General features: G+C 46.5%; 54 protein-coding genes, 3 tRNA genes, 1 pseudogene and 1 other annotated feature (2 of these 59 cut by a window edge). Of the genes and pseudogenes, 52 read left to right on the top strand and 6 right to left on the bottom strand.

The features are described from left to right. From murB to MKY66_RS20690, 17 genes are all read left to right on the top strand, one after another. Positions 1-667: the 3' portion of a UDP-N-acetylmuramate dehydrogenase gene (murB, locus tag MKY66_RS20770; protein WP_076211537.1), read on the top strand. 239 nt of this gene lie to the left of the window's left edge; the window shows 667 of its 906 coding nt (coding positions 240-906); the start codon falls outside the window, past its left edge; the stop codon is at positions 665-667. 17 nt (positions 668-684) lie between these two features. Beyond that, positions 685-1,968 (top strand): UDP-N-acetylglucosamine 1-carboxyvinyltransferase, encoded by a 1,284-nt coding sequence (gene murA, locus MKY66_RS20765; RefSeq protein ID WP_076211535.1) that lies wholly within the window; start codon positions 685-687, stop codon positions 1,966-1,968. A gap of 58 nt (positions 1,969-2,026) precedes the next feature. Beyond that, the gene (locus MKY66_RS20760; RefSeq protein WP_036614865.1) at positions 2,027-2,794 is read left to right on the top strand and encodes an FtsQ-type POTRA domain-containing protein; all 768 of its coding nucleotides are present in this window, start codon (positions 2,027-2,029) and stop codon (positions 2,792-2,794) included. 293 nt (positions 2,795-3,087) lie between these two features. Continuing rightward, on the top strand, positions 3,088-4,371 hold the full coding sequence (ftsA, locus tag MKY66_RS20755) for a cell division protein FtsA (protein WP_076211532.1): 1,284 nt from the start codon (positions 3,088-3,090) through the stop codon (positions 4,369-4,371). 150 nt (positions 4,372-4,521) lie between these two features. After that, entirely contained in the window at positions 4,522-5,637 is a 1,116-nt protein-coding gene (gene ftsZ / locus MKY66_RS20750) for a cell division protein FtsZ (RefSeq protein ID WP_017687306.1), read from the top strand. A gap of 262 nt (positions 5,638-5,899) precedes the next feature. Then, positions 5,900-6,880, top strand: coding sequence for a sigma-E processing peptidase SpoIIGA (gene spoIIGA, locus MKY66_RS20745; RefSeq protein WP_036614861.1), 981 nt, complete (start codon positions 5,900-5,902; stop codon positions 6,878-6,880). Between the two features lie 11 nt (positions 6,881-6,891). Further along, positions 6,892-7,614: an RNA polymerase sporulation sigma factor SigE gene (gene sigE, locus MKY66_RS20740; RefSeq protein WP_017687308.1), complete on the top strand. Its 723-nt coding sequence runs from the start codon at positions 6,892-6,894 to the stop codon at positions 7,612-7,614. A 111-nt stretch (positions 7,615-7,725) separates the two neighbouring features. Further along, positions 7,726-8,508 (top strand): RNA polymerase sporulation sigma factor SigG, encoded by a 783-nt coding sequence (gene sigG, locus MKY66_RS20735; RefSeq protein WP_017687309.1) that lies wholly within the window; start codon positions 7,726-7,728, stop codon positions 8,506-8,508. A 175-nt stretch (positions 8,509-8,683) separates the two neighbouring features. Beyond that, a complete protein-coding gene (locus tag MKY66_RS20730; protein WP_143760324.1) occupies positions 8,684-9,076 on the top strand; it encodes a YlmC/YmxH family sporulation protein in 393 nt (130 codons plus the stop codon). Positions 9,077-9,127: 51 nt separating this feature from the next. After that, positions 9,128-10,027 carry a peptidoglycan editing factor PgeF gene (gene pgeF / locus MKY66_RS20725; protein WP_076211530.1) on the top strand — a complete coding sequence of 300 codons (900 nt, stop codon included), beginning with the start codon at positions 9,128-9,130 and terminating at the stop codon, positions 10,025-10,027. A gap of 6 nt (positions 10,028-10,033) precedes the next feature. Beyond that, positions 10,034-10,735, top strand: coding sequence for a YggS family pyridoxal phosphate-dependent enzyme (locus tag MKY66_RS20720; protein ID WP_036614854.1), 702 nt, complete (start codon positions 10,034-10,036; stop codon positions 10,733-10,735). After that, the gene (locus MKY66_RS20715) at positions 10,726-11,193 is read left to right on the top strand and encodes a cell division protein SepF (RefSeq protein WP_036614853.1); all 468 of its coding nucleotides are present in this window, start codon (positions 10,726-10,728) and stop codon (positions 11,191-11,193) included. The genes MKY66_RS20720 and MKY66_RS20715 overlap by 10 nt, the downstream gene beginning before the upstream one ends. 7 nt (positions 11,194-11,200) lie before the next feature. Further along, on the top strand, positions 11,201-11,470 hold the full coding sequence (locus tag MKY66_RS20710) for a YggT family protein (protein WP_036674839.1): 270 nt from the start codon (positions 11,201-11,203) through the stop codon (positions 11,468-11,470). A gap of 15 nt (positions 11,471-11,485) precedes the next feature. Then, positions 11,486-12,268 carry a YlmH/Sll1252 family protein gene (locus tag MKY66_RS20705; protein WP_076211528.1) on the top strand — a complete coding sequence of 261 codons (783 nt, stop codon included), beginning with the start codon at positions 11,486-11,488 and terminating at the stop codon, positions 12,266-12,268. 240 nt (positions 12,269-12,508) lie between these two features. After that, positions 12,509-13,018 (top strand): DivIVA domain-containing protein, encoded by a 510-nt coding sequence (locus MKY66_RS20700; protein ID WP_017687316.1) that lies wholly within the window; start codon positions 12,509-12,511, stop codon positions 13,016-13,018. A gap of 57 nt (positions 13,019-13,075) precedes the next feature. Next, positions 13,076-13,368, top strand: a binding site (T-box leader). A gap of 338 nt (positions 13,369-13,706) precedes the next feature. Beyond that, positions 13,707-16,805, top strand: coding sequence for an isoleucine--tRNA ligase (ileS, locus tag MKY66_RS20695; RefSeq protein WP_076211520.1), 3,099 nt, complete (start codon positions 13,707-13,709; stop codon positions 16,803-16,805). Positions 16,806-16,970: 165 nt separating this feature from the next. Continuing rightward, positions 16,971-17,330, top strand: a complete 360-nt coding sequence (locus tag MKY66_RS20690) for a DUF5665 domain-containing protein (RefSeq protein WP_017687319.1) — start codon at positions 16,971-16,973, stop codon at positions 17,328-17,330. A 41-nt stretch (positions 17,331-17,371) separates the two neighbouring features. On the opposite strand, the gene MKY66_RS20685 is transcribed toward MKY66_RS20690, so the two are convergent. Continuing rightward, the gene (locus tag MKY66_RS20685) at positions 17,372-18,109 is read right to left on the bottom strand and encodes a TraR/DksA C4-type zinc finger protein (protein WP_076211518.1); all 738 of its coding nucleotides are present in this window, start codon (positions 18,107-18,109) and stop codon (positions 17,372-17,374) included. Positions 18,110-18,331: 222 nt separating this feature from the next. Here MKY66_RS20685 and lspA point away from each other — a divergent pair, with 222 nt between their 5' ends. From lspA to MKY66_RS20560, 25 genes and pseudogenes are all read left to right on the top strand, one after another. Continuing rightward, entirely contained in the window at positions 18,332-18,826 is a 495-nt protein-coding gene (gene lspA / locus MKY66_RS20680; protein WP_017687321.1) for a signal peptidase II, read from the top strand. Beyond that, on the top strand, positions 18,810-19,781 hold the full coding sequence (locus MKY66_RS20675; protein ID WP_076211516.1) for an RluA family pseudouridine synthase: 972 nt from the start codon (positions 18,810-18,812) through the stop codon (positions 19,779-19,781). The genes lspA and MKY66_RS20675 overlap by 17 nt, the downstream gene beginning before the upstream one ends. Positions 19,782-19,891: 110 nt before the next feature. Continuing rightward, positions 19,892-21,145 (top strand): LL-diaminopimelate aminotransferase, encoded by a 1,254-nt coding sequence (locus tag MKY66_RS20670; protein WP_076211514.1) that lies wholly within the window; start codon positions 19,892-19,894, stop codon positions 21,143-21,145. Between the two features lie 203 nt (positions 21,146-21,348). Then, positions 21,349-21,576 (top strand): annotated as a pseudogene (locus MKY66_RS20665) (decaprenyl-phosphate phosphoribosyltransferase); the annotation flags it as partial. A 747-nt stretch (positions 21,577-22,323) separates the two neighbouring features. Further along, complete coding sequence (pyrR, locus tag MKY66_RS20660; protein WP_017687330.1) at positions 22,324-22,887, top strand: bifunctional pyr operon transcriptional regulator/uracil phosphoribosyltransferase PyrR; 564 nt, start codon at positions 22,324-22,326, stop codon at positions 22,885-22,887. Next, positions 22,884-23,798: an aspartate carbamoyltransferase catalytic subunit gene (locus tag MKY66_RS20655; protein WP_279303086.1), complete on the top strand. Its 915-nt coding sequence runs from the start codon at positions 22,884-22,886 to the stop codon at positions 23,796-23,798. The genes pyrR and MKY66_RS20655 overlap by 4 nt, the downstream gene beginning before the upstream one ends. 126 nt (positions 23,799-23,924) lie before the next feature. Then, a complete protein-coding gene (locus tag MKY66_RS20650; protein ID WP_076211510.1) occupies positions 23,925-25,229 on the top strand; it encodes a dihydroorotase in 1,305 nt (434 codons plus the stop codon). Positions 25,230-25,661: 432 nt separating this feature from the next. Next, positions 25,662-26,804 (top strand): glutamine-hydrolyzing carbamoyl-phosphate synthase small subunit, encoded by a 1,143-nt coding sequence (gene carA, locus MKY66_RS20645; protein ID WP_047843735.1) that lies wholly within the window; start codon positions 25,662-25,664, stop codon positions 26,802-26,804. A gap of 1 nt (position 26,805) precedes the next feature. Beyond that, positions 26,806-30,024 (top strand): carbamoyl-phosphate synthase large subunit, encoded by a 3,219-nt coding sequence (carB, locus tag MKY66_RS20640; RefSeq protein WP_047843734.1) that lies wholly within the window; start codon positions 26,806-26,808, stop codon positions 30,022-30,024. 102 nt (positions 30,025-30,126) lie between these two features. Then, on the top strand, positions 30,127-30,867 hold the full coding sequence (gene pyrF, locus MKY66_RS20635; RefSeq protein WP_076211508.1) for an orotidine-5'-phosphate decarboxylase: 741 nt from the start codon (positions 30,127-30,129) through the stop codon (positions 30,865-30,867). Continuing rightward, positions 30,864-31,505, top strand: a complete 642-nt coding sequence (pyrE, locus tag MKY66_RS20630; protein WP_036674850.1) for an orotate phosphoribosyltransferase — start codon at positions 30,864-30,866, stop codon at positions 31,503-31,505. The genes pyrF and pyrE overlap by 4 nt, the downstream gene beginning before the upstream one ends. A gap of 290 nt (positions 31,506-31,795) precedes the next feature. Beyond that, on the top strand, positions 31,796-32,725 hold the full coding sequence (locus MKY66_RS20625; RefSeq protein WP_339805768.1) for an ABC transporter ATP-binding protein: 930 nt from the start codon (positions 31,796-31,798) through the stop codon (positions 32,723-32,725). After that, positions 32,688-33,797 (top strand): efflux RND transporter periplasmic adaptor subunit, encoded by a 1,110-nt coding sequence (locus MKY66_RS20620; RefSeq protein WP_036614803.1) that lies wholly within the window; start codon positions 32,688-32,690, stop codon positions 33,795-33,797. Before MKY66_RS20625 ends, MKY66_RS20620 begins: the two co-directional genes overlap by 38 nt. After that, on the top strand, positions 33,797-36,715 hold the full coding sequence (locus MKY66_RS20615) for an FtsX-like permease family protein (RefSeq protein WP_076211504.1): 2,919 nt from the start codon (positions 33,797-33,799) through the stop codon (positions 36,713-36,715). The genes MKY66_RS20620 and MKY66_RS20615 overlap by 1 nt, the downstream gene beginning before the upstream one ends. A gap of 2 nt (positions 36,716-36,717) precedes the next feature. After that, positions 36,718-37,581, top strand: coding sequence for an ABC transporter ATP-binding protein (locus tag MKY66_RS20610; protein WP_076211502.1), 864 nt, complete (start codon positions 36,718-36,720; stop codon positions 37,579-37,581). A 21-nt stretch (positions 37,582-37,602) separates the two neighbouring features. Beyond that, positions 37,603-39,054: an extracellular solute-binding protein gene (locus MKY66_RS20605; RefSeq protein WP_076211500.1), complete on the top strand. Its 1,452-nt coding sequence runs from the start codon at positions 37,603-37,605 to the stop codon at positions 39,052-39,054. Between the two features lie 105 nt (positions 39,055-39,159). Beyond that, the gene (locus MKY66_RS20600) at positions 39,160-39,351 is read left to right on the top strand and encodes a hypothetical protein (protein WP_047843730.1); all 192 of its coding nucleotides are present in this window, start codon (positions 39,160-39,162) and stop codon (positions 39,349-39,351) included. A 71-nt stretch (positions 39,352-39,422) separates the two neighbouring features. Continuing rightward, positions 39,423-39,496 (top strand) — tRNA-Met (locus tag MKY66_RS20595). A gap of 56 nt (positions 39,497-39,552) precedes the next feature. Beyond that, positions 39,553-39,626, top strand: a tRNA-Ile gene (locus tag MKY66_RS20590). 182 nt (positions 39,627-39,808) lie between these two features. Continuing rightward, positions 39,809-40,231, top strand: coding sequence for a hypothetical protein (locus MKY66_RS20585; RefSeq protein WP_076211498.1), 423 nt, complete (start codon positions 39,809-39,811; stop codon positions 40,229-40,231). A gap of 236 nt (positions 40,232-40,467) precedes the next feature. Continuing rightward, a complete protein-coding gene (locus tag MKY66_RS20580; RefSeq protein ID WP_076211496.1) occupies positions 40,468-42,024 on the top strand; it encodes a hypothetical protein in 1,557 nt (518 codons plus the stop codon). 145 nt (positions 42,025-42,169) lie between these two features. After that, entirely contained in the window at positions 42,170-42,349 is a 180-nt protein-coding gene (locus MKY66_RS20575) for a hypothetical protein (protein ID WP_076211494.1), read from the top strand. Between the two features lie 171 nt (positions 42,350-42,520). After that, complete coding sequence (locus MKY66_RS20570; RefSeq protein WP_076211492.1) at positions 42,521-43,195, top strand: hypothetical protein; 675 nt, start codon at positions 42,521-42,523, stop codon at positions 43,193-43,195. Positions 43,196-43,311: 116 nt separating this feature from the next. Continuing rightward, the gene (locus MKY66_RS20565; protein WP_083657089.1) at positions 43,312-43,437 is read left to right on the top strand and encodes a sporulation protein YjcZ; all 126 of its coding nucleotides are present in this window, start codon (positions 43,312-43,314) and stop codon (positions 43,435-43,437) included. A 159-nt stretch (positions 43,438-43,596) separates the two neighbouring features. Further along, complete coding sequence (locus MKY66_RS20560; RefSeq protein WP_076211490.1) at positions 43,597-43,926, top strand: DUF1904 family protein; 330 nt, start codon at positions 43,597-43,599, stop codon at positions 43,924-43,926. Between the two features lie 40 nt (positions 43,927-43,966). Here MKY66_RS20560 and MKY66_RS20555 read toward each other — a convergent pair whose 3' ends face one another. Then, positions 43,967-45,190 (bottom strand): MFS transporter, encoded by a 1,224-nt coding sequence (locus MKY66_RS20555; protein WP_076211487.1) that lies wholly within the window; start codon positions 45,188-45,190, stop codon positions 43,967-43,969. Between the two features lie 141 nt (positions 45,191-45,331). After that, complete coding sequence (locus MKY66_RS20550) at positions 45,332-45,520, bottom strand: DUF6199 family natural product biosynthesis protein (RefSeq protein WP_051447369.1); 189 nt, start codon at positions 45,518-45,520, stop codon at positions 45,332-45,334. Between the two features lie 316 nt (positions 45,521-45,836). Here MKY66_RS20550 and MKY66_RS20545 point away from each other — a divergent pair, with 316 nt between their 5' ends. Together MKY66_RS20545 and MKY66_RS20540 are read left to right on the top strand one after the other, a co-directional pair. Beyond that, positions 45,837-46,985, top strand: a complete 1,149-nt coding sequence (locus MKY66_RS20545) for an ATP-binding protein (RefSeq protein ID WP_076211485.1) — start codon at positions 45,837-45,839, stop codon at positions 46,983-46,985. Between the two features lie 109 nt (positions 46,986-47,094). After that, positions 47,095-47,577 (top strand): NucA/NucB deoxyribonuclease domain-containing protein, encoded by a 483-nt coding sequence (locus tag MKY66_RS20540; RefSeq protein WP_083657086.1) that lies wholly within the window; start codon positions 47,095-47,097, stop codon positions 47,575-47,577. A gap of 194 nt (positions 47,578-47,771) precedes the next feature. Here the strand turns inward: MKY66_RS20540 and MKY66_RS20535 are convergent, their stop codons facing one another. Next, on the bottom strand, positions 47,772-47,996 hold the full coding sequence (locus tag MKY66_RS20535) for a hypothetical protein (protein ID WP_017687353.1): 225 nt from the start codon (positions 47,994-47,996) through the stop codon (positions 47,772-47,774). Between the two features lie 207 nt (positions 47,997-48,203). Here MKY66_RS20535 and MKY66_RS20530 point away from each other — a divergent pair, with 207 nt between their 5' ends. The 3 genes from MKY66_RS20530 to MKY66_RS20520 all read left to right on the top strand — a co-directional run bounded on the left by MKY66_RS20530 (position 48,204) and on the right by MKY66_RS20520 (position 52,400). Beyond that, the gene (locus tag MKY66_RS20530) at positions 48,204-48,653 is read left to right on the top strand and encodes a general stress protein (RefSeq protein WP_076211483.1); all 450 of its coding nucleotides are present in this window, start codon (positions 48,204-48,206) and stop codon (positions 48,651-48,653) included. 462 nt (positions 48,654-49,115) lie between these two features. Continuing rightward, positions 49,116-49,201 (top strand) — tRNA-Leu (locus MKY66_RS20525). Between the two features lie 277 nt (positions 49,202-49,478). Next, positions 49,479-52,400, top strand: coding sequence for an insulinase family protein (locus MKY66_RS20520; protein WP_076211481.1), 2,922 nt, complete (start codon positions 49,479-49,481; stop codon positions 52,398-52,400). A 152-nt stretch (positions 52,401-52,552) separates the two neighbouring features. On the opposite strand, the gene MKY66_RS20515 is transcribed toward MKY66_RS20520, so the two are convergent. Continuing rightward, entirely contained in the window at positions 52,553-53,260 is a 708-nt protein-coding gene (locus tag MKY66_RS20515) for a helix-turn-helix transcriptional regulator (protein WP_017687366.1), read from the bottom strand. Positions 53,261-53,509: 249 nt separating this feature from the next. Here MKY66_RS20515 and MKY66_RS20510 point away from each other — a divergent pair, with 249 nt between their 5' ends. From MKY66_RS20510 to MKY66_RS20490, 5 genes are all read left to right on the top strand, one after another. Then, positions 53,510-54,730, top strand: a complete 1,221-nt coding sequence (locus MKY66_RS20510; protein ID WP_076211479.1) for a MalY/PatB family protein — start codon at positions 53,510-53,512, stop codon at positions 54,728-54,730. Between the two features lie 241 nt (positions 54,731-54,971). Further along, positions 54,972-55,640, top strand: coding sequence for a uracil-DNA glycosylase (ung, locus tag MKY66_RS20505; protein WP_076211477.1), 669 nt, complete (start codon positions 54,972-54,974; stop codon positions 55,638-55,640). Positions 55,641-55,659: 19 nt separating this feature from the next. Then, positions 55,660-56,079 (top strand): hypothetical protein, encoded by a 420-nt coding sequence (locus tag MKY66_RS20500; protein WP_017687369.1) that lies wholly within the window; start codon positions 55,660-55,662, stop codon positions 56,077-56,079. Between the two features lie 467 nt (positions 56,080-56,546). After that, the gene (locus MKY66_RS20495) at positions 56,547-57,131 is read left to right on the top strand and encodes a TIGR00730 family Rossman fold protein (protein ID WP_076211475.1); all 585 of its coding nucleotides are present in this window, start codon (positions 56,547-56,549) and stop codon (positions 57,129-57,131) included. Positions 57,132-57,214: 83 nt separating this feature from the next. Beyond that, entirely contained in the window at positions 57,215-57,343 is a 129-nt protein-coding gene (locus MKY66_RS20490; protein WP_255319930.1) for a hypothetical protein, read from the top strand. Positions 57,344-57,561: 218 nt separating this feature from the next. Here the strand turns inward: MKY66_RS20490 and MKY66_RS20485 are convergent, their stop codons facing one another. After that, positions 57,562-57,671, bottom strand: partial view of a hypothetical protein gene (locus tag MKY66_RS20485; protein WP_076211469.1) — the end only. It continues 157 nt past the right edge of the window; only the last 110 of its 267 coding nucleotides appear in the window; its start codon lies off the right edge, out of view — the gene reads right to left on this strand; it ends in the stop codon at positions 57,562-57,564.

Genomic DNA, 57,671 nt, shown 5'->3' with positions numbered 1-57,671 from the left:
GGTGAAACCAGGCGAGGGCTTTGATTATGCCGAATTTCACGAAGGCGGTGTAACCGCCGGAGCGGCGCATTCTTTTGTTAAACTCAGTGTGGTTGCTGCCAAAAAGGAATGGACCGGTCTGGAATTCGGCAGCGGTATCCCCGGTACTGTTGGTGGAGCTGTGTATATGAATGCAGGCGCGCATGGATCGGATGTGTCACGGATATTCAAATTCGCTGAGATTGTACTGGAGACAGGGGAATTGGTACGTTACAGCAAGGAGGACATGGATTTTGCCTACCGCCACTCTGTTCTGCATGATCGGAGAGGCATCGTGCTGGAAGCAACATTTGAACTCCAGCATGGAGAGCGCAACGTCATTTCGGAAACGATGGCGGCTTACAAAGATCGCCGACGCCGCACACAGCCACTGCAGATGGCATGTGCAGGTAGTGTATTTCGAAATCCACCGGGTGATCATGCAGCCCGCCTGATTGAAGCAGCAGGGCTGAAAGGATTGACCCAGGGAGGCGCACAGGTATCCACCATGCATGCCAATTTCATTGTTAATACAGGCCAAGCAACAGCAGAGGACGTTATCACCCTAATGCAGCAGATACAGAGCACTATATCATCTCAAAACGGTATTAACCTGGTACCGGAAGTCTTCGTAGTGGGTGAGCGGTAAACCCCGGAGGTGATACATTGGACAAATTGGTGATTGAAGGCGGGAAACCCCTCTCAGGATCCATACGCATCCATGGAGCAAAAAATGCCGCTTTACCGATTATGGCCGCAAGTTTGTTGGCAGATGGAGAAGTTACACTGCATAACGTTCCACACTTGCTGGACATTGAAGTGATGCTGTATATCCTGGAACGGCTTGGATGCACGTGTCGGCATGAACAGGGAACAGTGACGATTAATACCTCGTCTATCCGGTCATATGATGTGCCAGAAGATCTAATGAAGCAGATGCGCTCTTCCATTTTTTTGATGGGACCATTGCTGGCTAAGTTTGGGCAAGTTTCAGTGTATCAGCCAGGTGGTTGTGCCATTGGAGAACGCAAAATTGATCTTCACCTCCGGGGCCTGGAAGCGCTCGGAGCTTTGATTGAAGAGCAGGACCAACAGATTATATGTCATGGGCACAATCTGGTGGGTACAGATATTCATTTGGATTTCCCGAGTGTGGGAGCGACCGAGAATATCATGATGGCAGCCGTTATGGCTAAGGGGACGACAACCATCTGTAACGCCGCAAGAGAACCTGAAATCCAGGACCTGCAACACTTTTTGAATGCTATGGGTGCAAGCATTATTGGTGCAGGAACGGATACAATCACGATCAATGGCGTTGAGAAACTGAAACCTTGTTCGTATGAGATTATACCGGATCGAATCGTGGCCGGAACCGTAATGATTGCAGCAGCAGCAACACGAGGCAATGTTACGCTTACAGACTGCAATCCTGCTCATCTTACTTCACTTATACATGTATTGAAGCGCACTGGTGTTCAAATCACAGTCTGCAATGATATAATGACGGTGAGCTGTATGAGCCGACCCAAATCAGTAGACCGTATTGTGACTTCTCCGTATCCTTCGTTTCCGACAGATTTGCAATCGCAAATCATGGTGCTGCTCAGTCTGGCAGACGGATTCAGTGTGATGAAGGAAACGGTATTCGAGGGCCGGTTCAAACATGTGGATGAACTGAATGTGATGGGGGCTGATATTTCAGTCGATCTGAACGCAGCATTTATCCGTGGTGTTCCCCGTCTGTACGGGGCTACAGTAGAAGCAACCGATCTTCGTGCAGGTGCAGCTCTGGTCATTGCTGGTCTGGCTGCTCAAGGCAAAACGGTTGTGGAGCAAGTGCATCATATTGACCGGGGCTACGATCAGATCGAGAAGTTATTCCAAAGTCTTGGAGCATCGGTTGAGCGACAGTCGCCCGTTTCGAAACAGTTGGATTTTGCCAATTAACGTCCTTGGCGTCCCCTTCTTGAAGGGAGGGGACCTGAGGCTTTGTGGAGCGCTACTTATGCCTAAAAGTCAAATTCCGGTTCTGAAGAAGAATCGGCCAAAAGGAAACACAAGCCGCAAAATTGTAATTATTCTCTTATTATTATTTATTGTATTGCTGGCTGTACTATTCTTTCGTTCTTCCATGAGTCGGATTTCGGCAATTGAAATTACGGGTAATGTATATACAGCAACTTCAGAACTGCTGGAGAAAAGCGGGCTGAAAGAAGGCGAACAATTTTTTGGGACAAGTACTGCCGAGGTTATTGAGCGTCTCAAGACTATCAAGGCGATTTCCACCGTTACCGTGGACAAAAAGTTTCCGGGGATTATCCATATCAAGGTTCAGGAATATGCCACGGTTGCTTATGAGCTTGGTTCTGACGGTACGTTAAAAGCGATATTAGCCAGTGGGACAAGCTTGACGGTTCCGGCAACAATTGGTGTTGCTGTGGAGAAGCCCATATTGACCCAATGGAAGGCTGATGATCCACTCAAAGCCAAACTGAGCCAGACACTGGCTAAAATTCCGAATGAATTAACAACGGATATTTCGGAAATTATTCCGAATCCAACGCCTTCATTTCCGGATCAGATTCGGATGTATACCAAATCGCAGTTTGAAGTGATTACAACCGTCTCTCTTTTATCGGATAAAGTGGAGTATCTGAATCAGGTGATTGAGACCGAACGGCCTGGGAAAATCACCATGCTTGAGGCAGATACCTATGTCCCTTTCATCCCGGATGACCCGGAAGATGATGCTGAACCAGGAGCAAGCCCCTGATCTTTGCCATCATGAGGCTGGACTGAATATGAAAGCCTAGGCAGGTCGGGGTTTGACCCCGTCAGAGCAATGAAACTTGTTCTTTCTGAGATGAAGAAAAAATGATACACTTGAACTTATGGCACATGAGTTGCCTCCTTCTTTTTTCTTCAATGTTTTATGTCTGGCAACCAGATTTTGACACCCAAAAACATTGTAGAAAAAAGAGGGAAAGCCTGAAGTGTGTTGAATATGTTTTAAGAGTGTTTAAATTCGAACGTAATTTACTATTGGAGTCAGGAGGTGCCACAGACTTGAGCAACAATGACATCATTGTTAGTTTGGACATCGGTACATCCAAAATTCGCGCTATTATTGGGGAAATGAATAATGGAACCTTTAATATTATAGGAGTTGGATCTGCCGACTCGGAGGGAATTCGCAAAGGTGTAATCGTAGATATCGATCAGACGGTGCAGTCGATTCGCAACGCAGTGGATCATGCAGAACGTATGGTAGGTATTCAAATATCCGAAGTGTATGTTGGAATCTCGGGAAATCATATCGGACTGATGAGCAGTCACGGCGTCGTGGCTGTGTCTAACGAGGATCGTGAAATCGGAGAAGAAGACATGGAACGGGTGTTGAAAGCAGCCGAAGTCATTGCAGTTCCGCCGGAACGGGAAATTATTGATGTTGTCGCCAAGCAATATGTTGTAGATGGCTTGGAGGGCATACAGGACCCCCGTGGTATGATTGGTGTTCGTCTGGAAGTTGAAGCAACGATCATTACGGGTGCAAAAACCGCGATACATAATCTTTTGCGCTGCGTGGAAAAAGCGGGTCTGAAAGTAAGCGATTTGGTTCTCATGTCGCTTGGAGCGGGTCAACTGGCTTTGTCCAAAGATGAAAAAACGATGGGTTCAGTGCTTGTTGATATTGGAGCAGGTGCAACAACCATCGCCATTTTTGAAGAAGACAGTCTTGTTGCAACATCAACGTTGCCTATAGGTGGGGAATTCGTAACAAATGATATCGCCTATGGCTTACGCACGTTAACGGATCAGGCGGAGAAGGTGAAACTGAAATATGGCTGCGCCTGGTTGGATGATGCTGCTGCGGATGTGATGTTCAAAGTCACCCGAATTGGCAGTAATGTAGACAAGGAGTTTTCACAGGAGGATCTGGCAGCAATTATTGAACCTAGGGTTCAAGAAATATTCCAGATGATATCCCAAGAAGTGAAGCGTCTTGGTTACAACGAGCTTCCTGGAGGTTATATACTAACGGGAGGTACGGTCTCTATGCCGGGGGTTCTGCAGGTCGCTCAGCATGAGCTTGCTGCTTCGGTACGAGTTGCAGTTCCGGATTATATTGGTGTGCGTGACCCCGGGTTTACAAGCGGAGTCGGCATATTGCACAGTGTAATTCGCAGTTTGCGCATTCGTCCCTCGATCAATAACGGCGGTGGAAATAATAACAACAATAATAACAACAAGAAACCGACCAACCGTCCGAAGCCAAATGCGGCACAGGAATCGGAGCAAAAACCCGGTCTGTTCGAGCGGCTGAAGAATATGTTCAGCGAATTTATATAACAGGTTGGATCCATTTCATACATTCTTGAAGCCGTCTGAATGCGCCGGTACTAAAATAAACGCTTTCGTTCGTCGATATATGAAATTGATTCGGTTCAAATCAAAAATTGGACGGGCCATCCATGCACATTGAGGGGGAGATGGAATAATATGTTGGAATTTGATTTCGAGATGGAGAGCTTGGCTCAAATTAAAGTCATCGGTGTAGGCGGCGGCGGAAGCAATGCAGTCAACCGTATGATTGAAAATGGTGTACAAGGTGTTGAATTTATTACGGTGAATACGGATGCTCAGGCGTTACACCTGGCGAAATCCGAGCATAAATTGCAAATCGGTGATAAATTGACTCGTGGTCTTGGTGCTGGCGCCAACCCGGATGTAGGTAAAAAAGCAGCGGAAGAGTCCCGCGATCTGATCATGAACACGTTGAAAGGTGCAGACATGGTATTTGTTACAGCCGGTATGGGCGGTGGTACAGGTACAGGTGCAGCTCCGGTTATTGCCGAAATCGCTAAAGAGTGTGGTGCACTTACGGTTGGTGTTGTAACTCGTCCATTTACATTTGAAGGACGCAAGCGTTCCAGCCATGCAGAGCAAGGTATTGAAGCTCTCAAGGAAAAAGTCGACACACTGATCGTGATTCCTAATGATCGTTTGCTCGAAATCGTAGACAAAAAGACTCCTATGCTTGAAGCATTCCGTCAAGCGGATAACGTACTTCGTCAAGCGGTACAAGGTATCTCTGATTTGATCGCTGTTCCGGGTCTGATCAACCTTGACTTTGCTGATGTCAAAACAATTATGCACGAGCGTGGTTCAGCCCTTATGGGGATTGGTGAATCAACTGGTGAGAATCGTGCCGCAGAAGCAGCACGGAAAGCCATTATGAGTCCTTTGCTTGAAACTTCTATTGAAGGTGCTCGCGGCGTAATCATGAATATTACGGGTGGCGTTAATCTGTCCCTGTATGAAGTGAACGAAGCGGCAGAGATCGTAACGTCTGCTTCCGACCCGGAAGTAAACATGATCTTTGGTGCCATTATTGACGAAGACCTGAAAGAGGAGATTAAGGTTACGGTTATTGCAACTGGTTTTGAAGATAAACCTGCTCCACCACCACCAGGACGTAAGCCAGCTCCAGCAACAGCGGAGACGACGGATACGCGTTCGCCGAACCTGCGTCCTTTCGGAAATCAGCCGAGCAATGATCAGCTGGACATTCCGACATTTTTACGCAATCGTTCACGCAATAATAACAACGATTAATACGCAAATCAATTTATTGGAAACCCGGTACTCCTTATGGAGCGACCGGGTTTTTTTCTGTTTATTTAGATATCATAGCATACAGCAATGAACAAATTCTGAACAAAGAGCCTGAGCAATTCCGACAAAAAAAGTTGGAACCACACCCCCATGATTAGACAGACTTTGAACAGGGGGCTCCGTATACTTGTGAATATGCTCATGAATATCAGGATATCGGGTACCGGTATTTCGATATGTTGCGCGCAGGCAGGTGAAGACTTTGGTTGTTTATGTGGATCTGATTTTTTTGACAAACCTGTGTATTGACGGTGCACTCATCGGAATGACCGCCTGGATGCGCAAGACAAAGCTGGTTTGGTGGCGATGGTTGCTGTCAGCCATTGTGGGCGCATTATACGTGGTCATGATGTTTGTACCGGAGTTTGATTTTATGTTCACCTTTCTGATCAAGTTCGGGTTCTCGCTGGTCATGCTTACGATTGCTTTTGGTTTTAAAGGTCTGCAGGCTTTTGCGAGGACGCTCGGTACCTTCTATGTGATTAATTTTGTCGCTGCCGGAGGTATTCTGGGTGTGCATTACATGCTTCAGAGCTCCGGTGAGTTGTTTAACGGCATTTGGTTCACGGCTTCTGGCGGTATGTCATTTGATCTGAAAATTGCTTTCTGGTTCACGTTTATCGTATTTTTTTCTGTCCTGTTTTTATTCAAAGCTGTGCAGAGTTCCAAACGGAAAACGGATCGCATGACGACCTATTTGGGTAAAGTTGAGGTCTGCATCGATGAGGTAGTCATTTCTTGTACAGGCCTTCTGGATACGGGCAATCAACTTACAGATCCCTTATCGCGCATGCCGGTCATGGTGATGGAGGTTTCGTTATGGCAAGACATGTTACCCGCTTCATGGAAGGGTAGACTCAAGGACGAGGCGCCGGACAACCTTATTCTGGAGCTGGATCAGGAAAGTTTTCAGTGGCAGGATCGACTGCGGCTGGTGCCTTATCGGGGCATTAACAAAGGGACTGCGTTTATGCTGGCAATGAAGCCGGACCGGGTGAAGGTGACGATGGAGGAAACATGTTATGAGACGACAAGGGTACTTATTGGGCTGGATGGAGGTGTTTTGTCGTCGGATGGGAAATACCAGGCCGTGATTCATCCTGAACTTGTGCAAGACGCTGCTTCTGCGCAGTCTACGGCTCTCTCTGCGGGAGCAACAGAAAAGCCGCTGAATGTGGTATAGGAGGAACGTACATGCTTGTGAAATGGAAACTGGTGGCGCAGCTGCAATATTACCGTCTGTTATTTTTATTGGGACTCAAAAGCGAAGAGATCTATTATATTGGGGGAAGTGAGGCACTTCCGCCGCCATTGACAAGGGAAGAAGAAGAGTTTTTACTGCAAAAATTATCCTCAGGAGACTCGGCCATTCGCGCGATGCTTATTGAGCGCAATCTGCGTCTGGTGGTGTACATTGCACGCAAATTTGAAAACACAGGAATCAATATTGAAGATTTGGTCTCCATTGGAGCCATCGGATTGATCAAGGCAGTTAATACATTTGACCCGGAAAAGAAAATCAAACTGGCAACCTATGCATCACGTTGTATCGAAAATGAAATTTTGATGTACTTGAGACGTAATAGTAAGATCCGAACTGAAGTTTCTTTTGATGAACCGCTCAACATTGATTGGGATGGAAATGAGCTATTATTATCCGATGTACTGGGTACAGAAAACGATACAATCTATCGGAATATTGAAGAGCAGGTAGACCGGAAACTTTTGCACAAGGCACTGGAAAAATTAACGGAGCGCGAGCGAATGATTATGGAGCTTCGTTTTGGCCTGACGGATGGGGAAGAAAAGACACAAAAAGATGTAGCCGATCTCCTCGGAATCTCCCAATCCTACATCTCTCGACTCGAAAAAAGAATCATTAAAAGACTCCGCAAGGAGTTCAATAAAATGGTCTGAAATACATCTTTGGTCAGAATGGGTATTACTGGCAAGGGTGCCAAGTACGAATAAAAAAGCCTGCCCCGGAGATAATGTACATTAATGTTTCTCCTTGGGAGGTAAATCACGATGACCCGAAACAAAGTCGAGATTTGTGGCGTGGACACCGCAAAATTGCCTGTCCTCACCAACACTGAAATGCGGGAATTGTTTCATTCCCTTCAGCAACACCATGATCGCTCAGCAAGAGAGAAATTAGTGAATGGCAACCTGCGTCTGGTACTCAGTGTCATTCAGCGTTTTAACAATCGGGGGGAGTTTGTCGATGATCTGTTCCAGGTTGGTTGCATCGGCCTGATGAAAGCCATTGATAATTTTGATTTATCCCAGAATGTCAAATTTTCAACCTACGCGGTGCCGATGATTATCGGTGAAATCCGTCGATACCTGCGTGATAATAACCCGATTCGGGTATCTCGCTCCTTGAGGGACATTGCTTACAAAGCACTTCAGGTCCGTGACAGCCTGACGAATAAAAATTCCCGGGAACCGACGATATTCGAAATTGCGGAAGTACTGAATGTGCCGAAGGAAGATGTTGTTTTTGCATTGGACGCCATTCAGGACCCGGTCTCACTCTTCGAACCGATTTATCATGATGGTGGAGATCCGATCTATGTTATGGATCAGATCAGCGATGACAGAAACAAGGATGTGTCATGGATCGAGGAAATTGCACTCCGTGAAGCGATGCATCGTCTTGGTCAGCGGGAAAAAATGATTTTGTCGATGCGGTTTTTCGAAGGGAAAACCCAGATGGAAGTGGCTGATGAAATTGGCATTTCCCAGGCTCAGGTCTCACGTCTGGAGAAATCAGCGATACAGCAGATGCAAAAACATGTAAAGTCGTAACACGATGCAAGAGCAGAAGGACGATCAATCGGGGCAGTGTATACCGTTGGTCGTTTTTTTTGTTTTGGAACGTTGCCACATTCGGTGAAAAACAGGACATTTTTCGCCCCTGAAACATATATTGTATAGAAGCGTGAAGAACGGGCAGAAGAGGAATAACAGGGGGCGGAAATAAATGAAAGTAAATACGAGCGAAGTAGCGGCACGAGGCATGAAGATCTCGGACTTTCAGACAAAGGATGTCATTAACATTACGGATGGTAAACGCCTCGGTCAGATCAGTGATTTGGAGCTGGATCTGAAGCAGGGACGAATTGAAGCGATTGTTGTGCCAGGGTACAGCCGTTTTATGGGTCTTTTTGGCGGGGGGACAGATCTGGTGATTCCCTGGAGAAACATTGTGAAGATTGGTTCAGATGTGATTCTGGTGAAGATGGATGAGGTGAAGGAAAATACGTACGACGAGCGTGATCGCGAAGCGCGCCTGTATGATGAACAGCAGCATAACCGGATAGAGCGTGTGGAACGTATTGAACGGTCGGAACGTAATCAGCGTCGAACGATATAAATGAGACAGAATGTGGCTCATTTGGTACACTGGAAGTGGTGAGGTGAGATAATGGAACCCTTTGTATTGGATAAGGAATTACTTGAACGGACCAAGAACCCAAATTCAGATTTCGGTCCTGATCCGTTATTATTATATGTTGAGCCTTGGACACAGCAATTTGAACAGCTGTCAGTCGGGTTTACGACGAGACATGGTGGAGTTGGAAAAGTTCCGTATGCCACGCTCAATTGTGCTTATCATGTGGGGGATGATCCTAGAGTTGTACTTAACAACCGCAGGCTTGTAACCGAGAAGCTTGGTTTTGCAGCAGAAGCATGGACCTGTGGAGAGCAGGTGCATGGCAAACATGTAGCTGTAATTACCGCTGAAGATCGGAGCAGAGGATTACTTGATCGTGAATCTGCGTTGCAGGATACGGATGGATTGGTCACGAATGTGCCCGGTGTGTTGCTGACTTCTTTTTACGCAGACTGTGTTCCGCTTTATTTCTATGACCCTGTGCAGCGGGCGGTAGGTCTTGCTCATGCCGGCTGGAAAGGTACAGTCGCAGGTATTGCTGTATCCATGGTAGAGACGATGGAACGGGAGTATGGCAGCCGTAGGCAGGACATTCGAGCTGCAATCGGTCCGTCGATTGGGGATTGCTGTTATGAAGTGGATGAGGCGGTCATGCAGCATGTACGGGTTTGGTTTGATGATTCCCCGGTTAATGATAAATACAAGGATTCTGCTTCTAAACAAGCATATCGAGCCGTGAATAACGGAAAAACGATGTTAAACTTGAAAGAATGTAATCGACACATTATGATGAAAGCAGGAATAATGCCGGATCATATCGAATGTACAACATGGTGTACAAGTTGTCATCCCGAACTATTTTTCTCCTATCGGAAGGAAAATGGTGTTACAGGGCGGATGGCGAGCTGGATTGGGCTGGAAGAGAGGTGACCCTCTGTGTCATTGGAGGAGCGTATACAACAGGTAAATCAGAAGATCGAGGACGCATGTCGGCGCAGTAACCGTCATCGTGATGATGTGAATGTGATTGCGGTCACGAAATATGTCTCACTTGAAACAACGGGATCGGTGCTGGATCATGGTCTTGAGCATATTGGAGAAAACCGGTGGCAGGATGCACAGGCCAAATGGGAAGCTTTTGGTCAGCAGGGTACCTGGCATTTTATCGGTCATTTGCAGACGAACAAGGTGAAAGACGTGATTGGCAAGTTTCGTTACATCCATTCACTGGATCGTTTGTCATTGGCGAAGGAGTTGGATAAAAAAGCAGCTTCACTTGGTATCCAAGTGGAAACGTTTTTGCAGGTGAATATTTCGGGTGAAGAGAGCAAGTATGGCTTACAGCCTGAACAGGCAAGTTCTTTTTTGCGTGATATTCGTTCGTTCAACAATCTCAAGGTCGTCGGCCTGATGACTATGGCACCTCATGAGGAAGATCCGGAGCTGACGCGTCCCGTATTTCGTGGATTGCGTGAGCTGAGAGATCAATTGAATGGACAAGCCCTTACAGCAGAGCCATTGACTGAGCTGTCGATGGGGATGTCCAATGATTTTGAAGTGGCCATTGAAGAAGGTGCAACCTGGGTACGGCTAGGATCGATTCTCGTAGGAAAAGAGGAGGGTTCACGATGGGCGTAATGAATAAATTTATGAATTTCCTCGGACTTCAGGAAGAGGAAGAGATTGTGGAACGTGAGCGAATGGCTGCGCAGGAGGAAAATGAGGCTGAACATCAGGAAGCTGAAACCTCCAGTCTCGATAAACGTAGAAACCAAAGGGGGAATAATGTGGTGAGCATTCATTCCCAGAAAAATGTTAAAGTTGTCCTGTATGAACCGCGTTCTTATGACGAGGCTCAGGAAATTGCCGACCATCTGCGTTCGCATCGTACCGTTGTGGTGAATCTGCAACGAATTCGCCAGGACCAAGCGCTGCGCGTTATTGATTTTTTGAGTGGCACGGTATATGCATTGGGTGGCGGTATTTCCAAAATCGGCGGAAACATTTTTCTCTGTACGCCAGATACGGTTGAAATTCAGGGATCAATTACGGAAATACTGGCTGACAGCGAGCAAGATTATAACAGAATGAGGTGAGCCACTTTTGTATCAGATTGAAAGCGTGTTGTACACGTTATACCAGATTTACTTTTACATGGTCATTGTCTACATATTGATGTCTTGGCTTCCCAATGCGCGGGAAAGCTTCATCGGTGAATGGCTGGGCAAATTAGTGGAACCATATCTAAGACCGTTTCGCCGATTTATACCGCCTTTGTTCGGTGTGCTGGATATTTCCCCGATTGTGGCGCTGATCGTTCTGCAACTTGCGCTTAATGGGCTGATCTCCATACTTCGGTATTTTGCATATTAGGGTAGGGTGACATAGATGAGCGGTGAAATTTATGAACATTTTAGCCATGATGAGCGGGATTTTGTAGATAAGGCTTCGGATTGGGTTGAGCAGGCGGGTAAGTATCATGACATGAAGCTAACTGACTTTCTTGATCCAAGACAGGTTTTTATCTTAGAGACTCTTGCCAATCGCCGTAACGACGTTCAGATTCGTCTGGATGGTGGTTACGAGGCTGCTGAACGCAAGCGTGCGCTGGTTGCACCTGATTACATGTATCTGGATGATGAGGATATGGGTATGCAGGTGCTCAGTATTACGTCTGATGATCAGAAAATCTCGGAGCTGGAGCATGGGGACTATATGGGTTCCCTGCTCGGGCTTGGGATGAAACGTGGAAAGATCGGGGATATCCAAGTGCTGGAGGACGGTTGCCATACAGTGGTGGCGGCGGAAACCGGCGCTTTTTTATCGCTTCAACTGAATCAGGTGCATCGGTTACATGTGTTCACAGAGTTACTTCCTTTGGATCAGATGCGATGGTCAGAGAGTAAACTGGAGACGATGGACATTACGGTCGCTTCTCTTCGTTTGGATGGAATCTGCGCAGATGTGTATCGGCTTAGTCGCAGTAAAGTGCTGGTGCCAATCAAAGCTGGTCGCTGCCGTGTGAACTGGAAAGTTGAGGAAGATCCCTCCAAATCGCTAAAAGCGGGTGATGTCGTATCCATCCAGGGATTTGGCCGTTTCAAGGTTATGGAACAGGATGGGATGACCAAAAAAGGGCGTTGCCGAGTGAAAATCGGCAAATTTGCCTGAGTCTGTTGCAGGAAAATCCGCTTTCTTGTCGAAATGTTTATCATAAAGGTGTAGAAAATACGCGGTGTATCCGATAAACATTAAGTCAAAGCTTTACATGAACGTTGGAGGATGCAATTCTGATCCTGCATTCCGTATTCGTTGCCAAGGTTAGGCATCAACGATACGGCCCCTTGGGTGGTACCCATATGCTGCAAACCTTCTCTGAACGGGAAGGAACTTTAACAGGAGGTGGACAGCATGCCATTAACGCCGCTGGACATACACAACAAGGAATTTTCCCGACGTTTGCGCGGGTATGACGAGGATGAAGTCAATGAATTCCTGGATCAAGTCATCAAAGATTACGAAGGCGTCATTCGCGAGAACAAAGAGCTGAGCAATCAGTTGCTGTCCGTTCAGGAGAAACTGGATCATTTTTCTACAATTGAAGAGACGCTTAGCAAAACGATCATCATTGCGCAGGAAGCTGCTGATGATGTGAAGGGTAATGCGAAGAAAGAAGCGCAGTTGATCGTGAAGGAAGCAGAGAAAAATGCAGACCGGATCGTGAACGAATCGTTGGGAAAATCGCGTAAAATTGCTTTGGAAGTGGAAGAACTGAAAAAGCAGGCATCGATTTATCGAGCCCGTTTCCGCACGCTTGTTGAAGCGCAGCTTGAACTGTTGACTCAGGATGGTTGGGAAGTGCTGGAGAGCCGGGAGCAGGAAGTGCGTGACCGTGAGCGGGAGATGAAAGAAATTTATTAGTCTGTCGCCTGGTTGACTTTTGTCTGCAAAGAGGCTATAACTATATTCATAATGAATAGTGATTCCATGACGGGTTCAGTACGTTATGATCTCATCCCTCAGAGAGTTGGTGGTTGGTGCAAACCAATGGATGAGTTATAGCCGAATATCTCCCCGGAGAAGTGACGCTGAAGCGGTGATTATGATTGCCGTGTGTAAGCCGAACCGTAAGCCGTACGTTATAACGGCACCCTGCAGTAGTTTAGCGGGGCATAAGCGCTGTTGATGACAGAGCATACCCAGGCTTGCCTGGATGTGGTTTGTGATGAACAGAATTAGGGTGGTAACGCGAGTATAGCCTCGTCCCTTTCCAGGGACGGGGCTTTTTTGTGTCCAAAAAAGGCGAACGTCCCTGAGGCCCGAAGGGACCTCAGGGAGAGTGCCACCCGCCGGGAAAGCGAAGCACCCGGCAACACCCGCCTCGCGGTAAGGCCATGCGGCGTTCACGCAGGGAACAGCCGCAAAATGGCCGCCACTACGCACATAAACCCTCGCCCATAAGCGCCACTGTTCCACCAACGACAACCCATCCCGGGTGTCCAGAGGGCGAGCACCTATGGGGTCCCCCTTGGCAAGGGGGATTTAGGGGGATTGAAACGCTTTTTGTGGACGGTCCACAATCCAACCAAAGAAAGGGAAGATAATCATCATGCAACGAGTTGACGTCAAAGAGAAGGCACGTGCCAGAGAATTACGCGTGTTAGATAAATGGAAAACGGAGAACACATTCAAAAGAACCATCGAAAACCGGGAGGGTAAGCCAAACTTCGTATTTTATGAAGGGCCGCCTACAGCGAACGGTAAACCGCATATCGGTCACGTACTGGGACGCGTAATCAAGGATTTTGTTGGACGGTATAACACGATGAAGGGTTACCGTGTCGTTCGTAAAGCAGGTTGGGATACACATGGTCTGCCTGTAGAGCTGGGTGTACAGAAGAAGCTTGGTATCTCCCACAAGTGGGAAATCGAAGATTACGGCGTGGAAAAATTCATTAACGAATGTAAAGCGAGCGTATTCGAGTACGAGCAACAATGGCGTGATTTGACAGAAGGTATCGGATACTGGACGGATATGGATAACCCATATATCACCCTTGATAACAACTACATCGAGAGTGTATGGAACATCCTGGCGACAATCCATGAGAAAGGTCTGTTGTATCGTGGTCACCGTGTGAGCCCGTATTGTCCATCATGTCAGACAACACTGAGTTCCCATGAAGTTGCACAAGGGTACAAAGACGTCAAAGATCTGAGTGCTACAGCGAAATTCAAACTGAATGACAGCGGAGAATTTGTACTGGCTTGGACGACAACACCTTGGACACTGCCTTCACACGTTGCACTTGCCGTGAATCCGGATATGGACTACTCCCGTGTTCGTCAAGGTGATGAAGTGTACATCATGGCAACCAATCTGGTTGAAAAAGTGATGAAAGATACCAAGGGTGAGTATGAGATCATCGGTGCACTGAAAGGTGCCGACCTGGTTGGCAAAACGTATGATCCTCCGTTCAACTACGTACAGGCTGAGAAAGCTAACATCATTCTGGGTGCAGGCTTTGTAACGGATGCAAGTGGTACGGGTATCGTACACATGGCTCCTGCCCATGGTGAAGATGACTACCGTGTATGCCGTGAGAATGGGATCAGCTTTGTGAACATGGTGGACCTGGAAGGTAAATTTGTCGCTGAAGTGACTGACTTTGCCGGACGTTTCGTGAAGGATTGTGATATTGATATCGTGCGATATCTGTCTGAGCATGGACGTTTGTTCAGCAAAGAAAAATATGAGCACAGCTATCCGTTCTGCTGGCGTTGTGATACACCGCTTCTGTACTATGCAATGGACAGCTGGTTTATCCAAACAACAGCCATCAAGGACCAATTGATTGCCAACAACAGTGAAGTGGATTGGTACCCAGGTCACGTTCGTGAAGGTCGCTTCGGGAAATTCCTTGAGGATCTGGTGGATTGGAATATCAGCCGTGATCGCTATTGGGGAACTCCGCTGAACATCTGGGTGTGCGAGGAGACGGGCGAACAATTTGCTCCACACAGTATTGCAGAATTGCGTGCTCGTGCGGTAGGTGATGTGCCTGAGAATCTTGAATTGCATAAACCATATGTGGATGACGTTAAAGTCATGAGCTCTTGTGGCAAATATGAAATGAAACGTACACCGGAAGTGATCGATGTCTGGTTCGACAGCGGCTCCATGCCGTTTGCCCAGCAGCACTATCCATTTGAAAATAAAGAAGTATTCGAACAGCAGTATCCTGCGGATATGATCTGTGAGGGAATTGACCAGACACGTGGTTGGTTCTACAGCTTGCTGGCGGTTTCCACCCTTTTGACAGGCAAAGCGCCTTACAAAGCGGTTATGGCTACAGGACACGTTCTTGACGAGAACGGACAGAAGATGTCCAAATCCAAAGGTAACGTTATCGATCCTTGGGAAGTGATTGAAGAATACGGTACAGATGCATTCCGCTGGGCTTTGTTGTCTGACAGTGCACCGTGGAACAGCAAACGTTTCTCCAAAGGTATCGTAGGGGAAGCAAAATCCAAAATGGTGGATACGCTGGTCAACACCCATGCATTCCTGACGCTTTATGCTACCATTGATGGATTTGATCCACAGGAGCACCCGTTCCAACTGTCCGCACACAAGCTGGATCGCTGGATTCTGTCGAGACTGAACAGCCTGATCCTGGTTGTAGAAAAAGCGTTGCTGGTTAACGACTATCTGAACTCTTCCAAAGCGATTGAAGCATTTGTCGATGAACTGAGTAACTGGTATATCCGTCGTTCCCGTGACCGTTTCTGGGGAAGTGGTCTGACAGAGGATAAATTGGATGCTTACCGTACATTGACTGAGGTGTTGGTGACTACTGCGAAACTGGTTGCTCCGTTTACACCGATGCTTGCAGAAGATATCTATCTGAACCTTGCAACAGGCGAGAGTGTGCACATGGAAGACTATCCGGTAGCTAATAAAGCGCTGATTGATGCAGGACTGGAACAGGATATGGAGACGGCTCGCCGCGTGGTTGAACTTGCCCGTAACGTTCGTAACGAAACAGGTATCAAGACACGTCAGCCGCTGTCCGAATTGATTGTTTCTCTCGATAAAGGGTTTGACCTGGCAAGTTATGAAGAGATCATCAAGGAAGAGATCAATGTAAAAGGAATCCGTACGGAGCATAATGATGCGGAATTCGTTGACTTTACATTGAAGTTGAACCTGAAAGTTGCAGGTAAGAAATACGGTAAAAACGTAGGATTCCTGCAAAACTTCTTCAAGGGAATGTCGGCTGATGAGACACGTAAAGTGGTTTCGGAGGGTGTGCTGAACATCGTTTCTCCGGAAGGCGAAGAGCTGCAAGTGACGAGCGAAGAATTATTGGTTGATAAACAGGCCAAATCTGGTTTTGCTTCAGCATCGGGTTACGGTCTGACGGTTGCACTCAATACCGAAATCACGCCAGCCTTGGAACAGGAAGGCTGGGTCCGTGAAGTGGTTCGTGCTGTGCAGGATACCCGGAAACGTCTGGATCTGCCGATTGAGAAAAGAGTACGTTTGACACTGGATGTGGATGCATCCCTTCAGGAAGCTATTCAGGCGTTTGATGATGTCTTGCGTGAAAATGTTCTCGTAAACGAAGTTACATTTGGTTCGAATGAGTCCATGGAACGCGTTGAAGCCGGAGGCAAATCGATCGGTATTTACATCGAAGCGTAATTCGGAGCATGTCCCATTCAACAGGGATAGAATATAGAGTATAAACAAACGAGCCGCAGTGGCAGGGACATATTCCCTGTATCTGGGCTCGTTTGTTTTTTAGGCAATAAGGCAATGATTCTATAGTGCAGTCAATCTATATTGATCAAAGGAACTGACCAAAACATGAGCGAACATGACAAGCAAACCGCCTCCACTTCACAACAATCAACATCAGATAATCTCAATTCCCATGACAAAATTGAAGAGTTACATACCCTGACGAACCGTCTGGCGAATGAACTGGAACGTTCACGAATAGCGCAATACACAGAATTGCTGAACAGGCCATGGAAATTGATTGGACTTAACCTGTTGTCTGGAGCCGCCCGAGGTGTGGGGATCGCGATTGGATTTACCTTTTTTGCAGCAACGATCATTTACGTTTTGCAGCTACTTGGGGCGCTCAATCTTCCCATTGTTGGAGATTACATCGCTGATATTGTGCGCATTGTCCAGCGCCAGCTTGATATGAACACATACTAAGCGATTAGCAGCGATTAAAGGTGAAAGATATCAAAGTGCATTTAGTACATGTCATCCGTCTCCATATCCGGTTCTAACAGACCCTCGCCCTCACGGTTCTCCAGGTACTGGCGATATTGCCGATTGCGCACGATGGAGACGTCATGACCATAGATGTCCGTGGCAACAAAGCTTTCGTACGCTTCAACGCAGCCTTCCACTTCATCGGTTGCTTCAATCGCCATAACATCATAGCTATCGATATCACGTCCTTCAGCCATGGCTGGTGAGTTCGATGTGCCCCAGCTCTCAACGATCTGCCAGGCATCCTCGCCATCGAAGCCATTTTGGTCATCACGCTCGTCCAGACTGGTTCGACCAAATGCCGGGGCAAGGAATTCTTCCTCTACAGGACGGTTTTCGGAGACAACGGTTTCCGGTTGATGTTTTTTGCAGTATTTGGTGTAGGGAACAGCTTCCATACGTTCATAAGGGATGGGTTGCTGGCAGACCGCACATGTACCATAATGTCCTTCTTCGATGGAGTGCAGTGCAGAATCAATTCGTTCCAATTGGAATTCATCATGTTCCAGCAGGGATATGTCTTTCTCGCGTTCATACACCTCCGTGGCTATGTCACCAGGATGGTTATCAATTGGTGATAATTCACCTGTCTGTAGCTTAAGGGAATCTCCAAGGCCATAATGCTCGTTTTCCGAAAGTCTATGTTCAATATCGCGCTTATCGGACATCAGTTGGGAACGTAAAAATTGCAGTTGTTCGTTAGTAAAATGTGACATGATTTTCCCCTTTCTGCTTTCATGCTGGAATCCGGATTTTGACTCTATTGTAGGATGTGCCATTAAGGGCAAGATTACAGAAGGGAAATGTTATCGTTTTTGCCATAAGCATTGCTGATGTAGCGCGTCGTGGACGATTTCCAAACAGCTGTGCTACAATAAACAAGTCTGGCGTAAGCCTGGTATCGTTTGGAAAAGACAAGAACGGAGTGACAAACAAACGTGGTGTATTATATCCTCGCTTTTATCGTATTTTTATTGGATCAGGGAACCAAGTATCTGATTGCAACCCGGATGGAACTCAGAGAAGAGATTCCGGTCATCGGCAATTTCTTTGTCATCACATCACATCGTAACTCAGGAGCAGCTTTTGGCATTCTGCAAGACCAGCGTTGGTTCTTTATTGTGGTTACGTTGATTGTGGTCGTTGCCTTGATTTGGTATTTGCAAAAGGTAAAAGATACCCCGCACAAATTGCTGCCTGTGGCGCTTAGTTTGGTGCTTGGTGGAGCAATTGGCAACTTCCTTGACCGGGCATTGACCGGAGAAGTTGTAGATTTTGTACAGCTTAATTTTGGAAGTTATACGTTTCCCATTTTTAACATCGCCGATTCGGCAATCTGCATCGGTGTAGGGTTGATCATAGTGGAGACATTGCTTGAAGGACGGCGCGAAAAAGCAGCCGCGAAGATTGAAGGGAATGAACATCATGAGTAATCCGAATAAGGAACAGATCAACGACGAAGAACTAATGAATGGCAATGAACGTATGGAATGGACCGTTGCCGCTGAACATAAAAAAGAACGAATTGACAAATATATTACGGAAGCTGTGGATAACGTATCTCGCTCCCAGGTTCAATTGTGGATTGGAGACGGGATGGTTACAGTAAATGGTGCTGTAGTCAAAGCCAATGCCAAGTTATCCGAAGGTGATCTGATTGAACTACAGATTCCAGAACCAGCTGCTGTGGAGATCATTGCCGAAGATATTCCGCTGGAAGTGGTATATGAAGACAGCGACCTGATCGTGATCAACAAACAGCGTGGTCTTGTGGTGCATCCGGCACCAGGACATACGTCAGGTACCCTCGTTAATGCACTTATGCATCACTGCAAAGACCTCTCGGGTATTAATGGGGAGTTGCGTCCTGGTATTGTGCATCGTATCGATAAGGATACATCTGGCCTGATTATGGCTGCCAAGAACGATCGTGCGCATGCATCACTGGCTGCTCAGTTGAAGGAACATACGGTGAATAGACGGTATATTGCGCTTGTTCATGGTCATCTTAATCATGATCAAGGGACCATTGATGCACCGATTGGACGAGATACCAATGACCGTAAAATGTATACGGTCACAGAACGTAACAGTAAACATGCCGTTACGCATTTTACTGTTACAGAGCGGATTAATGATTACACCTTGCTGGAATTGAAACTGGAGACAGGACGTACTCACCAGATTCGGGTTCACATGAAATTTATCGGTCACCCGCTTGTAGGAGATCCAACTTATGGACGGAATAAAGGCATCAAAATGCAAGGACAGGCTCTTCATGCGGCCATTCTTGGATTTGTGCATCCAACAACGGGAGAATACCTTGAATTTTCAGCTCCGATTCCGCAAGATATGGAAGACGTGCTTGCTTCGCTACGCAGTCGTTAACAGCTCCAAGAAAGTACAAATGTTCGGATACTTTGTCCATGGCTTTGATCACGCAAATGCTTCATATTAAAGTGTAGAAATTTGCGTCAAATGAGGAGATGAACAACGTTATGAGTATCGATAAATATCAAGAAACTTACATTCAGACTAATTTTGCCGACCGTATCGGTGGCTCCAACTATGGTAAAGACACGAACATTTATAAATTCGAGAAAATCAAACGTGCCAAAGCTTCGGCCAAAAAAGATTTTCCCGATGTGGAACTGATTGACCTTGGTGTAGGTGAACCGGACGAAATGGCTGATGCAGGCATTGTAGCTGCACTTGCAGAAGAAGCTTCCAGACCTGAGAACCGTGGTTATGCTGACAATGGTATTCCTGAATTCAAAGCTGCTGCTGCTTCCTACCTGAAAAACGTATTCAACGTAGAAGGTATCGATGCAGATACTGAGATCGTGCACTCCATTGGTTCAAAACCGGCTTTGGCGATGATGCCTTCATGCTTCATCAATCCGGGTGATGTGACGATCATGACCGTTCCAGGTTACCCGGTTATGGGTACACATACGAAGTATCTGGGTGGAGAAGTGTTCAACATCCAGTTGACGAAAGAGAACAACTTCTTGCCTGATCTGACGGCTATCCCGGAAGACATCGCAAAACGTGCGAAGTTGCTCTACCTGAACTATCCGAACAACCCAACAGGTGCAAGCGCGACGGTGGAGTTCTTCACTGAAGTCATTGAATGGGCTAAGAAATATAATGTTGTGGTTGTACATGATGCTCCATATGCAGCATTGACGTATGATGGCAAAAAACCGTTCAGCTTCCTCTCGGTACCTGGTGCGAAGGATGTCGGCGTAGAGCTGCACTCTCTATCCAAGTCCTACAACATGACGGGTTGGAGAATCGGATTTGTAGCGGGTAACCCGCTTGTAGTCAAAGCATTCAGCGACGTGAAGGACAACAATGACTCCGGTCAGTTCATCGCGATTCAAAAGGCTGCTGCTTATGGATTGAATCACCCTGAAATTACGGAAAAAATTGCAGAGAAATATTCTCGCCGTCATGACATGCTCGTTGCCGCATTGAACGATTTGGGCTTCCAGGCTGAAAAACCTAAAGGTTCATTCTTCCTGTATGTAGAAGCACCAAAAGGTGTGGTTGGCGGACGTCGCTTCGAATCCGGCGAAGATTTCTCCCAATTCCTTATTCGTGAGAAACTGATCTCATCCGTACCTTGGGATGATGCGGGTAACTTTGTTCGTTTCTCTGTAACCTTTGAAGCGAAGGGTGAAGAGGAAGAGAAACGTGTTATTGCTGAGATCAAACGTCGTCTGAGCGACGTACAATTTGAATTTTAATCGCAGTACCCAATAGTTAAATCATGTACTAACGAAGAGACCGGATACGGTCTCTTTTTTTATGCCCATATTAGAAATTTTTCATTTACTCCCTTTACAAAATTATACATGCAACATATGATTAGATCTTTACGTTATTTGTTATATACAGAAGTTGTTTTTGAAGGGAGTTATTACAATTGTTATCATCACGAACAAGTACGGTGTCCTCACCGGCTACAGGAACAGGCAGTACAGTGTCAGGATTAATCAGATTGTTAAGACCCAAACAGTGGACTAAAAATCTGCTGTTATTTGCTGCGTTACTATTCTCTTTTGAGGAGATTCGGACGGAAACCATTCTTGCGACGTTGCTTGGTTTTATTCTATTTAGCCTCGTTGCAGGCTGTGTGTATATTTTAAATGACTTTGTAGACCGGGACAGGGATCAGCTTATCTGTTTGCGTTTTTCCTGTTGGGTGGAGGTTTCGTCATCCGTATTCGTTCGTGCTTGGGCAAAAATGCACTAATCGTTCTGCTTATGTTATCGGTGCTTATTACGGCCGGTAATAATATATATATCGTCATATCGAGACCTTATCCACGATTAAGCAGTCCTATGAACAACTGGAGCAGGATCGTATGGTCCTTCAAGATTCAGACGCAGTCCATTAAAAGTATTATTAACCCTTTACCGCATCTGTGGATGCAGGTAGAGGGTTATTTTGGTTATATCAAATTTCTCATTTTCCTATGGATAAATATGCAGAAATGTTGTATAATTATGAATAACCAATGAGATGTATTGTGCATGGATGTTTTTCAGCCTAACTGCTGATTCTAAGAAGAACGTAGCAGAGGGTTTTCACCTGCGATGGTGAGGTGTTGACAGGGGGTTGTCTTTCTGTCATAATTCATGAAGACAAACGGACATATTGATTACAGAACCCTGTGAGGTCCTGCAATATGAACGACATGAATAGCACCTTTAAATCAGTCCCGTGAGACTGGCAAGGTAACGTGAACGATACATCGTTTTTTTGCTGCGGCAAATGAAGCGATGCATCCCCGAGAGTAAACTTTCTTCAGAGCGGTCTGAAGTTCGGAGACTCCTTGCCAATAAACACGGCAAGGAGTCTTTTTTTTCTCCTCGTCACGGGGCCATGATGCTGAAGGGAAATCCTGAGGAGGCTGAACGCATGAGCACAGAGACACATGTCATTATGGATGAGACGGCGATCCGCCGCGCATTAACACGGATTGCCCATGAGATATTGGAGAAAAACAAAGGAATCGACGATTGTGTGTTGGTCGGTATCCGCACACGCGGGGTTTACCTCGCAGAACGGATTGCCGCCAAAATTGAAGAAATCGAGGGCGCCAAAGTCCCCTGGGGAGAACTGGATGTGACTCCTTATCGCGATGACCGCTTGGACGAAAATAAAGCAAATCGCAAGGAAATGTTGATTATGACACCTGAATCACTTTCGATCCACAACAAAAAAGTGATTTTGTTCGATGATGTGCTCTATACCGGACGGACGATTCGCGCAGCGATGGATGCCCTGATGGACTGTGGAAGACCGCAGAACATTCAGCTGGCTGTACTCGCAGACCGCGGACACCGGGAACTTCCGATTCGACCTGATTTTATCGGCAAGAATGTGCCGACTTCCAAATCAGAGGAGATCGAAGTTGCACTCATGGAAACGGACGGACAGGACGAAGTCAAAATCACTCAGAACCGGGGGGAGCAAGCATAATGATTACACAGACAGCATTGAGAGACCGAAGCTTGCTTGGACTGAAGGAACTTAGTCGAGGAGAAATCGAGTCCATTCTGAACAGAGCGGCTCACTGGGAAGCGCAGAAAGAGAAGTTGGTTCCTGTACTGGAATCACGCTTTGTTGCAAACATGTTCTTCGAGAACAGCACACGTACCCGTTTCTCCTTCGAAATGGCAGAGAAACGCCTGGGTGCACAAGTGCTGAACTTTACGGCAGCCGCATCCAGTGTGGAAAAAGGAGAGTCCATCTACGATACGGTACGAACACTTGAGTCGATGGGCATTGATGCAGGCGTGATCCGGTTGAAACCGGCAGGCGTTCTGCAACAACTGGCTCAGAAAGTGAATGTACCACTCGTGAACGCCGGAGACGGCAACAATGAGCATCCCACACAGGCCTTGCTGGACCTCTACACGATGAGGAAAGCATTTGGCGAACTGAAAGGCTTGCGTGTTTCCATCATTGGTGACATCCTGCATAGCCGTGTAGCTCGTTCCAACCTGTGGGCACTGCAAAAGTTTGGTGCAGATGTACGCTTCTGTGCACCACAAACGATGCAGGCACCGGAACTCGCAGAGCATGCTCCTTATGTCGGTCTTGAAGAAGCGCTGGATGCAGATGTAGTCATGATGCTCCGTGTTCAACTGGAACGCCATCAACATGGTTTAATTACTTCAGCTGAGGATTATCGCGAACACTACGGATTGACGGAAGAACGGGCATCACGCCTAAAACCAAGCACCATTATCATGCACCCTGCTCCTGTGAATCGCAATGTCGAGGTAGATGACGCGGTTGTGGAAAGTGAAGCATCGCGGATCTTCCCGCAGATGGCAAACGGCGTTCCAATCCGCATGGCGGTTATGGAACGTGCGATGAAACTGTAACAGGGTCTGGCTGTGGGTCATAGGCTAACGGTACGGTAGTTCTTATAGAGCAATAAGAGAGTGCACGATAAAGAAAATCATTCGGCTTGCCTGGTAAGCCGGACAGAACCGAAGCGGAGGGCAATTATGCTACAGATTATAAAAAACGCGAACGTCTTGAACCAAAAAGGGGAACTTGAACGGAAAACCATCATTATAGATGAAGGTAAAATTAAAAAGATCGCTGATCTGGAAGACCAAGCCGTACTGGATGTCGAAAAGTCAGCGCAAAGTGTGACAGACGCATCGGGCAAACTGGTCATTCCGGGATTGATCGATATGCACGTACATCTGCGTGAACCTGGATTCGAACACAAAGAGACGATCGAGACAGGTGCCCGTTCAGCAGCACAAGGTGGTTTTACAACGATCGCTTGCATGCCGAACACAAGACCAGTAACAGATACAGCGGAAGTTGTGAAACTGGTATTGGATAAAGCCAAAGAAGCTGATCTGGTTAAAGTATTGCCTTATGCAGCCATTACAAAAAACGAACTGGGTCGTGAACTTACCGATTTTGCCGCATTGAAAGAAGCAGGCGCTATTGGATTCACAGATGACGGTGTAGGCGTACAAAACGCTCAAATGATGAAAGATGCCATGAGCCTCGCGGCAAGTATGGATATGCCCGTGATCGCTCACTGTGAAGATGATTCGCTGGTTGTTGGTGGATATGTGACGGAAGGTGAGTTTTCTAAGCGCCACGGCATCAAAGGAATTCCAAATGAATCCGAAGCTATCCACGTTGGCCGTGATATCTTGCTCGCCGAAGCAACAGGAGTTCACTACCATGTCTGTCACGTAAGTACAGAGCAATCGGTTCGTCTGATTCGTTTAGCGAAGTCCATCGGCATTAAAGTAACTGCTGAGGTATGTCCGCACCATCTGGTGTTGTCGGATGAAGATATCCCGGGCATGGACGCCAACTGGAAAATGAACCCGCCGCTGCGCTCACCACGCGATGTGCAGGCTTGTATCGAAGGTTTGCTGGACGGCACGCTGGATATGATCGTAACTGATCACGCGCCACACAGTGAAGAAGAGAAAGCCAAAGGCATGGAGCTGGCACCTTTCGGTATCGTAGGATTCGAAACAGCCTTCCCGCTGCTGTACACGAAGTTTGTGGAAACAGGACTGTGGAGCTTGGACTTCCTGGTGAAACGTATGACAGCTGATCCGGCACGTGTATTCCGACTGGATACAGGCAAACTGGAAGAGGGAGCACCAGCGGATATCACGATGATTGACCTGAACGAAGAAAAAGCAGTAGATCCTGCAACGTTTGCAACCAAAGGAAGAAACACTCCATTCACAGGGTGGAAGCTGAAAGGTTGGGCCACACAAACATGGGTGGATGGCAAAAGCGTATGGAGCAACACTGTACAACAATAAAACGGTAATTTAGTAAATTGATAAATTAGTAACCCTACATCTTTAACTCTTTAAATCAGTAACAGTAATTCTTAACTTTTTTGAAACAACAAATCTTTTTAACTCTAAAACTTAATCTATAACTTATTTACTAGTAACATCTTTTCAACTAACTCGAGGCAAATCATGCCGAGAGTCTAACATACGAAACAAGCAAAGTTGAATGTCATGATTTTGAACTTGGACACCAACGTAACTGCGGAGCGGACAGAAAAGACCCGAAGAAGCAAAGCGTTCGCCTTTATCACCGGATTACATCATTTGAAAAATGATAAAAAGTAATCCGGGGATAACAGCGATCAAAGGGTTTTCTGTCAGCGGAGCCGCACGAAGTTTCCAGAAAGTTCAACCCCAATGCATTCAACGTTGATAAACACAGAGGAGTGAAATGGGATGCAGGCACAGGCAAGATTATTGTTGGAAGACGGCACACTGTTCACCGGGAAAGCATTTGGTGCTGAAGGTGAAACTACAGGTGAGGTCGTTTTTAATACGGGAATTACAGGCTATCAAGAGGTGCTTTCGGATCCTTCCTATTGCGGTCAAATCGTGACCATGACGTATCCGCTGATCGGAAACTACGGTATTACGCGTGATGACTTTGAGTCGATTCGTCCATACGTACACGGTTTTGTTGTGCGTCGTCATGAGCCAACGCCAAGCAACTGGCGTGCGGAATACAGCGTAGACAATCTGCTCAAAGAATACGGCATCGTAGGAATCAGCGAAATTGATACACGCATGTTGACTCGCCGGATTCGTCACCACGGCACAATGAAGGGAATTCTCACAACAGGATCGAAGCCTGTGGAAGAACTGCTGGAGATGATGGGAGACACGACCATCGCCGAGCTGCGTAACCAGGTGCCTATGACTTCTACGGAGCATGTCTACAATAGCCCGGGAACGGCTGAACGTATTGTGCTCGTGGATTATGGTGCTAAAACAGGAATCTTGCGCGAACTCAGCAAACGTAACTGTGACGTTGTTGTTGTTCCACACGATGTAACAGCAGACGAGATTCGTCGCCTGAACCCGGACGGCATTCAACTGTCCAACGGCCCTGGGGACCCGAAAGACGTACCTCACGCAGTTAACATGATCAGTGAACTGCTTGGCGAATACCCGATCTTCGGTATCTGCCTGGGTCACCAGTTGTTCGCACTTGCAGCAGGAGCAGACACCGAAAAACTCAAGTTTGGACATCGCGGAGGAAACCACCCGGTGAAAGAACTGGAGAGCGGACGTTGCTTCATCACATCCCAGAACCATGGCTTTACCGTAAACGAAGAGTCTGTGAAGAGTACAGATCTGGAAGTTACACATATCAACAATAACGATAAGACCATTGAAGGTCTGAAACATAAATCATTCCCGGCATTCTCGGTTCAATATCACCCTGAAGCAGCCCCGGGTCCTTACGACAACAGCTATCTGTTCGACCGCTTCATCGAGATGATTCGCGAGCACAAAATCACTAACCCGCAAAAGCCGCGTCAAGCCGTATTGGCAGCCGCAGTGAAAGGAGCACAATAACATGCCGATTAACAAAGATCTCAAAAAAATCCTGGTGATTGGTTCCGGTCCAATCGTCATCGGTCAAGCGGCCGAGTTCGACTATGCCGGTACACAAGCTTGCCAGGCTCTGAAAGAAGAAGGCGTGGAAGTTGTACTTATCAACAGCAACCCGGCGACCATTATGACGGATACAAACATGGCTGACAAAGTATACATCGAGCCTATCACACTAGATTTTGTAACCCAAATCATTCGTCAAGAGCGTCCAGATGGCTTGTTGCCAACATTGGGTGGTCAAACAGGTCTGAACATGGCTGTAGAACTGGCTCGTGCAGGCGTGCTGGAACGTGAAAATGTGAAATTGCTCGGAACGCAACTGACATCCATCGAAAAAGCGGAAGATCGTGATCTGTTCCGTGACCTGATGCGTGAATTGGAACAACCTGTACCAGAGAGTGTAATCGTAACGACACTTGAAGAATCACTTGAATTTGCAAATGAGATTGGTTATCCAATCATCGTACGTCCAGCCTATACACTGGGCGGAACAGGCGGCGGAATCTGTGCGAACGAAGAAGAGCTGCGCGAGACGGTGGCAGCGGGAATTCGTTACAGCCCGATTGGGCAATGTCTGGTCGAGAAGAGCATTGCAGGCATGAAAGAAGTCGAGTATGAGGTTATGCGGGATAAAAACGATAACTGTATCGTTGTCTGCAACATGGAAAACTTTGACCCGGTAGGTGTTCATACAGGCGATAGTATCGTCGTAGCACCAAGCCAAACCCTGTCGGACCGTGAATATCAAATGCTGCGTTCAGCTTCCCTGAAAATCATCCGTGCCCTGAACATCGAAGGTGGATGTAACGTACAGTTTGCACTGGACCCACACAGCTTCCAATACTATGTTATCGAAGTAAACCCACGGGTAAGCCGTTCATCAGCTCTGGCTTCCAAAGCAACGGGTTATCCGATTGCAAAAATGGCTGCCAAAATTGCCATGGGTTATACCTTGGATGAAATCGTGAACCCAGTAACAGGCCAAACGTATGCTTGCTTCGAGCCAACACTGGATTATATCGTGAGCAAAATCCCACGCTGGCCGTTCGACAAGTTCATCTCGGCGAACCGTAAACTGGGAACTCAGATGAAAGCAACAGGCGAAGTCATGGCGATTGGTCGGACATTCGAAGAGTCGATCCACAAAGCGGTTCGTTCCCTGGAAATTGGCGTACATCGCCTCTACCTGAAGGATGCCGAAACGCTGGACGAAGCTACCCTGAACGAACGTCTGATCAAAGCAGATGATGAGCGTATCTTCCTGATTGCCGAAGCATTCCGCAGAGGTTATACACTGCAACAGCTACAGGATCTGACCAAGATTGACTGGTGGTTCCTGGACAAAATCGAAGGTCTGATCGCATTCGAAGATCGCATTCGCGAAGAATCCGAATTGTCTTCCGACATTCTTTATCAAGCGAAACGCCTTGGATTCACGGACCGCGCCATTGCAGAACTGCGTGCGCAAGGTCAACCTGGAGGCACATTAACAACTGAAGCGGAAGTTAGAACTCGTCGGGAAGCAGAGAACCTGCGCCCAGTGTACAAAATGGTAGATACATGTGCAGCTGAGTTCGAAGCAACAACGCCATATTACTACTCGACTTACGAGACAGAGAATGAAGTTATCCCTTCAGACAAGAAAAAAGTTGTGGTACTGGGTTCAGGACCAATCCGGATCGGTCAAGGGATCGAGTTTGACTACTCTACTGTACACGCAGTATGGGCATTGCAAAAAGCAGGCTATGAAGCAGTCATTATCAACAATAACCCGGAGACGGTGTCTACGGACTTTAATACATCCGATCGCCTGTACTTTGAACCGCTCTTCTTCGAAGATGTCATGAACGTGATTGAACAGGAGAAACCAGTAGGGGTTATCGTACAGTTCGGTGGTCAAACGGCCATCAACCTAGCAGCACCACTGCGTAATGCAGGTGTAACCATTCTCGGAACGGATCTGGAAAGCATCGATGAGGCGGAGGACCGCAAGAAGTTCGAGCGTCTGCTCTCCCGTCTGGAGATTGCACAGCCAAAAGGTAAAACAGTCATTTCCGTTGATGATGCGGTAGAAACAGCTCAAAGTCTGGGCTACCCGGTGCTGGTTCGTCCTTCCTATGTACTCGGCGGTCGTGCGATGGAGATTGTATACTCCGATGCTGAATTGCTGACATACATGGAACAGGCGGTTAAAATCAATCCGGAGCATCCGGTCCTGATCGACCGTTACATGATGGGTAAAGAAGTTGAGGTTGACGCCATCTGTGATGGTGAAACGGTATTGATTCCGGGAATCATGGAGCATATCGAGCGTGCAGGGGTTCACTCTGGTGACTCCATCGCGGTATATCCTCCTCAACATCTGTCCCAGGATTTGAAAGAGAAAATTGTAGAGATTACCATCAAAATTGCGAAAGAACTGAAAACGGTAGGTTTGGTCAACATCCAGTTTGTTATCCATGATGGCCAAGTGTACATTATCGAGGTGAACCCGCGTTCATCCCGTACCGTACCGTTCCTGAGCAAAGTAACCAACATTCCAATGGCGAACTTGGCAACACAAGCGATTCTGGGTGTGAAACTGAAAGATCTTGGTTATGTTGACGGGCTGTGGCCTGAATCGGATCATGTATCTGTCAAAGTTCCGGTCTTCTCCTTCGCGAAGCTGCGTCGTGTAGAACCAACCCTCGGACCTGAGATGAAGTCTACAGGTGAGGTTATGGGTCGTGACCCGAATTACGCTAAAGCGTTGTTCAAAGGTCTCATCGGCGCAGGAATGAAAATTCCGGCAACCGGAGCGATTGTTGTGACTGTAGCAGACAAAGACAAAGACGAAGCGGTTCCTTTGCTCGAAGGTTTCTACAGACTGGGTTACAAAATCATGGCTACCGGCGGAACAGCAGCTGCGCTTGAAGCAGCGAACATTCCGGTAACGACTGTGAACAAATTAAGTGAAGGTTCGCCGAACATTCTGGATATGATCCGTAGCGGCGAAGCGAACTTTGTCTTCAACACACTCACCAAAGGCAAAACACCGCAGCGTGATGGATTCCGTATCCGTCGTGAAGCGGTAGAAAACGGCATTGTATGTATGACTTCACTGGATACGATTCGTGCGCTGCTGATCATGCTGCAAACCATCAACTTCTCTTCGGAAGCAATGCCTGTCTTTGTAAAATAAATAACTCTCTGATGAAGGACATCAGTCAGCCTGCGGGCTGGCGGGATGTCCTTTATATCGGGAAAAACGGAAAAAATGAGCAAGTGGAGGGGAGCGCGGGTGATGAATCACACGAATTTCAATGAAATGGCTGGCCGTCTGATGGTGGCACTGGATTACCCTGGAGCAGAAGAAGCGAAAGCATTGGTACAAGCTCTTGAAGGCATTCCCTGTTATCTGAAGGTGGGCATGCAGCTGTTCTACGCAGCAGGACCGGACTTTATTCGGGAGCTGAAATCCAAAGGTTACTCCGTTTTTCTGGATGTGAAAATGCATGACATTCCCAACACCGTTCGTGGCGGTGCTGAAAGTATCACACGTCTTGGGGTAGACATGTTCAATGTACATGCAGCGGGTGGAGCCCTCATGATGCGTGCTGCACGTGAAGGTGCTGAGGCAGCAATCGCTGCCGATCCTTCTTTACGCAAGCCCGAGATCATTGCGGTGACCCAATTGACCAGTACAAGCCTGGAAACGATGAATACCGAGATTGGTATTCCGGGAAGTGTGGAAGCTGCTGTGGTTCGTTATGCTGGACTGGCCCAAGAGGCCGGGCTGGATGGAGTTGTTGCTTCCCCGCTGGAAGTGCCTGCAATCCGAGCAGCGTGCGGAAGTGCTTTTCACACCGTTACACCGGGAATTCGTCCAGCAGGTAGTGGTCTGGGAGATCAGACACGCGTCTTGACGCCAGGTGAAGCCATCGCCAGAGGCAGTCATTACATTGTTGTAGGCAGACCCATTACAGGCGCCCCCAATCCGCGTGAAGCGGCAGAAACCATTTTGAAGGAGATGTTGAACGCATGATCGAACTGAATGAGATTCCGAATCATATTGCTTCCCAACTGCTGAAAATCAAAGCCGTGGCGTTACGTCCGCAGCAGCCATTTACATGGACATCCGGCATCAAATCACCAATATATTGCGATAACCGCTTAACGATGTCCTACCCCGAGATTCGCAATGATATCGCTGAAGCTTTTGCTACAATCATTCGTAACCAGTACCCGGATGCAGAAGTCATCGCAGGTACAGCAACCGCAGGTATTCCGCATGCCGCTTGGGTGGCTCAGAAGCTGAATCTGCCGATGGCCTACATTCGTGATAAAGCGAAAGGACACGGCAAGGAGAACCTCATCGAAGGTCTGATTACGGAAGGACAGAAAGTGGTTGTCATCGAAGATCTGATCTCTACAGGTGGCAGTTCGATCAAAGCAGCCGAAGCTGTACGTGTAGCAGGTGCAACACCGTTGGCCGTACTTGCCATTTTCAGCTACCAGCTGGATAAAGGTGTGAAAGCATTTGAAGATGCTGGAATTCCACTTCAGACGCTGTCCAATTATACGGCTTTGATGGATGTGGCTTTGGCTCAGGGAACGATTCAGGAGAGTGACTTTGAGTTGCTTAAATCTTGGCGTGAAGATCCTTCTTCATTTGGTAAATAATATCATTGATAGCTCGAAAAAATGTTCAGGATTGAACGGTATCAAAATTGTAATGATTGCCGTCATAGCGGCAAAACCATCGAATATGCAAGAGGCATCCCGCACTTTGGGGTGCTTTTTTTGTTTGTTCATCAAAATATTAACTTTTTCCCTCTACCGTTGTAAAAAGCTTGTAACTTTTAGTTGGGATCGGTCGTTTATAATTCAGTGTAGGATGGAACAGATTTCTAATTTTAGGTTTTTTGAAGAAATGAACGGGATTTCAAGAAAGGATGAGCGTGATTGCTGGCATGAAGAATTTATTTCTCAGAAAAAGACCTGCCAAGAGCCAGTCAGGCGATGAACATCAACAGGGGGAAACACCGTTGGAGACATCGACGGAGTCGGGGGAAAATACATACAACAATGAACACGATTACCCGACGAATAAACCTCCGTTATCTGAAAGTGAAATCGCTTCAGATGAAGTGGCTGCAACTGCTGTCACTACCGTTGAGGAACCCCAGAAGAAGATCAAACCAAAGAAGGATATGCTGCCTCCATATGATGGACCTGTACTGGAGGTGCGTAACGTGCATCGTAGTTTCCAGACAGGCAGTCGTATCATCCATGTGCTCAAAGGCATTGATATGGAAGTGAATCCGCAACAACTGGTCATGCTGAAGGGGCGTTCAGGCTCAGGCAAAACAACACTGCTGAATATGCTCGGTGGACTGGATCAGCCTTCAAGTGGAGACATTCTGTTCTCTGGCCAGCCTCTTCAGGATTGGGGAGACCGGCGGCGGACCGCTTTGCGGCGCAAAGAGATCGGTTTTATTTTTCAGGCATATGCACTCATGCCCTTATTATCTGCTTGGGAAAATGTAGAACTGTCGCTGCGAATGGCGGACGTCCCGCGAGCGGAGTGGAAGGACAGGGTTGGTCACTGTCTGGATCTGGTTGGACTATCCAAACGTGTGAAGCACCGACCTTTCGAGATGTCCGGGGGAGAGCAGCAGCGGGTGGCTATAGCCAAGGCGATTGCCCATAGACCCAGATTGTTGCTTGCGGATGAGCCTACAGCGGAACTGGATTCCAAGATGGGCGCTCAGGTCATGGCCGTATTCCGCAATATTATTGAAGTAGAACAAGTAACAATATGTATGACTACACACGATCCTACAATTTTGGAGGTTGCGGACCATGTTTATGAAATGGCGGACGGCAGATTTATCAAGTAAAGGGGCCGCTCCGAAGAGGGGGAAACGCGCAGCGATTATTGTACTCGGTGCGATAATGGTTGCAACGATGTCCGGCTGCTCATTGCTGCCGTCAGAAACAGAGGAAGAAGTACTTCCGCCTATTACACCACCAACGATCTCCAAGAAACCGGAATATGAAGTCCGGACGGAAACGTTGGAGAAAAAAGTAAGTGGTAGCGGCAAGATGATGAGTCAGCGGGAAGAGAAGGTGTACTTCACGCTTGATGGCATGCATGTTAAAGAATTAAATGTTAAACCAGGGGATAAAGTGAAAAAGGGTCAACTTCTTGCTGTCCTCGATGTGGAGAGTGTAGAGAAGGAGATCCGTGGCAAGAAACTGGCTATTCGCAAATCCGAAGTTCAAATGAAGGAAACACTCCGCAAGAAGGATGAGATGGACCCGGTAGAGTTCGAAGAATCAACGATTGCGTTTGAAGAACTACGCCAGGAACTCGCTGATCTGGAGGAACAACTGGGCAAAGCCACGTTGACCGCTCCGTTTGGCGGCACCGTTATTGCTGTGCAGGTAGAGAAGGGTGCAACTGTGAAAGCGTATGATCCGATTGCTACGATTGCGGATACATCGAATCTGGTTGTGGCAGCTACCTTTGCCAAGGAAGATCTGGAGAAGTTCTCGGCCGGTATGAAGGCAGAAGTAGATATTAATGGAGCTGGTAAAGTCGCTGGCAAAATTAAAGTTATGCCTATCGCGGAAGCATCGGGAAGCGGCAGTGGCGAAGGGACGGGTGAAGGCGGTACGCCTCCAACCAAGGAAACGCTGGATAAGTATGTCATCGTTACACTTGCAAAAATGCCAAAAGGCGTCGAACGTGGCACACCACTATCGGTCTCGATTGTAACGCAGCGTACCGAGAACGCGATTGTGATTCCTGTATCCGCTTTACGCTCCATCGGTTCAAGAACGTATGTACAAGTGGTGGAGAGTGATGGCAGCAAGCGTGAAGTGGACGTTGAAGTTGGACAGCAGACATCGACAGATGTCGAGATTCTGAAAGGTCTGACCGTAGGTCAGAAAGTAGTGGGACGCTAATGGGGCTGCCATTGCTTCGGCTGCTGTTCCGCAAAATGTGGAACACGCGCTGGATGACCTTCAGCACACTGATCGGATTGATTGTGGCGGTAGCGTTCACCGTCAGTATTCCAATGTATGCCGATGGTGCGTTGAAACGGGTCGTCGCGCAAACGCTGCAGGATAACAGTGAAGGGTTGCCAGCCGGTTCGTTGCTGATGAGTTATCAGGCACCTGGTGGCGTGAAGACAGACACACGGGGTCTGGATGAAGTCGATCGTTATATTCGTGAGGATGTCCCTCGCGATATTGGTTTTCCTTTTCATACGTATGTGAATTCAAGATCTATTCGCAGCACAGAGGTGAGCCCGGAAGATCCAACCAAAGTGGATGCCAGCAGGGCGCGCAGTATGAGTCTGGGTACGATGAGTGGGCTGGATGCACAGGTGAATTACTCTGCAGGTGTGAAACCTGGAAACCAGGTCAAAGATGACACGATTGAGGCAGTCATGTTGGAAGAGGGTATGTACCGTAACGACCTGCATATCGGTGACATTCTGGAATATCCGGTGTATAGCGGTCTTGATATCACGTTACGTGTGAAGATTACGGGTTCCTTCAAGGCAGATGATCCGAACAGCCCTTACTGGGTACAAGGATTTGACGGCATGATGAATGGACTTTATGTGGATGAATCGGTTTTTAATGATGTTTTACTGAAGGAAAAAGGGATTCCACTTCAAAATTCACGTTGGTATTATGCCTTTGATCTGAAAGAAATTCAAACCAGCCAGTTATCAGGTCTGACTTCCATGCTGGAAAGGCTGGATATCGATCTGTACCAGCGGCTGAAAGATACAAAAGTGGACATCACCTTTGGTGATCTGCTCAAGCAGTTCCGCAGTCAGAGTCTGCAATTGCAGACCATGTTGTTTACCTTGGCAGCACCGATGATTGCGATGGTCTTTTATTTTATTGCGATGAATGCCAGACAGTCATTACAAAAGCAAGAGAGTGATATTGCGGTATTGCGCAGCCGTGGAGCTTCAGCTCGGCAGATCTTCTCTCTCTACCTGCTTGAAGGCATATTTCTGGGGGCTATTGCGCTCGTTATTGGGCCGTTTCTCGGTTGGTTTATGGCCAAGAGTATCGGTTCAGCAAGTGGCTTTCTCTCGTTCGTAGATCGGAAGTCTATTCCGATCGGTGTATCAAAAGAAGCCATTCTCCTGGGCGTAGCAGCGGTCCTTGTTGCGATCATCGCATCCCTTATCCCTGCGATAACCTATGCACGGGCAACCATTGTATCGGCCAAACGGCGGCAAGCACGGACAGACCGTGCTCCAGTATGGCAACGCTGGTTCCTGGACGTTGTGTTGCTGGGTCTGGCTGGATATGGATACTACCTGTTCTATGAACGTCAGATGTTGACCTTCCAGACGGGAATGACAACCGATCAGCTACAGGTACAGCCGTTTCTGTTCTTTGTACCCGCACTCGCGATCTTTGCGCTTGGACTATTCTTCCTGCGCTTGTTCCCATGGATATTGAAGCTCATCCAGCTGATCGGTCGTAAGTTTCTCCCGGTCCCGCTGTATCTGACATTAACACAGTTGTCGCGTTCATCTTCTTCATATTATCCGCTGATGATCCTTCTTGTACTGACACTGGGACTTGGGGTATACAACTCGGCTGCTGCTCGGACGATTGATCTGAATTCCACTGAGCGTACCTTGTACCGTTATGGTTCTGATGTGATTATGCAGACTGTGTGGGAAGGAACACCTGAGGTTAAACCTGGTGGTTCGGGACAGAATGGCGGTACAGGTGGAGGTCAACAAGGTGGTGGCAATGGAGGAGGAGGTTCTGCTGGAGGGGGTTCCGGTGGAGGAAATGGCGGTGGAGGTGCTCCAGGCGGTGGCGGTTCTTCGCAGCCATCCAAAGTCATCTACTCCGAACCTCCATTCGAAGTGTTCCGCAGATTAGATGGGGTTGAACATGCAGCACGAGTGCTGCAGACCAAAGGCAATATTATCGTCTCTGGTAAATCGGGCGGACAGGGGATGCTGGTCGGAATTGATAATGTGGACTTTGCTCAAGTGGCATGGTTCCGCAACGATCTGTTCCCGGCACATCCCTACAAGTACCTTGACTTGCTTGGTAAATATGAAGGGGCTGTGTTGATCTCTTCCAAATTTGCTGACAAATTCAAACTCAAAACTGGAGATCTTGTCTCCATGGGTGTACAGGGACAGGCGATTGAATTCGTCGTGTTTGGGATCATTCCTTACTGGCCAGCCCAGTATCCGGATCAGATGCCATTTTTCGTGGCGAATCTGGATTATATCTATGATCAGGTGCCTCTGATTCCTTATGAGGTATGGCTGAAAATGGAACCGGATGCCAAAGTGGCTCCATTAATGGAGAAACTCGCAGCAGAGGGCATTGAGTTATCTTCTGTGCGTGACGTCCGCACCGAATTGGTATCTCAGGGTAAACATCCGTCACGAGGTGGCGTATTCGGGATTCTGAGCCTTGGTTTCCTGGTATCCGTTATTATCTCGTTGATTGGATACGTGCTGTACTGGTTCTTCAACCTGTCTGGCCGTGTTGTGCAATTTGGTGTATTACGGGCCATGGGGTTATCCCGGGCACAACTGAGCGGTATGCTGCTGCTGGAGCAGGTGTTCACAGCGGGGCTGTCGATCCTGCTGGGTATTGGGATTGGTCAGGTATCCAGTCGTTTATTCCTGCCATTCCTGCAAACGACGGATAATGTATCTGCTCAGGTACCTCCGTTCCGGATTGTGTTTGAACAGCAGGATATGTTGCAACTGTATGGGGTCACCGTGGTGATGCTGGTCATCGGTGCAACGATGTTGCTCTGGCAGATTCGCAGATTGCGGGTTCACCAGGCAGTCAAAATGGGAGAGGAGAGGTAAACGTGATCCAATGCGAAGGACTTGTCAAAATTTTTAAATCCAGCGATGTGGAAGTCGTTGCCCTTCAGGGTCTCAACCTGACTGTCAATCAAGGTGAAATGATGGCGATCATCGGTAACAGCGGTAGCGGTAAGTCCACACTGCTGAATATTCTGGGCGGGCTTGATCGTCCTACGGCTGGTACGGCCGTTGTGGGAGACTGGGATTTGCTTAAGATGACAGATGCCCAATTGGTCGAATACAAACGTCATACGGTAGGTTTTATCTGGCAAAATAACGGTCGTAACTTGCTGCCTTATCTCACTGCACTGGAAAATGTGGAGACTCCCATGATTCTGGGAGGCAAGCGTGATCGTGCTTATGCAAAACAATTGCTCGAATGGGTAGGCCTTAAGGATCGGATGCATAACAAATTGCATCAATTGTCAGGAGGAGAGCAGCAACGGGTAGCGATTGCGATCTCATTATCCAATCGTCCCAAAATTCTGCTTGCAGATGAACCAACCGGTTCGGTCGATTCCGAGACATGTGATACCATCATGGGCATTTTCCGAAGAATGAACAAGGAACTTGGCGTTACGATTGTCATCGTTACCCATGACTTGACGCTTGCTGGCAAGGTAGACCGGATCGTTGCGATTCGGGATGGCTTGACCAGTACCGAGTTTGTGAAACGCAACCCGAATCTGGATGATGAACATAACTTGTCCGAAACGGGTATGCCGGACATTCACGAAGCATTTGTCATTATTGACCGTGCAGGACGGCTTCAGGTGCCAAAAGAGTATCTGGAGGCCTTATCCATTGATAATCGGGCTACATTGGAATTTGACGGTGAACGTATTGTTATTACGCCACCAAGATAATTAATGAGGGGGAATTGGAAGATGAAGAACAGGTTGTGGGGAAAACGTGTGCTGGCTGTCATCGCTACTGCGACGCTGGCACTGCCGCTGATTGCCGGCTGTACGGCAAGTGAGGCCAAGGATACGGAACAGCGTGTATTACGTGTGGCAACGTTGTGGGGAGGACAGGATGACAGTTACTTCCGTCAGCAGTTCACCGATGCTTTTGAATTGACACATCCCAATGTAACCATCGAAATTGTGGCTGCTGTTGATCAGAGCAGCATGTATGGGTATGGCAACACGGAAGAACAGCCGGAAGTTCCGGATACGATGGAGAGTCTGAAGAAGATTATGACTGGGGATAACCCGGTTGACGTTATCGTTGCTGATACCGCCACAGTGAAATCATTAATTCAGGAGAATCTGGTGAAACAGCTGGACCCACTGATGCAGGAAGATAAGTTTGATACCAGTGATATCGTGCCTAGTGTACTGGAGGGAATTAAGGACCTTGGAGATCAGAGCATTTATGCATTGACACCAACGTTCTCCTCATCGGCTTTGTTCTATAACAAGGGCATGTTTGCAAAAGCAGGCGTGGAACCGCCAACAGACAACATGACATGGGACGATATTTTCAATCTGGGTACCCGTCTAACAAAAGGTGAAGGTAAAGACCATGTATTTGGTTTCTCCTTCACGACATATCAGGGTGGTTCGCCTTACTACTCCATGCAGCAGTACTACAGCTCGTTGCAGCTGAAGACGTTTGATGACAAAGCAGAGAAGATGACCGTAGATTCTCCTCAATGGGAGAAAGTGTGGAGCACCATCAGCAAACTTGCGATTGACAAAGTAATCCCTAAAGGCGACGAACCACAGGATCAGAATCCGAGTGGGCGTTATGATCCAGTACAGGGTGACCTATTCCTGAGTGGCAAGTCAGCCATGGTTATTGGTGATTACAGCTATATTAATCAATTAATTGATGCCAATAAAAATGCCGATAAAATGAAAGACTTTACGAAAGTGGATTGGGATGTGGTAACACCGCCAGTTCACCCGGAAGCTCCTGAAATTGGAGGCAGCATCTATCTGAGCAACCTCATGGCGATAAATAGTGCGGCTCAGAACCCGGATGATGCGTGGGAACTGATCAAGTACATGAACAGTGAGGACTGGGCTAAGATCAAAGCACGTAGCAGCTACGAGATGGTTTCACGGAAGAGCTTCATTAAGCCCAAAGACGGCCTGGATTATAACATTCAAGCATTCTATGCGCTGAAGCCGATTCCGCCAACCAATACCAATCTGGATAAAATGTATCAAAAATCCCCAGGCTTATGGCAAGTCAATGAAAAAGGTATGGAATATTTCAACCAAGTACTAGAGAACAAAAAGACACCAAAAGAAGCACTTGGTGAGTGGGCAGCTAAAGGAAACGAGATGCTGGAGAAATTGAAAAAGGATCCTAAAGCTACGTTTCAATGAGATTTGATGAAGTAGTCACATCATAAGTTAAGGATAGCCGCTGAAGATTTTAATCTTTCGCGGCTATTTTTATCAAAATGGGGTATTCTACAAAAGCAGGAATAAATGACGACTCCAGAAAGGACGAGCGGTATGCACTGGGTATATTTCAGCAAGTTGTATGCAACCAAATTTCAGGCAGGATGTCTGGCCAAGCGTATGGAGCAGGATGGGTGGATTTACGGTCATAATGAACCAGCGGAAGTGGAAGTTTATCGATCACGTAAAGGACGTTACGGTGTACGTTTTATTCCCTGACATTACCCCTTGACTTATAGGGTGAAGATAGTGTATATTAATTAAGTCGCTGTTTTAATATTTCTTACTGACGCGGGGTGGAGCAGCCCGGTAGCTCGTCGGGCTCATAACCCGAAGGCCGCAGGTTCAAATCCTGCCCCCGCAATTTAGTTTTACTTGGATGATTCACAGCCATCATCTGCACGTTATACATTTTGTCTAGGGCCCTTAGCTCAGTTGGTTAGAGCGGTCGGCTCATAACCGATTGGTCACAGGTTCGAGTCCTGTAGGGCCCATACTCTTAAAACCCTTGCCTAGCAAGGGTTTTTTTCTGTCTGCATGTAAGCTCTGGAGTAGAAGGTATCTTCTTCATGGTGTCTTTCTAATATGCCCTTTTTTTTGAATCACGATGTGTGTCCATGCCATATCTCAAATCTCGCATATACTACCTTATCCCAACCCATAGGAGGTAGATTTCATGAGTCAATTTCTTGATGCAAGAACATCTCAGAATGCGAGTTTGGCTAACTCTATTGCAATACCAATCCTGGTAATTAACACACCGCAATTATTCGGTCAGATTGGTCTGCAAACAGAAGGAGCAGGGGCAAACCCACGGGTACAATTCAAAGGAACGGTAGCCGTACAACTTCCTTTGGCTCTCGTAGGTATAACGATTACGATTGTCAGAGGAACTTTGGCGACAGACCCTGTCATTTATTCTGCAACGTCTACGTTTAGCTTGAGTGTCCTCGCACCTCAGATTATTACGTTTTCTGCAGATGACTTCAATCCGCCTATCACGCCTCAGTTGACGTACACTGCATTTATCAGTTCCAACTTGCTAGGTGCGATCCGTGTAGGCCCTGAGAACTTTGATGGAGCCGTGTATTCCGACTAATGTTGAGTATCCTTGCCTAAGCAAACTAGATCAATAGTCTTCTTAAATGAAAGGCCTCAAGGACCTGCCTTCAAAAGCAGGTTTTTTTCCTGTTCATGGGGAAAACTGAACTTCATCGAGAAGGTAGGGTTCTATGATATAATGCATTACAGAGATTGAATGATATTGGACATAAAATAGTACGTGAACATCTGAGAAACGCATGAAATTAGTGATAGAAAGCAGGTTTCCGTTTAATGACGTCAAATGAAAGTCAACGTTTTCGTTATAGTGAAGCTCCGGTCTGGGATTGGCAGAGAGCTTATTATGAACAGAAGGGGCTACAAGCTTGGACAGAGAACCAAGTCCCTCAATATATTACCAGTAATCCGATGATTGCCACGGCGTATGCAGAGATGATCTTTGGCTTTCTTCAGGACCTATCGAACAAAGGAAAGATCAGCGAGACCGTAACCATTCTTGAACTTGGAGCGGGTGTAGGGCGTTTGGCACACCAAATTCTCCTGAAACTGCTTGAATTAAAGGAATTTGCCGGAATACGGTTACCACCTTTCAGATATGTGATGACGGATCTGGTAGCGGAGAATGTGCTGGGTTGGCAGGAGCATCCATCCATGCAATCCTTTATTCAACAAGGTATAGTGGATTTTGCACGTTTTGACGCTGTAGTGGATACGGAATTGAATCTGGCCGTTGCAGGTACGGTTATTCGGCCCGGTGATCTGAAACAACCGTTATTGTTGATTGCTAATTACTTTTTTGACAGCATTCCACAGGAATTAATCTACATTGGGGATGGCGAGATCTATGAGTGTGATCTGCTTGTACAATCTCCGGATCGTTGTCTTGATCTTGAGCCTGCTGAGATGCTGAAGAACATGACGCTGAGTTATGAATATCGCCGAGCGCCGGAATACAGTGCGGATAACTATCCTTATCAGGAGCTTATCACATTGTACAAAGAGGAACTGGAGGATTCGCACATTCTGTTCCCTGCAATCGGGTTGTCCTGTCTCGAACGGTTGAACAAGCTGTCACAGTCAGGTTATGTGTTGATTACCGCTGATAAAGGGGATCATCGCCTGGATAACTGGAAGTTCGCAGAGCCACCTGAATTTGTTCTTCATGGGAGTTTTTCTCTAACGGCTAACTACCATGCCATTCAATATGTCTTGGAACAACAGGGTGCCTATACACGATTCACAACACATCATTATAAAGATCTGAATGTTGGATGCATGTTGATGGTGGAGGAACCCATCAGTTATGTGAACACTCGTCTGGCCTACCATCGATTTGTTGAACGTTTTGGCCCGGATGACTTTTTCAGCATGAAACAATGGATAGACCAACGGGTCGAAAGTATGGAGTTGAAGCATATTTTGCCGTTTTGGCGTCTGGGCGGGTATGATGCTGAGTTCTTGATTCACAGTGCGACGCACATTTCCAGTCTTCTTCCTGATGCAAGTGATGAGGAAATGCTTGATATTCAGTCTGGTATTCATACGATGTGGTCGTCCTACTATGTGATGGAGCAGCAAGGGGGACTCGCATTTCTGGCAGGGCAGCTGTTATATGAGATGTATATGTATGAGGATGCAAAACGGTTTCTGGAGATATCATTGGTTGCAGACCCGAGTAACCATAATCCAGCCGTCTTATACGATTTGGCTGTGTGCTGTTATGAACTTGAACTGGAAGAAGAAACCCTGTCATATACCCATAAAGTATTGGCTCTGGAACCTGATCATGAAGAGGCAGCAGCGTTGCTCCAGAGTTTCGAGTTGATCTGAACGGAACAATTGTAGTTTGTCTCCTGTATGTATGTTGGATGTAATTGGTAATGTTTATATAGAAATTGAAACCTTTAATTGAACTTCATCGTATTAATGGGATATTCAACCAATCATTTCTATAGTACATAAAGGAGACAGAGCTATGAAGAAAATGTTATCCGTTGCATTTTATCCACTTGCTTGGGTGCTGGGGGCCCTGAGTATCTTATCTGGAAATGCAGACAGTGTCGCAGACAGCGCTCTATTCGCTAAGGATATCGCGACAGATCGAAGCTATGATGGGCAGGCGATATATGATAGTATTGAACGTAGAAATGCCTAACTACATATCATTCAACTGTAAAGGTAATTGTTTCACCGAGCAATAACATGAGAACCAATTACTCTTGAAGCGAAGTACGGTGAGCAGAAGTTCTGTCCGTACAACCTTTAAGCCGGTTTCGTACCTTATTCAGGTATGAACCGGCTTTTATTTATGAATGGGGGATGCCAGATGAAGATTATCATTGGACAACCGAGGCTCGAACAGGATTTGTTGCAGCTTGAAGCCGAACTCAAGCAACATCCTGATGCAGATGTATTATTTTTTCCTGAAGGTTATCTGAACCAGAATGTTGAGGAAGCTTGCAGGTTAGCGGCTGAATATGGGACCATGATTGTATCAGGTCATCGTAGACTGGACGAACGTCCAAAGGACCGATCCGTTATCATCAGTAAGGCTGGAGAGATTGTATTGGAGAAAGCTAAATATACACCTGCTGAGACGGCTCAGGAACAGGGTTGGGTAATAAGCACTTTGTTGTGTGATGAACTGGTCCTGCAAGGATTTTGCAACGAGAATATAAGAAGTGTGGATATTGTGATGCATTCCATTGGTGTGGGTATGTTCAGTGAAGAGCAGTACAGTGAGTGGGTCGAAGAGGCTCGGCAGATCGCCTTGCAGCATCAATGTATTGTCATGGGGACAAGCCATGCGGATGGTTCGTACCGTGATAGCGAGATCTCCATTCCAATCGCTTATTGTATAACTCCTGATGGAGAGGTTGTTCTGGCATCCCGAAGTGATACACGTACTCGTACAATCCTTCTGGACAGAGGAAATACAGACCCTTCACCTCAGGAGTCACAAGAAATACAACTGAGAATCTCCAACGATCCATCTGGTTAAGTTACCAGGCATGAATACCAGATGAATGGGCTGATGAACTTGCCGAATCGCCCGGTCAATTGCGCGGAATACGCATATGTTATGGCATACCTTGAAATTCAAAGGAGGCCAATCAAATGAGTCAAGTTGGATACGGTTGTGGTGGTAATGTTGGAGGATTTGGCGGCGGATGGACTTCTACAAGCGCAATTCTCGTACTGTTCATTCTGCTTGTAATCATCACAAAATCTTTCTGGCTGTAAGTCACGTGTAGAAACGTGCAAACAGTGGCTCCGCTGAGACTTCAGCGGGGCTTTTCCTATTTATAAGAAGCCACATATGCTATCCATGACATTTGACAACTGAAAACAATGTGCTTAAAATCACATAAGAGACTATTAACAGAGATTGAAGGGATAGCAATGCCGTTTATTCGCTTTAAAGGATTCACAGGTCCTCAGCTAGAGGAAGTTGTACCCCAAATTACAGAGCAGATGGCCCTAATTACTCATATTCCAATGGAGAGAATGAAGGCAGAGCGTCATGATGTACAAGCGCTAACACCTTCTCCGGCTTCTATAGAGATTCTGATGTTTCAACGTGACCAGGAGATTCATAATCGGATTGCATCGTCGGTACAAGCTATTTTGGAAGAAGCATACATGCCGGATGTGCATATTTTCTTCAATATATTGTCACCTAATTTGTATTATAAAAAAGGCAGGCCGCTGACAGATTATCGATTGGATTGAGATTGTGAGGGACGAGCAGAATGTTGCTCGTCTCTTTGATTTACATATTTTTCGTATGTTTAGTAATGGGATGGTTCCTGTGAACCCTGCTCAAGGATAATGAGCATATCGCAGACACAATAAACAAGGCTCCACCGATAAGATATACCCAACGAACGCCCAGTTGATCTGCGACTAGACCCAAGATAACTATGGATACACTCATAACCGTGGATATCAGGACGCCATGAGTGGTGTATACCTTGGTAAGAGATTCGACAGGTACACTGTTCTGAAGCGCTGTCTGCTGAGCCACATCACGAATCTGATTAACTGGACCCATGAGTATGCATAACACTAGAGCGAGCCAGGGCAGGTTGTTTAGACCATAAACGACGGTCAGCAGGCTGAAGAGAAGAGAACCCATGGTCATACTAGCGATTAGATGCTTCTGAATACGTTTGGCCAGTGCAAGAGCCAGAATACCTCCAAGCATGGTTCCGGCAGCGTAACTCGAGTTCATAAGTCCCCACCAACCTTCTCCTCGTCCCAGAGCTTCTTTTGCAAAGGCCAGCGTAACAGCTCCGATCCAGATGGAACCCGCCAGAGTCTGGGCAATGTCCATAAGCGTAATCAGTCGTAATGATGGATTGTTCCAAAGCATACTCCAGCCTTCTCTCAATACATTCCGCGATACAGCAGATCTCTGAGGTTGTTCTACATTCCGTGTGAGCGAGCCCATGGCAATCATGAAGATCAGAACGGCCCAAGACAGGCTTATAGCTGCCCAGAATGTCTGTGACGCCCCCCAGTTCATCACGGCGAATCCCGTCATGGCATAACCGACAATGGTTACAGTCTGATTGGAGAAAGATAGCAGGCTATTTGCTTTTATAAGGTCTTCACCTTGAACCAATCGTGGCGTTAAAGTCTTCAGTAACGGAGTTTCCCATCCGTCCAAAAAGGATAGTATGACCACTCCGATCAATAGAAGCGGCAATTGTGAAATCAAGTGATTCAACGAAATGGCTATACAGGTCATGATGAATGTTTTGGTTATGGAAATGCTGATCAATAGTCTGGAGAATGGGAAACGGTTCACAAGTAATGGCAAAGTGAAACCTGCTATTGTGCGTGCAACAATCTGAATAAGTGGAAAAATGGCAGCAGAGAGTACCGATCCAGTGAGACCGTATATATACGTAGTAATGACCATGATATATATGACATTAATAAGCGAGAGCAGCGTTTTGGCGGCCCAGTACGGATAAAATGCGATGTTCATGCCAATGATGTCCTTTCCGAAACGATATATCTATATTACGGGCATTGTCATCATTGCACCACAAACAAAGTTATCATTTTCCCGTCATTTCATCACAAAAAAAACTGCCCAACAGGGCAGTCATCTTCTAATGCCTATAATTCATGCCATAGCGAGTGTGAAGGCGATAAGTAACATCAGCAGGCTGGTCGTTCTGACCATGGTCATATATGGCCTGCTGGGTTCGGCTTCGCCCCGGGAAATCCAGCCATAGCGCAGATACCAGCCGAATTTTGGGAAACAGAGATTGATGATACAGAGTACCATGAATATAAAAAAGAGGGTTCTCATACCCATCTTCCTTTCTCACTTCTTACATAACGGATCTTATCTTAACGTTTGCGTCTGGTAAAAAAGACTACAATCAAAATGATAATGATGATAATTAACAGAAATTTCATGTATGTTCCTCCTGATGAGTTGTAAGATTATTGTGGAATGTTAGTTATCAACTATTACCCAAGAACCACATGACTTGAATAACTGTGTTACAATTAAAATATATTGATTTTATATCAACACATTCCGATTGGTTAGTTTTCTCTCCTTATAATGTACGATTGCAGAATATATAAACATTAATGTGTATGAGATGAAGGAGGAAGGCATGAGCCAACATAATCAACTCCCATTACAATGGGAATTTATCATCTCGAAAGTGAAATCCTCCGTGACGGTGGTCGATGCTACCTTGCCTGAGCTTCCGCTCATGTATGTAAACGAACACTTTACCCGGCTGACAGGATACACGTATGAAGAGTCTGTCGGACTCAATTGCCGATTTTTGCAAGGGCAGGATACAGACTCCGAAACGGTAATGCAGATCCGTGATGCATTAAAGAAACAACAATCCATTAAGATTGATATTTTAAATTATACAAAAAGTGGTCAGAAGTTCTGGAACGAACTGAATATTGATCCGATCTTTAATGAATCCGGAGAGTGTTTATATTTTGTAGGCATTCAATACGATATTTCAGAACGAAAGTATGCTGAACAGCAATTGAAGTTTGCCACTTCCATGGCTGAGATGAACAGCAGAGGGCAATTGGAATTCATCGGCAAGCTGAATCACGAGCTTCGTACCCCGCTTAACGGCATTATGGGCATGATCGAACTTGCCGGTATGGGTGAAACTACGGATGAACAGAAAGAATATCTGGAGTTAGCACGTCAATCAGGTGAGGCGCTACTTAATATCATTAACAATAGCCTGGATATGGCGAAACTGGGCAGAGGCAAAATGGATGTTGAAAACATTGAGTTTCAACCTCTGAAGCTGATTCAACAGATTGTAAAGACACATGAGCCTGCGGCACGGAATAAACACATACGTCTGCTCTGTCATGCTGATCTGAATGTTCCTGATGTGCTTATCGGTGATCCGCTAAGACTTCGGCAGGTACTGGATAATTTACTGAGTAATGCGATCAAGTTTACAGAACAAGGTGAAGTGCTGTTACAGGTGGATGTGGGGCAACAACTGATGGATACCGTTGTATTGGTATTCTCTGTGCGTGATACGGGGATTGGCATTCCTCAGCATCAGATCGAACAATTGTTTGATGCATTTACTCAGACCGACATCTCCCATGCGCGCCGATTTGGTGGAAGCGGTCTTGGTCTGACCATCTGCAAAGAACTGCTGGAACTGATGAATGGTCAGATTTCGGTGGAGAGTACAGAGGGGAAAGGCACACAGTTTGAGGTGATACTGCCCTTGCTGCGCCAACAGGCCATTCCCAATGTAGGATAATCAAACAAGCAGGACAGCCGGGCGGTCTCGGCTGTTTTTTTATTTTATTGGATTGTTTTACGAACGGGCGTTCTGTTATAATGCAAGTGTTGAATGGGGGAGACACAGCATGAGTAAGAGACGCACAAGAAGAAAACGTAAAGGCATGCAAGGTTTCAAAAAGCAGGTTCTGACGCTGGTAGCGATGCTGCTGGTAGCCCTCTATGCCTGGGCAGGGGGCGAATGGCCGGAGGAGATACCTAATCCATTCGTAGGGACTAATAAGAGTGTAGACCATACCATTACGTTCCCTTCAGAGCGTTATCCCGAAACGGCCAACCATATTAAAGCTGCTATCAAGGCAGGGCATTCGGATGTATGCACCATTGATCGTAATGGAGCGGAAGGCAATCGGGATTTATCCCTTAAAGGTGTTCCGGTCAAAAAAGGTAAGGATCGTGACGAGTGGCCCATGGCGATGTGCGCTGAGGGAGGAACAGGTGCAGATATCCAGTACATTACCCCGAAAGATAATCGTGGTGCAGGTTCATGGGTAGGGAATCAGTTAAGTACATATCCGGATGGAACACGAGTGAAGTTTGTAGTGAAGTAACAACAGGATATGGTTGGGCAGAAACAAGGATAGTCAGTCCTTTGTTGTGAGGTCAGTGGCAGCGTGCTACAGGATAAGTAGAAGAGAAAAACCAGACATGTATGCGTCTGGTTTTTTGGTATAAAGTGCTGGCATCAATGGATCTAGTTAAAGTATCTATACGCGAACTGGAGTTTCAAGGATTACAGGGCCGACTAAACGAGTTGCATTCCGCTTAAATGATGAGACCGGATGCTTAACAGACGCGTAACATGTTCCACCTCATCAAACGGTATCCACAGACTGCCGTGAACCGTACGTAAGGAGAGAATGGATGTATCAGCGGTACGCTCGGGAAATCCGGTTACCGTCTGACCGCTTGTATTACGAACCATGATCTGTTGCTTGCGCCGGATGGCAATTTCTACCTCTTTTTTCATAAGTCATTGCTCCTGATTATGAGATGTTAAATCCATATGTCAATGTTTTCAATGGTTAATTTGTCTTCTTTATCTAGTCTATCAGAACTAGGTATAGATTTCCAGAAGAGAAATCAACAATCTTCTAGGTGATTTGTCTTAGCTGTGGATGATCCGTTTTTGAATGGGGATTACGGGGTTATATTAGGGTAAAAGGAGGGGAACGGAATGACAAAATTGATCATTGGGCTGGCCCGTACCGAGAACGAGGCTATATTGATGCTGAATAAGGTCAAAGAGGAAGGGATCAAGGATAAATATTTAGGAGCGGTGGCGAAGGAGCAGCTTAATCTGGAGCTGGTGAGCGAAAAGACGGGGCTGCCCAAACCTTTGAAGGGTGCCGGAACAGATGGTGCCTTTGGCGCTCTGAAAGGCATATTGGCTGGTCTGGGGAAGCGAATGGATCAGACGATGTCGATCGGAAATGCAGTGCGCAGACTCGCTGGTAATGAGATTGGGAGTGAGACCGATGATTTGGTGCTTACACTGACTGAAGCGGGAATCTCGGAGGAGGATGCGCGGTATTACGAAGATTGGCTGTTAAAGGACCATATCTTGGTTATCGTGGAGTGCAGTGAGGAAGAAGCTGCTCGTGTTCGACCTATTTTACTTTTTTAGTTTAATTTAAGGCTGATTTTAGGTTTCTTTAATGTTGGGGAGGTATTCTTATCTCACACCTCCCTTAATATAGATTGGTTTACCGGAAGTCCGAGACCGCAACTCGGACTTTCTAGGCACTGTGAGCTGACGCTTGCAGTGCCTGTTTCATTTATATAAGTTGAACTAAAGATTATTTACACTGGCACTCCGATGACAGAATAACTTCTAATCGCTGTTATCCCCAGATTTTTTCGATTCCCTTTTCTCAAGGGAAAATCCGGTGATAGCGTATGCTTCCGATGTAGCTTTCTTTCAGAAAGCTTTTAGGCGAACGCTTCGCTTTTTCAGTTTTTTCTGTCCTCTCCGTTATCGTGTAAATCATTAGTTAAAGTTATATAGTTAGATTATTTTCAATAAAAGTGTTGCAAAGTTAATTAGTTCATGGTAAGATATCTCTTGTCGCCAAGAAATAATATCCATGCCGGGGTGGCGGAATTGGCAGACGCACAGGACTTAAAATCCTGCGGTAGGTGACTACCGTACCGGTTCGATCCCGGTCCTCGGCATCTTAAAAAAAAGATCGTATGACGCTTGTTCACCAAGCTGCATGCGATCTTTTTTTATGTTCATTAATATCAATGTCACTTCATTGCTGACCACTTCACCATGCAGCTCATAAACATAAACCCTGCATAATACATATCAGAAGGTGCATTTAACTGGCTTTTTATGAAGAGACTGAACAATGGTGTATACTATCCGTAGGCATATATTACCTTTACCTTGCTGAACGATAAGTCACAAAACCAATAAAACAATCTTATGGACGGAGGACTCAAGTTTATGTTGAAACAGCTTAAGCCATACAAGGTGTTACAGGAGCGCAGAATCGAAGAACTGAAATCGGATGCGTATCTGCTTGAACACCAGAAATCCGGGGCCAAAATTGTACTTTTGTCCAATCAGGACGACAACAAAGTATTCAGTATCGGTTTCCGCACACCTCCGGAAGATGATACAGGGGTAGCCCATATCCTCGAACACTCCGTGCTCTGCGGGTCCAAGAAATTTCCGGCCAAGGATTCTTTTGTTGAGTTGCTGAAAGGTTCATTGAATACATTCCTTAACGCCATGACGTATCCCGATAAGACGATCTATCCGATCGCGAGTCGTAATGATCATGACTTCCATAACCTGATGGACATATATCTGGATGCGGTATTAAATACAAATATTTATGAGAATGAAAAGATATTTCTACAAGAGGGCTGGAACTACAACCTGACCTCTGCAGATGATGAGTTAACTTACAACGGAGTTGTATATAACGAGATGAAGGGTGCCTTTTCTTCACCGGAACGAATGGTGCGCAGAGAAGTGCTGAACTCCCTTTTCCCGGATACCACATACTCCTCCGAGTCTGGCGGATTCCCGGAAGCTATCCTGGATCTGACCTATCAGGGGCTGCTGGATTTCCACACGAGATACTATCACCCATCCAACAGTTACATCTATCTCTACGGGGATATGGATATGGAAGAGAAGCTGCAATGGCTGGATGAAAACTACCTGAGTGCATATGATCGAATCGAGATTGATTCGGCCATTCAACTTCAACCTGCTTTTGCAGAACGGGTGGACACAGTTAAGACTTACTCTGCGGGAAGTACGGAATCGGAAGTCGATAACAGCTTCTTGACCTACAATGCGGTGATCGGCACAAGTCTGGACAAGGAACTGAACATTTCGTTCCAAATTTTGTTATACGCACTGCTGAACGCTCCGGGAGCGGTATTGAAACAGGCTTTGCTGGATAAAGGAATCGCGAAGGACGTCTACGGTTCGTATGATGACAGCCTGTATCAACCTGTATTCACTGTGGGATTGAAGAAGAGCAATCTGTCTAGCAAAGAGGATTTCCTGGGAACGGTCAAAGAAGTGCTCGAGCGTGTGGTAAAAGAAGGTTTTGATCCTAAAGCGCTGCTTGCTGGAATTAACTCGTATGAGTTCAATCACAGAGAAGCGGACTATGGCAGAATGCCGAAAGGCCTGATCTACGGATTCTCCTCCCTGCAAAGTTGGTTGTACGATGAAGATGCACCTTTCACCCATTTAGAGGCCAATGACGTATTTGCTGAACTGCGGACAAAAATGAACGAAGGTTACTTCGAGCAACTCATTGAGAAGTATATATTGCAAAACACACATACTTCCTTTGTAGCGCTTACCCCGGATAAGGGGCTGAACTCACGCAAGGAGGAAGCGTTGAAAGAACGTCTGAAAACCATTCAGGCCGGTCTTAGTGAGGAAGAAGTCCAGACGTTGATTCAGAAAACGGAAGCACTCGCCGAGTATCAGAATACACCTTCAACCAAAGAGCAGCAGCAGGTTATTCCGACGTTATCGATTGAAGATATTGAACCGAAGGCCTCTACCTTGCATCAAACGGTGAACCAGGTCGATGGCACAACCATCCTTCATCATAACCTTTACACCAACGGAATTGGTTATCTGAGACTGCTGTTTGATATCAAAGAAGTGCCACGTCATCTCCTGTCGTATGCAGGATTGCTCAAGAATGTATTGGGTTACGTGGACACTCAAAACTACTCGTTCAATGAACTGTCCAATGAAATCCATATCCATTCAGGTGGTATTCATAGCGGGATTGGATCTTATGCTAATGCGCATAAGCACAATGAATTCAAGGCGACCTATGAGTTCAACGCAAAAGTGTTGTATGACAAGCTTGGCTTTGCCTTTGATATGATCAAAGAAATTGTGTTCACATCCCGATTCGATAATTCGAAGCGGTTATATGAGATCATCTCTCAGATGAAAGGTAATCTGCAACGTAATCTGATCAATAGCGGACACTCTGCGGGAATTGGTCGGTCTTCGTCCAAACATTCAGCGGTTGCGGATTTCAGAGAAGCTGTGAGTGGTATCGCGTTTTACCAGTGGTTAGAGGATCTTCAGGCGAATTTTGAGGCTAGAAAAGAAGAGTTATCTTCCCGTCTGCAAGAGTTGACTGGGTATATTTTCAGACCAGAGAACTTGCTTGTCAGTTATACTGCCGATGAGCAGGGATATGAAGGACTGGAACAACAGGTATCTGATCTAAAAGCGAAGCTGTTCACACATGAGGTTGCCAAGGAAGCATTCTCCTTCTCACCTGCAACTCATAAGGAAGGATTCCGATCCCCTTCGGAGGTGCAGTACGTGGTGCAAACGGGCAATTATATCGACAAAGGATATCAATACACCGGTTCACTACGGGTCTTGCAGGGAATCCTGTCTCTGGATTACTTGTGGACCAATATCCGCGCCAAAGGCGGAGCCTATGGTTGCATGTCAGGCTTTAGACGCAATGGAGACAGTTACGTTGCATCGTATCGTGATCCTAATCTCGATAAAACGTACAAAGTATATGAAGAGATACCGCAATATTTGACCGATTTCCGGGCAGACGAGCGGGAAATGACGCGTTATATCATTGGTGCGATTCAGGATCTTGATACGCCGAGAACGCCTTATGGAGAAGGAGCTTTCTCCCTGGAGTGTTATCTGTCAAATGTGACTGAAGCGGATCTGCAACAGGAACGTGACGAAGTGTTAAGCACGAAGGAAAGCGACATTATCGGTTTTGCTGAGCTTTTATCGGCTATACTTGAACAACAACAGCGCTGTGTGATCGGTAATGAGAACAAGATTGAGGAACAGAAGCAAATGTTTGACGAGACGCTGGATTTAATTAAAAACTAAGCGTTAGTCTCGTTTATTCCACGATCCAATAAGCGTCAAAGCAAAAGGCACTTTTATGAGCTGGTTTCAACAGCTTATAAAAGTGCCTTTTCTAATGGGGAGGAACTGTCTCCATCCCATATGATATGAGAATGTGTGACGCGCTGCGTTGTTCAAGTGACAGCGAGCATGTTGTATATTTTCAAGGTCCGAAGATCTTCCTTTGAGATTTTTAATTCATTATATAACTCCTGATTCTCGGGCAGCGGGGTTCTGGAGAATAACATTTTTAGCGCGATCGGCATGAAAGGTCTGAAGGAGACACCCGCCATCAGTCCCCACTTTTTCTCCGATTCCTGAAAAGACGCCAAAATATTAATATATAGGTTCTCCAGCGGCGTGGCCTGATTTTTCAAAATCAGGGTGGTGAGAGTGTCATAATGCTCGGTGTGGCCCCAATACATATTCTCGCACTCTTGATAGTTCTCAAAGTCCTTCACATTCATATACATCACGGTGCGATAACGGTTGGCATCCGATTGAGCCATCATGTCAATGACACAACGAATGAGACTGTTGTTGCGCCCGTCATAGAAGTAGGAATAGAAACGAGTGGAGTTCTTGAAAAAGCTGGACGGGACCGCATTCATCAGGGGAGAAGCATGTCTTGGCTCCTGGTATAAGAGTTGCTCCACCTGAATATTGAGCGCGTTCGCAATATGATGTAACGTGACCAGATCAAGTGTAATATCTCCGCTCTCATATTTGGACAGCGTACCCTTGCTCTTGAAGATCTGATCTGCAAGCTGTTGAATGGTCAGTCCACGCCACTTCCGAAAGTTTCGTATTTTCTTGCCAACTTCCTGATTGATATTGTTCATAACTGGTTCTCCTTATGCAATGTTTCTTGAGAGTACGTGAAAATGATGAAAGTCATTCATAAAAATGATGTTACATGAGAAATATATCACTTTTTCATCGAAATACCTATTTTGGAGAAACAATTAACTTTATTTGTTTCGTCAGAATAGATTGTATTACATTTGATGCAATTCCTGCGTCATGGAATAATGGATGTAATACGACATGAAACGACAATGGAATGTTGAGCAGATAGAGGAGCAGAAGCTATGAAATATAACTTTGATGAGATTATAGACCGCACAGGTACAAATGCCATGAATACGGATGGTTTCCGTCAATATATTTTTAATGCCACAAAGGACATGACTTTTCCATTCAAAGATGTAGAATTTATTCGCATGTGGATTGCAGATATGGAATTTGCCACACCTCCCGAGATTCTGGATGCAGTTAAGGAGCGTCTGGACCGTAGAATCATGGGTTACTCCCAAGTATTCGATCCCGCATACTACGAAGCTGTCTCCAATTGGATGAAAAGATACTATGACTGGTCCTTCGCGAAGGAGCATTTGGAGACCTCAAACGGGATCATCCCCGCTTTATATGAACTGGTGGAATATATCTGTCAATCGGATGAGAAAGTACTGATCGTAACCCCGTCTTATGGTTTCTTCAAGTCAGCTGCGGAGCATAACAATCTTGAACTGGTGTGTTCGGATATGATCAACGATCAGGGGCGTTACTCGATTGATTTTGAGGATTTTGAAGCCAAGGCCAAGGATGAGAAGGTAAGGGTATGTATTTTCTGCAACCCGCATAATCCATCTGGACGCGTCTGGACAACGGAGGAGTTACAACGTGTGGGTGAGATCTGCCTGCGGAACAACGTATGGGTCATTTCGGATGAGATTCACTGTGATCTGCTGCGGACGGGCAAAAGACATACGCCACTTGCAAAGCTGTTCCCGGATACGGATCGAATCATTACATGTATGTCCCCGAGCAAAACATTCAACATGGCTGGTCTGATGTTCTCTAATGTCATCATTCCGAACAAAGCACTTCGAGACATTTGGCAGGCACGCCATTATGGTTTCAAAAACCCACTGAGCATTGCTGCCACTCAAGCGGCTTACGAAATGGGTGATGAATGGCTGAAACAATTAAAAGGGTATCTAGACGCCAATTTCGCCTGCGTAGAACAGTATGTGAAGCAGCATCTGCCACTGGCTGTTTTTCATATCCCGGAAGCCACGTATCTGGCCTGGATTGATATCTCGGCATATGCTCCACAAAATGTAAGTTTACCTTTATTCTTCGCTGAGCAAGCGGGTGTATTGCTCGAAGATGGGCATATGTTTGTAGCCAATGGTGAGGGTTGTATTCGGTTGAATCTGGCTTGTCCCCGTTCTGTCCTTCAGGAAGGGTTACGAAGAATCAGCAGTGTGCTTGTGAAAGAAGTCGAAGAGGTGCCCGTTCAAGTATAAAGTCATCAAGTCATCACGCAACAGCGAGGTGACTTTTTTGTATAAGTATACTGAATGCAGCAAGAATACGATTTATTTCGAGGTGAACGTATACCCTGATGTGCAATTCTGGTCTGCTGTCCCCGGTTATGTTAAAATGGTGGATAGTCTATGAGTTGCATGACATGCGGCTCTCAGAAGGAAGAGCCCAGTAGTTGGGCTGAACGAAACTGCATTCATCAGGGGAAAGGAGCCTATACATATGTTTGGAAACGATTGGGACAAGGTGCTTCAGGAAGAAACGGAAGCCGAATATTTTAATAAGATTCGTTACACTCTCGCCGCCGAGTACAAAACGCAGACGGTCTTTCCGCCCAAAGAAGACCTGTTCTCGGCACTGAAGCTGACGCCGTATCATCAGGTTAAGGCTGTTATTATTGGTCAGGACCCTTATCACGGAGCGGGACAGGCTCATGGATTAAGCTTTTCGGTTAGACCGGGAGTGCGTGTACCGCCTTCTCTGAAAAATATATATAAGGAACTTCATGCCGATCTGGACCTACCAATTCCGAATCATGGATCTCTGGTTCATTGGGCGCAGCAGGGAGTCCTGCTATTAAATGCCGTTCTGACGGTTCGTGAAGGTCAGCCGAACTCCCATCAGGCACTGGGATGGCAGACGTTTACGGATGCGGTTATTCGCGCGTTGAATGAACGTTCAGAGCCAATGGTATTTATGTTATGGGGCAGTCATGCCCAGAAGAAAGGTGCTTTTATTAACAGGGACAAGCACCTTGTACTGGAGTCTACACATCCAAGTCCGCTGGCTGCGCATCGTGGATTCCTCGGCAGTCGTCCCTTTTCCAAAGCCAATGATTTCTTGACCTCCAAAGGTATTGAACCGATCGACTGGAAGATACCTGAAAACTAGACAGATGGAGGTGAGAACATTGCGACATTGGATAGGACGAAAAGTAGCGGTATATCGTGCAACAGGCATACGGGAGCCATTGAAGGGAACGCTGGTCGAGTGGGATGAAGAAGCGGAATGTGTACGGATCGGACCGAAACGGATTAAGGTATCGTTTGACAATATCGCAATGATCAGACCTCTTCCCGAAGAGAGTCTACCCTTAAAGAAAGCACGTTCTGAAGTGCACAAGGTTGGATATGTGATGAAAAAGGCGATTCAGTTCGAAAATGCGATCTATTTCAAGTCACAGGTTATGATCTGGCGCCGGGCCAAAATTGTAGCGTTATCCACGACGATTCTGCGTCATGACGAGGATCAGGTTGAACTTGCAGATGGTCGGGTTCTTCGTAAAGACAAGCATATGTTTGTCGTACGTTCACGCCGTGGGATACGTTAATTATACGAAGATTTAATATTCATTTCATGCAAAGATCATACGAATTTAATGTTTGGTCTGTATATTAGGTAATAACAACCCCTTCTAAATTGATGTGTATTGAAATGGGAGCCCGACCGGCTGCAAACGGTCGGGTTTTTTTTGTCCATTGGTTCTGTTAACCTGTTATACGTTGTACATACCCATAACATTCATGTTATATATTATTAAAATGGATCAATTGAACTAAACATTTACACGAGAACGTAGAGGGCAGAAATAACCTGAAGAAGCGGAGCGTTCGCCTAAAAGCTTTCTGAAAGAAAGCTACATCGGAAGCATACGCTATCCCAAGATTTTCACCTTTGTAAAATTGAATCAAAAAATCTGGGGATAACAGCGATCGGAAGGTTGTTCTGTCATCGAAGTGGCAAGTGTAAATATTCTTTAGTTCAATCTAAATAGATCATGAGAAGGAGTGAAACCCAATGAAACGTATAGCTGTTTTTGCAGGCTCCAATCCGGGAAATCACCCCGATTATACAGAGAAGGCTATTCAACTGGGCAAACAGATTGCTGATAGTGGTTATGCACTGGTCTATGGTGGTTCTTGCATGGGCTTGATGGGTGCAGTAGCCGATGCTGCTCTTGAGCAAGGGGGAGAGGTAATCGGGGTTATGCCTACCGGATTGTTCCGGGGCGAGGTTGTTCATGGAGGGCTCACACAACTGATTGAAGTGGGAACCATGCATGAACGGAAGGCTACGATGGCTGAATTATCCGATGGATTCATTGCACTTCCCGGAGGTATGGGTACATTTGAAGAACTATTCGAGGTACTGTGCTGGGCACAGATCGGTATTCATCGTAAACCTGTTGGCTTATTGAATGTCAACGGATATTATGGACCGCTGATGAAGATGGTAGAACACAGCGTACAGGAAGGATTCTCCAACACCTCGCATCTCAGCCTGTGGAGTCTGGAAGCTGATCCGGCTGAACTGCTCAAACAAATGTCATCCTATATTCCTGCAGAGCTGACTCAGAAGTGGTCACAACTCAACGGGAAATGAGGGAGAATTTTCGATCTGCCCAAGCAAGTTGCGCTATCGGACATAGTCTATAGTGTACTTCGATGAAGAGGGGAGTGTCACTGATGAGCGAACTCAAAGGTACAGGTTACGGATATTGCGGAGGCTTCGGTGGTGGAGCATGGACATCAACAGGTGCAATTCTGGTATTGTTCATTCTGTTGGTTATTATCTCTCGCACATTCATTCTGTAATTCGGTCAGTATCCCGGGACGGGGATCACGCTGCAGAGGCAGCGCCCGAATAAAAAATGACCTTTCCAAAGAGACGTCGGTATATGCCGGCGTTTCAGGGGAACGGTTTTTTGACGTTTTCCAGCATACGTAAATAATTGAAAAAGCAAAAACCTGCCCCTGAATAAGGTCAGAAGCAGGAGAGAGCCTCCTGAGCCATTAGCTACGTAACAAGCAGCTTACACCACAACAGCAGTTTGATCCGGATTACTTAACGATTTCCAGGCGATATATAGCCCGATGGCGGCTGCAATTAAGGAGAGTATTGCTGCAACAATAGCCAGCTGAT

This window comes from Paenibacillus sp. FSL R5-0766, from assembly GCF_037971845.1.
GTDB lineage: Bacteria > Bacillota > Bacilli > Paenibacillales > Paenibacillaceae > Paenibacillus.
The sequence above is the reverse complement of the archived record's forward strand: the minus strand, read 5'-3'. Positions and strand labels throughout refer to the sequence as shown.

Bases quoted from the DNA above. Each gene is read 5' to 3' on its own strand.
- MKY66_RS20565 (WP_083657089.1), top strand. From the start codon at position 43,312: ATGAGTCAAGTTGGATACGGTTGTGGTGGTAATGTTGGAGGATTTGGC.
- MKY66_RS20570 (WP_076211492.1), top strand. From the start codon at position 42,521: ATGAAGATTATCATTGGACAACCGAGGCTCGAACAGGATTTGTTGCAG.
- MKY66_RS20580 (WP_076211496.1), top strand. From the start codon at position 40,468: ATGACGTCAAATGAAAGTCAACGTTTTCGTTATAGTGAAGCTCCGGTC.
- MKY66_RS20545 (WP_076211485.1), top strand. From the start codon at position 45,837: ATGAGCCAACATAATCAACTCCCATTACAATGGGAATTTATCATCTCG.
- carB (WP_047843734.1), top strand. From the start codon at position 26,806: ATGCCGATTAACAAAGATCTCAAAAAAATCCTGGTGATTGGTTCCGGT.
- MKY66_RS20705 (WP_076211528.1), top strand. From the start codon at position 11,486: ATGAGCGGTGAAATTTATGAACATTTTAGCCATGATGAGCGGGATTTT.
- MKY66_RS20605 (WP_076211500.1), top strand. From the start codon at position 37,603: ATGAAGAACAGGTTGTGGGGAAAACGTGTGCTGGCTGTCATCGCTACT.
- MKY66_RS20585 (WP_076211498.1), top strand. From the start codon at position 39,809: ATGAGTCAATTTCTTGATGCAAGAACATCTCAGAATGCGAGTTTGGCT.
- MKY66_RS20675 (WP_076211516.1), top strand. From the start codon at position 18,810: ATGAACATCATGAGTAATCCGAATAAGGAACAGATCAACGACGAAGAA.
- MKY66_RS20615 (WP_076211504.1), top strand. From the start codon at position 33,797: ATGGGGCTGCCATTGCTTCGGCTGCTGTTCCGCAAAATGTGGAACACG.
- MKY66_RS20670 (WP_076211514.1), top strand. From the start codon at position 19,892: ATGAGTATCGATAAATATCAAGAAACTTACATTCAGACTAATTTTGCC.
- MKY66_RS20760 (WP_036614865.1), top strand. From the start codon at position 2,027: ATGCCTAAAAGTCAAATTCCGGTTCTGAAGAAGAATCGGCCAAAAGGA.
- pyrF (WP_076211508.1), top strand. From the start codon at position 30,127: ATGAATCACACGAATTTCAATGAAATGGCTGGCCGTCTGATGGTGGCA.
- ftsZ (WP_017687306.1), top strand. From the start codon at position 4,522: ATGTTGGAATTTGATTTCGAGATGGAGAGCTTGGCTCAAATTAAAGTC.
- MKY66_RS20730 (WP_143760324.1), top strand. From the start codon at position 8,684: ATGAAAGTAAATACGAGCGAAGTAGCGGCACGAGGCATGAAGATCTCG.
- MKY66_RS20550 (WP_051447369.1), bottom strand. From the start codon at position 45,520: ATGAGAACCCTCTTTTTTATATTCATGGTACTCTGTATCATCAATCTC.
- MKY66_RS20625 (WP_339805768.1), top strand. From the start codon at position 31,796: ATGAAGAATTTATTTCTCAGAAAAAGACCTGCCAAGAGCCAGTCAGGC.
- MKY66_RS20520 (WP_076211481.1), top strand. From the start codon at position 49,479: ATGTTGAAACAGCTTAAGCCATACAAGGTGTTACAGGAGCGCAGAATC.
- sigG (WP_017687309.1), top strand. From the start codon at position 7,726: ATGACCCGAAACAAAGTCGAGATTTGTGGCGTGGACACCGCAAAATTG.
- ung (WP_076211477.1), top strand. From the start codon at position 54,972: ATGTTTGGAAACGATTGGGACAAGGTGCTTCAGGAAGAAACGGAAGCC.
- MKY66_RS20690 (WP_017687319.1), top strand. From the start codon at position 16,971: ATGAGCGAACATGACAAGCAAACCGCCTCCACTTCACAACAATCAACA.
- MKY66_RS20600 (WP_047843730.1), top strand. From the start codon at position 39,160: ATGACGACTCCAGAAAGGACGAGCGGTATGCACTGGGTATATTTCAGC.
- MKY66_RS20515 (WP_017687366.1), bottom strand. From the start codon at position 53,260: ATGAACAATATCAATCAGGAAGTTGGCAAGAAAATACGAAACTTTCGG.
- MKY66_RS20685 (WP_076211518.1), bottom strand. From the start codon at position 18,109: ATGTCACATTTTACTAACGAACAACTGCAATTTTTACGTTCCCAACTG.
- MKY66_RS20715 (WP_036614853.1), top strand. From the start codon at position 10,726: ATGGGCGTAATGAATAAATTTATGAATTTCCTCGGACTTCAGGAAGAG.
- carA (WP_047843735.1), top strand. From the start codon at position 25,662: ATGCAGGCACAGGCAAGATTATTGTTGGAAGACGGCACACTGTTCACC.
- ileS (WP_076211520.1), top strand. From the start codon at position 13,707: ATGCAACGAGTTGACGTCAAAGAGAAGGCACGTGCCAGAGAATTACGC.
- MKY66_RS20510 (WP_076211479.1), top strand. From the start codon at position 53,510: ATGAAATATAACTTTGATGAGATTATAGACCGCACAGGTACAAATGCC.
- MKY66_RS20530 (WP_076211483.1), top strand. From the start codon at position 48,204: ATGACAAAATTGATCATTGGGCTGGCCCGTACCGAGAACGAGGCTATA.
- MKY66_RS20555 (WP_076211487.1), bottom strand. From the start codon at position 45,190: ATGAACATCGCATTTTATCCGTACTGGGCCGCCAAAACGCTGCTCTCG.
- pgeF (WP_076211530.1), top strand. From the start codon at position 9,128: ATGGAACCCTTTGTATTGGATAAGGAATTACTTGAACGGACCAAGAAC.
- MKY66_RS20700 (WP_017687316.1), top strand. From the start codon at position 12,509: ATGCCATTAACGCCGCTGGACATACACAACAAGGAATTTTCCCGACGT.
- MKY66_RS20535 (WP_017687353.1), bottom strand. From the start codon at position 47,996: ATGAAAAAAGAGGTAGAAATTGCCATCCGGCGCAAGCAACAGATCATG.
- MKY66_RS20495 (WP_076211475.1), top strand. From the start codon at position 56,547: ATGAAACGTATAGCTGTTTTTGCAGGCTCCAATCCGGGAAATCACCCC.
- MKY66_RS20560 (WP_076211490.1), top strand. From the start codon at position 43,597: ATGCCGTTTATTCGCTTTAAAGGATTCACAGGTCCTCAGCTAGAGGAA.
- MKY66_RS20575 (WP_076211494.1), top strand. From the start codon at position 42,170: ATGAAGAAAATGTTATCCGTTGCATTTTATCCACTTGCTTGGGTGCTG.
- MKY66_RS20490 (WP_255319930.1), top strand. From the start codon at position 57,215: ATGAGCGAACTCAAAGGTACAGGTTACGGATATTGCGGAGGCTTCGGT.
- MKY66_RS20540 (WP_083657086.1), top strand. From the start codon at position 47,095: ATGAGTAAGAGACGCACAAGAAGAAAACGTAAAGGCATGCAAGGTTTC.
- MKY66_RS20620 (WP_036614803.1), top strand. From the start codon at position 32,688: ATGTTTATGAAATGGCGGACGGCAGATTTATCAAGTAAAGGGGCCGCT.
- pyrR (WP_017687330.1), top strand. From the start codon at position 22,324: ATGAGCACAGAGACACATGTCATTATGGATGAGACGGCGATCCGCCGC.
- sigE (WP_017687308.1), top strand. From the start codon at position 6,892: ATGCTTGTGAAATGGAAACTGGTGGCGCAGCTGCAATATTACCGTCTG.
- pyrE (WP_036674850.1), top strand. From the start codon at position 30,864: ATGATCGAACTGAATGAGATTCCGAATCATATTGCTTCCCAACTGCTG.
- MKY66_RS20650 (WP_076211510.1), top strand. From the start codon at position 23,925: ATGCTACAGATTATAAAAAACGCGAACGTCTTGAACCAAAAAGGGGAA.